Annotated in this window: 58 protein-coding genes and 1 pseudogene (2 of these 59 only partly in view); 31 read left to right on the forward strand and 28 right to left on the reverse strand. The window is 71.4% G+C overall.

The genetic code is table 11. The features are described 5' to 3' along the window. Window positions 1-34: the 3' end of an amino acid adenylation domain-containing protein gene (locus tag ACIG5F_RS32895; RefSeq protein WP_396523820.1), read on the forward strand. It extends 4,043 nt beyond the left edge of the window; the window shows 34 of its 4,077 coding nt (coding positions 4,044-4,077); the start codon falls outside the window, past its left edge; it ends in the stop codon at window positions 32-34. A gap of 55 nt (window positions 35-89) precedes the next feature. Beyond that, window positions 90-1,295 carry an MFS transporter gene (locus ACIG5F_RS32900; protein WP_396523821.1) on the forward strand — a complete coding sequence of 402 codons (1,206 nt, stop codon included), beginning with the start codon at window positions 90-92 and terminating at the stop codon, window positions 1,293-1,295. On the opposite strand, the gene ACIG5F_RS32905 is transcribed toward ACIG5F_RS32900, so the two are convergent. Together ACIG5F_RS32905 and ACIG5F_RS32910 are read right to left on the reverse strand one after the other, a co-directional pair. After that, window positions 1,265-1,756, reverse strand: coding sequence for a hypothetical protein (locus ACIG5F_RS32905; protein WP_396523822.1), 492 nt, complete (start codon window positions 1,754-1,756; stop codon window positions 1,265-1,267). The genes ACIG5F_RS32900 and ACIG5F_RS32905 overlap by 31 nt on opposite strands. Then, window positions 1,753-2,400, reverse strand: a complete 648-nt coding sequence (locus ACIG5F_RS32910; RefSeq protein WP_396523874.1) for a peptidoglycan recognition family protein — start codon at window positions 2,398-2,400, stop codon at window positions 1,753-1,755. Before ACIG5F_RS32910 ends, ACIG5F_RS32905 begins: the two co-directional genes overlap by 4 nt. Before the next feature lie 142 nt (window positions 2,401-2,542). Here ACIG5F_RS32910 and ACIG5F_RS32915 point away from each other — a divergent pair, with 142 nt between their 5' ends. Both ACIG5F_RS32915 and ACIG5F_RS32920 read left to right on the forward strand, forming a co-directional pair. Further along, the gene (locus tag ACIG5F_RS32915) at window positions 2,543-3,811 is read left to right on the forward strand and encodes an MFS transporter (RefSeq protein ID WP_396523823.1); all 1,269 of its coding nucleotides are present in this window, start codon (window positions 2,543-2,545) and stop codon (window positions 3,809-3,811) included. 409 nt (window positions 3,812-4,220) lie between these two features. Next, window positions 4,221-4,721 (forward strand): Uma2 family endonuclease, encoded by a 501-nt coding sequence (locus tag ACIG5F_RS32920; protein ID WP_396523824.1) that lies wholly within the window; start codon window positions 4,221-4,223, stop codon window positions 4,719-4,721. Between the two features lie 722 nt (window positions 4,722-5,443). Here ACIG5F_RS32920 and ACIG5F_RS32925 read toward each other — a convergent pair. Next, window positions 5,444-5,884, reverse strand: coding sequence for a L,D-transpeptidase (locus ACIG5F_RS32925; RefSeq protein WP_396523825.1), 441 nt, complete (start codon window positions 5,882-5,884; stop codon window positions 5,444-5,446). Between the two features lie 296 nt (window positions 5,885-6,180). On the opposite strand from ACIG5F_RS32925, the gene ACIG5F_RS32930 reads away from it, so the two are divergent. Then, window positions 6,181-6,474, forward strand: a complete 294-nt coding sequence (locus tag ACIG5F_RS32930) for an iron-sulfur cluster biosynthesis protein (protein WP_396523826.1) — start codon at window positions 6,181-6,183, stop codon at window positions 6,472-6,474. 76 nt (window positions 6,475-6,550) lie between these two features. Here the strand turns inward: ACIG5F_RS32930 and ACIG5F_RS32935 are convergent, their stop codons facing one another. Next, entirely contained in the window at window positions 6,551-6,973 is a 423-nt protein-coding gene (locus tag ACIG5F_RS32935; protein WP_396523827.1) for a DUF4383 domain-containing protein, read from the reverse strand. Window positions 6,974-7,108: 135 nt separating this feature from the next. Between ACIG5F_RS32935 and ACIG5F_RS32940 the strand changes: the two genes are divergently transcribed. From ACIG5F_RS32940 to ACIG5F_RS32965, 6 genes are all read left to right on the forward strand, one after another. After that, on the forward strand, window positions 7,109-8,023 hold the full coding sequence (locus ACIG5F_RS32940; protein ID WP_396523828.1) for an ABC transporter ATP-binding protein: 915 nt from the start codon (window positions 7,109-7,111) through the stop codon (window positions 8,021-8,023). A 125-nt stretch (window positions 8,024-8,148) separates the two neighbouring features. Further along, window positions 8,149-8,868: an ABC transporter permease gene (locus ACIG5F_RS32945; protein ID WP_396523829.1), complete on the forward strand. Its 720-nt coding sequence runs from the start codon at window positions 8,149-8,151 to the stop codon at window positions 8,866-8,868. Window positions 8,869-8,874: 6 nt separating this feature from the next. Further along, window positions 8,875-9,984: a sensor histidine kinase gene (locus ACIG5F_RS32950; protein WP_396523830.1), complete on the forward strand. Its 1,110-nt coding sequence runs from the start codon at window positions 8,875-8,877 to the stop codon at window positions 9,982-9,984. Continuing rightward, window positions 9,977-10,609, forward strand: a complete 633-nt coding sequence (locus ACIG5F_RS32955; RefSeq protein WP_396523831.1) for a response regulator — start codon at window positions 9,977-9,979, stop codon at window positions 10,607-10,609. Before ACIG5F_RS32950 ends, ACIG5F_RS32955 begins: the two co-directional genes overlap by 8 nt. A gap of 221 nt (window positions 10,610-10,830) precedes the next feature. Further along, window positions 10,831-11,238 carry a hypothetical protein gene (locus ACIG5F_RS32960; protein WP_396523832.1) on the forward strand — a complete coding sequence of 136 codons (408 nt, stop codon included), beginning with the start codon at window positions 10,831-10,833 and terminating at the stop codon, window positions 11,236-11,238. Window positions 11,239-11,282: 44 nt separating this feature from the next. Beyond that, on the forward strand, window positions 11,283-11,657 hold the full coding sequence (locus tag ACIG5F_RS32965) for an FKBP-type peptidyl-prolyl cis-trans isomerase (protein ID WP_396523833.1): 375 nt from the start codon (window positions 11,283-11,285) through the stop codon (window positions 11,655-11,657). 142 nt (window positions 11,658-11,799) lie between these two features. Here ACIG5F_RS32965 and ACIG5F_RS32970 read toward each other — a convergent pair whose 3' ends face one another. Then, window positions 11,800-12,984 carry a dipeptidase gene (locus ACIG5F_RS32970; protein WP_396523834.1) on the reverse strand — a complete coding sequence of 395 codons (1,185 nt, stop codon included), beginning with the start codon at window positions 12,982-12,984 and terminating at the stop codon, window positions 11,800-11,802. Window positions 12,985-13,302: 318 nt separating this feature from the next. Between ACIG5F_RS32970 and ACIG5F_RS32975 the strand changes: the two genes are divergently transcribed. The 6 genes from ACIG5F_RS32975 (at window position 13,303) to ACIG5F_RS33000 (ending at window position 20,369) form a co-directional block, all read left to right on the forward strand. Beyond that, window positions 13,303-13,956: a response regulator transcription factor gene (locus ACIG5F_RS32975; protein ID WP_182837310.1), complete on the forward strand. Its 654-nt coding sequence runs from the start codon at window positions 13,303-13,305 to the stop codon at window positions 13,954-13,956. A 90-nt stretch (window positions 13,957-14,046) separates the two neighbouring features. After that, window positions 14,047-15,291: an HRDC domain-containing protein gene (locus tag ACIG5F_RS32980; RefSeq protein WP_396523835.1), complete on the forward strand. Its 1,245-nt coding sequence runs from the start codon at window positions 14,047-14,049 to the stop codon at window positions 15,289-15,291. 143 nt (window positions 15,292-15,434) lie between these two features. Further along, window positions 15,435-16,628 (forward strand): thiolase family protein, encoded by a 1,194-nt coding sequence (locus ACIG5F_RS32985; RefSeq protein ID WP_396523875.1) that lies wholly within the window; start codon window positions 15,435-15,437, stop codon window positions 16,626-16,628. Further along, entirely contained in the window at window positions 16,625-18,730 is a 2,106-nt protein-coding gene (locus tag ACIG5F_RS32990; RefSeq protein WP_396523836.1) for a 3-hydroxyacyl-CoA dehydrogenase NAD-binding domain-containing protein, read from the forward strand. The genes ACIG5F_RS32985 and ACIG5F_RS32990 overlap by 4 nt, the downstream gene beginning before the upstream one ends. Before the next feature lie 86 nt (window positions 18,731-18,816). After that, the gene (locus ACIG5F_RS32995; protein WP_396523837.1) at window positions 18,817-19,539 is read left to right on the forward strand and encodes a DUF72 domain-containing protein; all 723 of its coding nucleotides are present in this window, start codon (window positions 18,817-18,819) and stop codon (window positions 19,537-19,539) included. A 26-nt stretch (window positions 19,540-19,565) separates the two neighbouring features. Next, window positions 19,566-20,369 (forward strand): DUF72 domain-containing protein, encoded by an 804-nt coding sequence (locus ACIG5F_RS33000; protein WP_396523876.1) that lies wholly within the window; start codon window positions 19,566-19,568, stop codon window positions 20,367-20,369. A gap of 774 nt (window positions 20,370-21,143) precedes the next feature. Here the strand turns inward: ACIG5F_RS33000 and ACIG5F_RS33005 are convergent. Then, window positions 21,144-22,031 carry a hypothetical protein gene (locus ACIG5F_RS33005; RefSeq protein WP_396523838.1) on the reverse strand — a complete coding sequence of 296 codons (888 nt, stop codon included), beginning with the start codon at window positions 22,029-22,031 and terminating at the stop codon, window positions 21,144-21,146. Window positions 22,032-22,325: 294 nt separating this feature from the next. Here ACIG5F_RS33005 and ACIG5F_RS33010 point away from each other — a divergent pair. Beyond that, window positions 22,326-22,454, forward strand: a pseudogene (locus tag ACIG5F_RS33010) (DUF72 domain-containing protein); the annotation flags it as partial. Window positions 22,455-22,480: 26 nt separating this feature from the next. On the opposite strand, the gene ACIG5F_RS33015 reads toward ACIG5F_RS33010, so the two are convergent. Beyond that, a complete protein-coding gene (locus ACIG5F_RS33015; RefSeq protein WP_396523839.1) occupies window positions 22,481-23,173 on the reverse strand; it encodes a hypothetical protein in 693 nt (230 codons plus the stop codon). 184 nt (window positions 23,174-23,357) lie between these two features. On the opposite strand from ACIG5F_RS33015, the gene ACIG5F_RS33020 reads away from it, so the two are divergent. From ACIG5F_RS33020 to ACIG5F_RS33040, 5 genes are all read left to right on the forward strand, one after another. After that, complete coding sequence (locus tag ACIG5F_RS33020; RefSeq protein WP_396523840.1) at window positions 23,358-23,768, forward strand: peptidase inhibitor family I36 protein; 411 nt, start codon at window positions 23,358-23,360, stop codon at window positions 23,766-23,768. Between the two features lie 19 nt (window positions 23,769-23,787). Further along, entirely contained in the window at window positions 23,788-24,729 is a 942-nt protein-coding gene (locus tag ACIG5F_RS33025; protein ID WP_396523841.1) for an NAD(P)/FAD-dependent oxidoreductase, read from the forward strand. 88 nt (window positions 24,730-24,817) lie between these two features. Then, the gene (locus ACIG5F_RS33030; RefSeq protein WP_396523842.1) at window positions 24,818-25,912 is read left to right on the forward strand and encodes a helix-turn-helix domain-containing protein; all 1,095 of its coding nucleotides are present in this window, start codon (window positions 24,818-24,820) and stop codon (window positions 25,910-25,912) included. Window positions 25,913-25,994: 82 nt separating this feature from the next. After that, window positions 25,995-26,387: a hypothetical protein gene (locus tag ACIG5F_RS33035; protein ID WP_396523843.1), complete on the forward strand. Its 393-nt coding sequence runs from the start codon at window positions 25,995-25,997 to the stop codon at window positions 26,385-26,387. After that, complete coding sequence (locus ACIG5F_RS33040; protein ID WP_396523844.1) at window positions 26,387-26,743, forward strand: hypothetical protein; 357 nt, start codon at window positions 26,387-26,389, stop codon at window positions 26,741-26,743. Before ACIG5F_RS33035 ends, ACIG5F_RS33040 begins: the two co-directional genes overlap by 1 nt. Before the next feature lies 1 nt (window position 26,744). Here the strand turns inward: ACIG5F_RS33040 and ACIG5F_RS33045 are convergent, their stop codons facing one another. The 10 genes from ACIG5F_RS33045 to ACIG5F_RS33090 form a co-directional block, all read right to left on the reverse strand. Beyond that, a complete protein-coding gene (locus ACIG5F_RS33045) occupies window positions 26,745-27,197 on the reverse strand; it encodes a DUF4913 domain-containing protein (protein ID WP_396523845.1) in 453 nt (150 codons plus the stop codon). A 4-nt stretch (window positions 27,198-27,201) separates the two neighbouring features. Further along, window positions 27,202-31,092 (reverse strand): trypsin-like peptidase domain-containing protein, encoded by a 3,891-nt coding sequence (locus ACIG5F_RS33050; RefSeq protein ID WP_396523846.1) that lies wholly within the window; start codon window positions 31,090-31,092, stop codon window positions 27,202-27,204. A gap of 12 nt (window positions 31,093-31,104) precedes the next feature. Continuing rightward, window positions 31,105-31,413: a trypco2 family protein gene (locus tag ACIG5F_RS33055; RefSeq protein WP_396523847.1), complete on the reverse strand. Its 309-nt coding sequence runs from the start codon at window positions 31,411-31,413 to the stop codon at window positions 31,105-31,107. A gap of 215 nt (window positions 31,414-31,628) precedes the next feature. Then, entirely contained in the window at window positions 31,629-32,462 is an 834-nt protein-coding gene (locus ACIG5F_RS33060) for an aldo/keto reductase (protein ID WP_396523848.1), read from the reverse strand. A gap of 162 nt (window positions 32,463-32,624) precedes the next feature. After that, window positions 32,625-33,788 (reverse strand): sensor histidine kinase, encoded by a 1,164-nt coding sequence (locus ACIG5F_RS33065; protein ID WP_396523849.1) that lies wholly within the window; start codon window positions 33,786-33,788, stop codon window positions 32,625-32,627. Between the two features lies 1 nt (window position 33,789). Continuing rightward, on the reverse strand, window positions 33,790-34,509 hold the full coding sequence (locus ACIG5F_RS33070) for a response regulator transcription factor (protein ID WP_184866467.1): 720 nt from the start codon (window positions 34,507-34,509) through the stop codon (window positions 33,790-33,792). A 63-nt stretch (window positions 34,510-34,572) separates the two neighbouring features. Next, entirely contained in the window at window positions 34,573-36,507 is a 1,935-nt protein-coding gene (gene dxs / locus ACIG5F_RS33075) for a 1-deoxy-D-xylulose-5-phosphate synthase (RefSeq protein WP_396523850.1), read from the reverse strand. Between the two features lie 269 nt (window positions 36,508-36,776). After that, window positions 36,777-36,926 carry a hypothetical protein gene (locus ACIG5F_RS33080; protein ID WP_396523851.1) on the reverse strand — a complete coding sequence of 50 codons (150 nt, stop codon included), beginning with the start codon at window positions 36,924-36,926 and terminating at the stop codon, window positions 36,777-36,779. 90 nt (window positions 36,927-37,016) lie between these two features. After that, on the reverse strand, window positions 37,017-38,234 hold the full coding sequence (locus tag ACIG5F_RS33085) for a class I SAM-dependent RNA methyltransferase (RefSeq protein ID WP_396523852.1): 1,218 nt from the start codon (window positions 38,232-38,234) through the stop codon (window positions 37,017-37,019). Continuing rightward, a complete protein-coding gene (locus ACIG5F_RS33090) occupies window positions 38,231-40,246 on the reverse strand; it encodes an APC family permease (RefSeq protein ID WP_396523853.1) in 2,016 nt (671 codons plus the stop codon). Before ACIG5F_RS33090 ends, ACIG5F_RS33085 begins: the two co-directional genes overlap by 4 nt. Window positions 40,247-40,398: 152 nt before the next feature. On the opposite strand from ACIG5F_RS33090, the gene ACIG5F_RS33095 reads away from it, so the two are divergent. Both ACIG5F_RS33095 and ACIG5F_RS33100 read left to right on the forward strand, forming a co-directional pair. Then, complete coding sequence (locus ACIG5F_RS33095; RefSeq protein ID WP_396523854.1) at window positions 40,399-41,064, forward strand: potassium channel family protein; 666 nt, start codon at window positions 40,399-40,401, stop codon at window positions 41,062-41,064. Then, window positions 41,064-41,726 (forward strand): potassium channel family protein, encoded by a 663-nt coding sequence (locus ACIG5F_RS33100; protein ID WP_396523855.1) that lies wholly within the window; start codon window positions 41,064-41,066, stop codon window positions 41,724-41,726. Before ACIG5F_RS33095 ends, ACIG5F_RS33100 begins: the two co-directional genes overlap by 1 nt. Window positions 41,727-41,798: 72 nt before the next feature. Here ACIG5F_RS33100 and ACIG5F_RS33105 read toward each other — a convergent pair whose 3' ends face one another. Next, window positions 41,799-42,506, reverse strand: a complete 708-nt coding sequence (locus ACIG5F_RS33105; RefSeq protein ID WP_396523856.1) for a DUF3159 domain-containing protein — start codon at window positions 42,504-42,506, stop codon at window positions 41,799-41,801. Further along, window positions 42,503-42,877: an OB-fold nucleic acid binding domain-containing protein gene (locus ACIG5F_RS33110; RefSeq protein WP_396523857.1), complete on the reverse strand. Its 375-nt coding sequence runs from the start codon at window positions 42,875-42,877 to the stop codon at window positions 42,503-42,505. Before ACIG5F_RS33110 ends, ACIG5F_RS33105 begins: the two co-directional genes overlap by 4 nt. 109 nt (window positions 42,878-42,986) lie before the next feature. Here ACIG5F_RS33110 and ACIG5F_RS33115 point away from each other — a divergent pair, with 109 nt between their 5' ends. After that, a complete protein-coding gene (locus tag ACIG5F_RS33115; protein WP_396523858.1) occupies window positions 42,987-43,709 on the forward strand; it encodes an alpha/beta hydrolase in 723 nt (240 codons plus the stop codon). Here ACIG5F_RS33115 and ACIG5F_RS33120 read toward each other — a convergent pair. The 4 genes from ACIG5F_RS33120 to dut are packed head-to-tail and all read right to left on the reverse strand — an operon-like array spanning window position 43,678 to window position 46,457. Continuing rightward, window positions 43,678-44,442, reverse strand: a complete 765-nt coding sequence (locus tag ACIG5F_RS33120; RefSeq protein WP_396523859.1) for an ImmA/IrrE family metallo-endopeptidase — start codon at window positions 44,440-44,442, stop codon at window positions 43,678-43,680. The two genes, ACIG5F_RS33115 and ACIG5F_RS33120, sit on opposite strands and share 32 nt — an antisense overlap. 49 nt (window positions 44,443-44,491) lie before the next feature. Continuing rightward, complete coding sequence (locus tag ACIG5F_RS33125) at window positions 44,492-45,334, reverse strand: aminoglycoside phosphotransferase family protein (RefSeq protein ID WP_396523860.1); 843 nt, start codon at window positions 45,332-45,334, stop codon at window positions 44,492-44,494. 4 nt (window positions 45,335-45,338) lie between these two features. Continuing rightward, a complete protein-coding gene (locus ACIG5F_RS33130; protein ID WP_396523861.1) occupies window positions 45,339-45,983 on the reverse strand; it encodes a DUF3710 domain-containing protein in 645 nt (214 codons plus the stop codon). Between the two features lie 6 nt (window positions 45,984-45,989). Next, complete coding sequence (gene dut, locus ACIG5F_RS33135; RefSeq protein ID WP_396523862.1) at window positions 45,990-46,457, reverse strand: dUTP diphosphatase; 468 nt, start codon at window positions 46,455-46,457, stop codon at window positions 45,990-45,992. 24 nt (window positions 46,458-46,481) lie between these two features. Between dut and ACIG5F_RS33140 the strand changes: the two genes are divergently transcribed. Continuing rightward, window positions 46,482-46,952 (forward strand): DUF3093 domain-containing protein, encoded by a 471-nt coding sequence (locus ACIG5F_RS33140; protein ID WP_396523863.1) that lies wholly within the window; start codon window positions 46,482-46,484, stop codon window positions 46,950-46,952. Between the two features lie 69 nt (window positions 46,953-47,021). On the opposite strand, the gene ACIG5F_RS33145 is transcribed toward ACIG5F_RS33140, so the two are convergent. Further along, window positions 47,022-47,321, reverse strand: a complete 300-nt coding sequence (locus ACIG5F_RS33145; RefSeq protein WP_116173883.1) for a DUF4193 domain-containing protein — start codon at window positions 47,319-47,321, stop codon at window positions 47,022-47,024. A gap of 511 nt (window positions 47,322-47,832) precedes the next feature. Between ACIG5F_RS33145 and cei the strand changes: the two genes are divergently transcribed. Continuing rightward, window positions 47,833-48,543, forward strand: coding sequence for an envelope integrity protein Cei (gene cei / locus ACIG5F_RS33150; RefSeq protein ID WP_396523864.1), 711 nt, complete (start codon window positions 47,833-47,835; stop codon window positions 48,541-48,543). A 177-nt stretch (window positions 48,544-48,720) separates the two neighbouring features. On the opposite strand, the gene ACIG5F_RS33155 is transcribed toward cei, so the two are convergent. Beyond that, window positions 48,721-49,530 carry an inositol monophosphatase family protein gene (locus ACIG5F_RS33155; RefSeq protein WP_396523865.1) on the reverse strand — a complete coding sequence of 270 codons (810 nt, stop codon included), beginning with the start codon at window positions 49,528-49,530 and terminating at the stop codon, window positions 48,721-48,723. 106 nt (window positions 49,531-49,636) lie between these two features. Between ACIG5F_RS33155 and ppgK the strand changes: the two genes are divergently transcribed. From ppgK to ACIG5F_RS33170, 3 genes are all read left to right on the forward strand, one after another. Continuing rightward, complete coding sequence (gene ppgK / locus ACIG5F_RS33160; RefSeq protein WP_396523866.1) at window positions 49,637-50,398, forward strand: polyphosphate--glucose phosphotransferase; 762 nt, start codon at window positions 49,637-49,639, stop codon at window positions 50,396-50,398. Between the two features lie 165 nt (window positions 50,399-50,563). After that, window positions 50,564-51,958: an RNA polymerase sigma factor gene (locus tag ACIG5F_RS33165; RefSeq protein WP_396523877.1), complete on the forward strand. Its 1,395-nt coding sequence runs from the start codon at window positions 50,564-50,566 to the stop codon at window positions 51,956-51,958. Window positions 51,959-52,592: 634 nt separating this feature from the next. Further along, a complete protein-coding gene (locus ACIG5F_RS33170; RefSeq protein WP_396523867.1) occupies window positions 52,593-52,772 on the forward strand; it encodes a hypothetical protein in 180 nt (59 codons plus the stop codon). A gap of 193 nt (window positions 52,773-52,965) precedes the next feature. On the opposite strand, the gene ACIG5F_RS33175 is transcribed toward ACIG5F_RS33170, so the two are convergent. The 3 genes in view from ACIG5F_RS33175 to ACIG5F_RS33185 are tightly spaced (at most 30 nt apart) and all read right to left on the reverse strand, a layout consistent with a single transcriptional unit that may run on beyond the window. Then, entirely contained in the window at window positions 52,966-54,135 is a 1,170-nt protein-coding gene (locus tag ACIG5F_RS33175) for an ROK family protein (protein ID WP_396523868.1), read from the reverse strand. A 30-nt stretch (window positions 54,136-54,165) separates the two neighbouring features. After that, complete coding sequence (locus ACIG5F_RS33180) at window positions 54,166-55,617, reverse strand: sugar ABC transporter permease (protein WP_396523869.1); 1,452 nt, start codon at window positions 55,615-55,617, stop codon at window positions 54,166-54,168. A 20-nt stretch (window positions 55,618-55,637) separates the two neighbouring features. After that, on the reverse strand, window positions 55,638-55,661 hold the final stretch of the coding sequence (locus ACIG5F_RS33185; RefSeq protein WP_396523870.1) for an ATP-binding cassette domain-containing protein. The gene runs 750 nt beyond the window's last position; the window shows 24 of its 774 coding nt (coding positions 751-774); its start codon lies beyond the right edge, outside the window; its stop codon occupies window positions 55,638-55,640.

Raw genomic sequence — 55,661 nt, forward strand, 5'->3', positions numbered from 1 at the left:
GCGCGCCAAGCCGGGCAAGTCAGCGCCGAGATGAGGACGAACGGGCAAATACCAAGACGCGCGTACGGTTAAAGAACTACAGTCACGATGTGTCGCAACGGAGAACTCTGGGCGTTCTGGTGGCCGCGCAGATCGCCGGCAGCATCGGGACCGGCGCGTCGGTGTCGGTCGGCGCGGTGCTGGCCGCCGACCTGTCCGGCTCGGCCGCGTGGTCGGGCAGCGCGTCCACGATGAGCACGCTCGGGGCGGCGTTATGGGCGTTGCCGCTGGCCCGGGCCGCAGCCGCGCGTGGCCGGCGGCTGGCGCTGAGCCTGGGCTGGGCGGTGTCGTTGCTGGGAGCCGTGCTCGTGATCGCCGCCGCCGTGGCCCGCTCGTTTCCGTTGACACTTCCGGCGATGCTGTTGATGGGGGCGGGGAACGCGGCCAATCTTCAGTCCCGGTTCGCCGCCACCGACCTGGCCGATCCACGCCATCGCGGCCGCTCGCTGGCCCTGGTGGTGTGGGCGTCGACGATCGGCGCGGTGGCCGGGCCGAACCTGACCAGGCCGGGCGCTTCCGTGGCCGAGTTCCTCGGCATCCCCACGCTGTCCGGTCCGTTCGTGTTCTCCGCGGCCGCCGCCGGCGTCGCCGCCGTCGTGCTCTTCGTCGCCCTACGCCCGGATCCCTTGGCCCGCAACGGCTCTCGCGGCCGCAACCTGCGCATCGGCTGGGCGGCCGTCAAGTCCTCGCCGCAGGCCCGGTTCGGCGTGGCCACCGTGGCCTTCTCGCACGCCGTCATGGTGTCGCTGATGGCCATGACCCCGGTGCACATGCAGCAACACGGCGCCACCCTGACCATCGTCGGCCTCACGATCAGCCTGCACATCGCCGGCATGTATGCGCTTTCCCCGGTGATGGGCTGGATCTCCGACCGGGTGGGCCGGGTCCGCACCGCCCTGGCCGGGCAGGCGATTCTCGTGCTGGCCGTGCTGCTCGCCGCTCTGTCCGGCGACTCCATGACCGTCGTCACCATCGCCCTGATCACCCTCGGCCTCGGCTGGTCGATGTCCACCGTCGCCGGCTCCACCCTGGTCGCCGACTCCGTCGAACTGGCCCGCCGCCCGGCCGTGCAGGGCGTCTCCGATCTGCTGATGAGCCTCGCCGGCGCGATCGGCGCCGCCCTGTCCGGCGTCGTCCTGACCCTGATCACCTACACCGGCCTCAGTCTGGCCGCCGGCCTGCTGGTGCTGCCGGTGATCGTGTTCAGCCTGACCGTGCCGGCCCGTCAGAACCAGGGGTTGGACCAGCCGAGGTAGTGGCCGCTCCACTTGCTCTCGATGGTGGCGATGGTGGTCTCGCTGAGCTTGCCGGCGGAGACGATGTCGTTGGAGACGAACTTGCCGCTGCCGATGGAGATCATCACGTGGCCGTAGGTGCTGCCGGGGATGCTGAAGAAGGCCAGGCCGCCGGCGGGGACGGTGGTGCCGGAGTGCTTGTAGGCCGAGGGCATGGCGTTCCAGTGGGCGGCGGCGCTGGCGTGGCCGCTGGCGGAGCGGCCGTAGGCGAGGGCGACGACGTGGTCGCAGCGGTGGTTGTAGTCGGAGCTGGTGACGCCGACGTGGGCCTTGGCCCAGGAAACGGCCTGGGCGCAGGTTTTCGGGTTGCTGGTGGCGGGGCTGGCACAGGTGGCGGCGGCCGGCGCGGCGGTGGCGGGGGCGGCGATCGCGACGGGGGCGGCCAGCGCCAGCAGGGTGGCGGCGACGAGCAGGGGCTTCAAGATTGTCCTCCCAGTTTCGCGGCGACGTCCGAGCGCAGCTGCGGCAGCATCGTGTAGAGCACGTCGCCGGGACAGTCGGTGTTGTAGTAGTCGCGGTGGCCCTGAATGGCGGTGGGCGAGATCGAGTACTGGTGGCAGACGTAGGCGCACAGCGTCACCAGGGAGTCCCACAGCTTGGCCGGCGGCGCCACGGCCATGTAGTTGCCCTCGTTCTCGATGCCGATGGCGATGTCGTTCTGCCCAGGGCAGTGCGCGGCCCGCACGATCTCGGCGCCGCCGCGCAGCGTGGACAGGCTGTTGTGCCGGCCCTCCAACAGGAATCCGCCGCGGGTGTTGGTGAAGTGCTGGCCGGTGTCGCTCCAGTGGTTGTCGTCCATGTGGTGGTTCTGGATGGACCGGGCCAGCGCGTACGCGTGCGCCTGCGAGTAGTCGGTGCTGTTGGGCGTGTCGGTGTGGTGCACGAGGATCCGCACCGGCTTGTGCGGCAACACGGTGAGCGGGTCGGCCGGCGGTCGCGCGCCCCAGGTGTCGCAGCCGGTGATGGTCGGCACGGTGACGGCCGCCGCCGACCCCGCGCCCAATGCCATGCCACCCAGGGCGATGCCGGATAGCGCGGCCGTGCGCAGCAGGGTCCGCCGGTCCATGAAGTCCACGGGAGAACTCCGTTCGTCAGGTACTCACAGACTTCTGGCCACCGTCGCCAACGGTCAACGAACGGTCCCGAAAAGTCCCGTTCCGTCAACTGTGAAACCAGCGGCGACCAGCGGCAAGTGGCACCATTCGCGCATGACCGAGCAGCGCACCCGCCACCGGCTCCCGGTCCGCGTGCTGGTCGCGGCCAGTGTCGGCAACGCCATCGAGTGGTACGACTGGACGATCTACGCGACGTTCAGCATCTACTTCGCGAAGGTGTTCTTCCCGGCCGGCAACGACGTGCTGGCCCAGATCAACACGGCCGCGACCTACGCGCTGGCCTTCTTCTTCCGACCGCTGGGCGGCTACCTGCTCGGCCGGTGGGCGGACGTGCGGGGGCGCAAGCCGGCGATGATCGGCACGATTCTGCTGATGGCCGGCGGCTCGCTGCTGATCGCCGTGCTGCCGGGCTTCGCGCAGGCGGGCTGGCTGGCCCCGATCCTGTTGCTGCTGGCGCGAATCGCCCAGGGGTTGTCACTGGGCGGTGAAGTGTCGAACGCCTCGGCCTACCTGGGGGAGATCGCCCCGCCGGACCGCCGCGGCCGCTACTCGTCGTTCTTCTACATATCAACGGGTTCGGCGGTGCTGCTGGCCTCGATCCTCGGCTACCTGTTGGCGCACACCATGTCGACCCAGGCGCTGACCGAGTACGGCTGGCGGATCCCGTTCGTGGTCGGCGGCCTGCTTGGCCTGGTCGGCCTGGTGCTGCGCAGCACCCTGCACGAGACGGAACCGTTCCAGCAGAACAAAACCCGGGTGCAGCACCCGCTGCGCACCACCCTGCGGGATCACCCGAAGGCGGTGGGCTGGCTGGTCGGCACGACGGCGGTGTCGACGCTGGTCTACTACACGTACTTCAGCGCGCTGACGCCGTTCGCGGTGACAAGCCGGCACGCGGCGGCCCAGGACGTGTTCCTGGCGCTGTCCATCGGCACGGCGCTGTTCGTCGCGCTCCAGTACCCGGCCGGCGCACTGGCTGATCGGTTCGGCCGAAGACCGCAGATGCTCGTGTTCACCGCGGCGACGGCGGTGCTGAGCGTCCCGCTGTCGACGCTGATCGGCCCCGGGCTGGGCGGCCTGATCGTGGTGTTCTGCGTGGGACTGGGCCTCTACACGGCGCAGACCTCCATCGCGCCGGCGCTGATGAGCGAGCTGTTCCCGACCGAGGTCCGGGCCCTGGGCATCGGCGCCTGGTACAACGTCACGGTCGCGCTGCTGGGCGGCACCGCGCCGCTGGTGATCAACGCGCTGGCCGCGGCCGGGCTGTCCACACTGTTCTTCTGGTATCTCACCGCGATCGCGGTGATCAGCTTCGTGGTGGTGCTCACCCTGCCGGAAACGAAAGGCAAGACCCTCACGTAGTTTTCACTCGGCCGTCGGGGTTTGAGATTCGCGCGGTAGCCGACCGTGACACGGCCGTGTTGTTGGCGCAACGCCATCAGCCAGCGCAGATGGGCGGCGGTGGGCCGTTTGGGGCATAGCCGGCAAAATCACCCGGACAGCCGCTAGGCCCCCGGGCGGCCCAACGGTTTCCGCCGATTCGGCTACCGTGCGCAGCGCGCGGCGGCGATCATCGCGGCAACCAGGACCGGCGCTGTGCCGGTCGGGTCGCCGAACTCCGCCGGTTCAAGAGGATTTCGCGTGGAAGTCGTCTCTTCCCGACCCCGGTACGCTGCCGGGCGGGTGGATCGTCGGCACGGGGAGGCTCACCATGGGAAGTGTTCCTGCATTTCCCCACGGTAGGCCGCTGACGCGGGCGGACCTGGAGGCGATGCCAGATGATGGGCACCGCTACGAACTCGTGGACGGGACGCTCGTCATGAGCCCGTCGCCCCGTCCATTGCACCAGCGCATCGTCGCGCGACTGCTGATCGCGCTGACGATGAACTGCCCGGAGCACCTGGAGGTGCTGCCGGCCCCCGTCGATGTCGTGCTGTCCGACAACACCGTGTTCATCCCGGACGTGGTGATCGGCCGGCGCGAGGACTTCACCCCGACGCATCTGGCCGGCGTGCCGGAGCTGGTGGTGGAGGTGCTGTCGCCGAGCACCCGGCTGGTCGACCTGAAACTCAAGCGGGCCAAGTACCAGGAGGCGGGCTGCCCGAACTACTGGCTGGTGGATCCGGCGCTGCCGGAACTGCGCTGCCTGGCCCTGCGGGACGGGGTGTACAGCCAGATCCTGTCCGTGGTCGGCGACGAGATCGTCGAGGTGTGCGAGCCGTTCCCGACGCTGCTCAGCCCCGCTCAGCTGGTGGCGCCGCACGGTCGCTGACCGTCTCGGACTCCTCGGCGCGGCGCGGTTGTCTGGGCTGTCTGCGGTCGAACAGGCGGTGCAGGTAGATCGTCTTTCGGGGCGGTTTCTCGGCGTCTTGCGGTGTAGCCATCGCTCCATGATGCCCGCGGTGATCTTGACTTCGGCCCGGATCACGCCTCGGCGCGGCGACCGGCCCGCGACCGTCGCCAAGCGGCCGGCGGCCGGTTCGGCCCGACTGATCATGCCGAACGGCCATATCTGCCCGAAAGAACCCGGCCCCGACTTGACGAGCCGGCGTCGCCTCTCGTAGACGGGGGTCGGCTCGCCAGCGGCTCCGCCCCGCCCGAGCGGTCGAACAACCGCCTCAGGACGGAGTGCACGCGTGCGTCTCACCGGACGCCGGCTGACCGCCGGCTTTGCCGTCGCCCCACTGGTTGTCGCGGCCATCGCCGCGCCGGCCGCCCAAGCCCGAACGGCAGCTACCTCGACAACCTTGAGCGCACCCTTCCCCTCAAGGCCGGCCAGCGCGTGTCGCTGACGTGGCGCGGCGGCGTGATCGCGCCGGCACCGGCCACTGTGGACGGTCCCTGCTGGCTGTGCCGCGACGGCGACACCGATGTCTCGGGCGACACCGGGCAGTGCAGCGACGGCCCGACCGGCCTCGGCACGCCGAACGGACTCGGGGCCTGTAAACAGGAAAGACGCGGGTGGCGCGCTGTCAGCGCCACCCGCGTCTCATCTCACGACACTACCTGAACCACGTCACCCGGTTGCAGGGCAACGTAGAACTGGGCGGCCGCGCTCGGCGACAGGTGCACACATCCGTGCGAGGGCACGTTCAGACTGCCCTGGTGGAAGGCGTCACCGCCGTTGAAGAACACCGAATACGGCATCGGCGCGTTGTTGAAGATGGTGCTGCGGTGGTGCAGATCCTTGAACGTCACGCGGAATGTGCCCGGATCCGTCGGCGCGGTCGCCATGCCGGGCATCGCCGGCACCGGTCCGTAGGTCACGGCTCCGCCGCGCATCAGCCACGCCTGGTGCGTCGACAGGTCGACGCAGGCCCGCGCGGCCGCGGAACACGGGGCCGACGGCGCGGCCTGAGCCGGCGCCGCCAACGCCCAGACGGCACACCCAGCGGCGATCGTCGCGCCCACAGCCAACTTCGCTGTACTGGTCATGAATTTCTCGCCTCCGTCCTCAACGGAGGAGCTACCCCACGGCCACGGAGCCCAAACACGAGAACGTGGCCGCGCGCCCCCGACCTGCGCGCGGCCACGTCGTTCACCCGCACCGACCCGGGTATGCCCACTTCGGAAGATCGACAAACCAGGAATAAATTTCCCGTTGCCGTCAAGTGCTGTGACCACCCGGGTTCAGATGTCCACAAAGGACACGGCCGGCGGTCGCGCTGCACGGCCGGGAACTCGCGGCTAGCGTGGCTGGCTCAACTCCAACGACGTCGAACGGAGACTCCATGCTCACGCTCACGCCGACCGCCGTGGAGGTCGTGCGCAGCCTGACCAGCGACGACGGCGTGCCCGAGGGAACCGGGCTGCGCATCGCCAACCAGGACGGCCGCCTCGCACTCGCCCTGGCTCCCCAACCGGACGACGCCGACCGCGTGATCTCCGGTGAGGGCGCGCGACTGTTCCTCGACGACTCGGCCGCCGCCTACCTGGACGACAAGATCCTCGACGCCGCCGTGGACGACCAGGGCAACCCCACGTTCACGCTGGCCAGCCAGCAACCGCCGACCGCCGCGCCGTAGCGGCCCGGCGCCTCAGACAACGCGAACGCCACGTGCGCGGCCGCCGGGCCGTGCACGTGGCGCGTCGTGCGTCAGGTCAGTGGCGGTCGGAGCCCATGAACGGGGCGGCGACCATGAGCGCGCACATGGCGCTGATGCTCAGGACCACGATGTGCAGGATGTGGTCGGCGAGGTTGAGGCCCAGCGAGTCCGGGATGGCCACGCCGTAGCAGAAGAAGCCGGAGAACACGGCGAACTGGAGCATCGCCCAGATCGCGGTCAGCCTGCGCACGAACGAGGTGATCACGCCGACCACGCCGAAGATCACCAGCAGCAGGCTGTGCAGCGGGCTGAGCGCGAAGCCGAGGAAGGTGACGTCCGGCGTCGCGTCGCCGAGCGAACCGCCGTGGCCGAGCACCAGCCCGGCGACGCCGATGACGGCGATGAGCACGCCGACCACCCCGAAGATCAGTCGCGGCACGCGCGAGTGGTCGACCATCTCCTCCGCCTTTCGGGACACCAGTGGATCTCAGTCGGGGATCCTCGCACAGTCCACGTGAGCGCTTGTGCCGACCCCGCCATCCACCGATCGGTTGACCCCGGTCTGATCACCCGGTCGATCCCGTGACAGCGCCGCACAAGCGACGCTTGTCCCATGGACGTCATCGAGATCGAGCACCTCCACAAGCGTTACCGGGATCACGTCGCCGTGCAGGACGTGTCGTTCACCGTCCAGAAGGGCGAGATCTTCGGCGTGCTCGGCCCGAACGGGGCCGGCAAGACCACCACCGTGGAGTGCGTCTCCGGCCTGCGGGTGGCCGACGGCGGCTCGATCCGAGTGCTCGGCCTGGACCCGCACCGCGACCACGACCGGCTGACCGGCCGCGTCGGCGTGCAGCTTCAGGAGAGCCAGCTGCCGGAGAAGATGCGGGTCAAGGAGGCTCTGAAGCTCTACGGCTCGTTCTACCCCGACCCGATGGACTGGCGGCAGCTGCTGGACGACTGGGGCCTGGCCGAGAAGGCCGACGCCCCGTTCGGCAAGCTCTCCGGCGGCCAGAAGCAGCGCCTGTTCATCGCGCTGGCGCTGATCGGCAAGCCGGAGATCGCGGTGCTCGACGAGCTCACCACCGGCCTGGACCCGGCGGCCCGCCGCGACACCTGGGGGCTGGTCGAGGACATCCGGGCCCGCGGCGTCACCGTGTTGCTCGTCACGCACTTCATGGCCGAGGCCGAGCGGCTGTGCGACCGGGTCGCCGTCATCGACCGCGGCCGGGTGATCGCCCTGGACACGCCGGCCGGCCTGGTCTCGTCGCTGGCCGTCGAGCAGCGCATCCGGTTCCGGCCGAGCGTGCCCGTGCCCGACGGCCTGCTCAGCGACCTGCCCGAGGTCACCTCGATCCGCGAGGTCGGCCCGCAGCTGGAGGTGTCCGGCACCGGCGACCTGCTCCAGGCCGTCACGTCGGTGCTGGCCCGCAACCGGATCGTGGCCGCCGACCTGCGGGTGGAGCAGGCCAGCCTGGACGACGCCTTCGTCGCGCTGACCGGTCGCAAGGTCGAAGAGGCGCACTGAAGCCCGCCCGCCCACCAACCGGCCGCACAGAACCACTACGGCCCGACCCGGGTCTCATCGCGCGGAACTCCGGGCGACGCCCTGACGGCCGCCACCCCACGACCGATCTTCGAGGAGACCGACCGATGAGCGCCCAGATGCGCATCACCGCCAGCGAACTGCGCCTGTACCTGCGGGAACCGAGCGCCGTCGCGGCCACGCTCGCCCTGCCGCTGCTGATCATCGTGGCCTTCGGCCTGGTGATCGACCCGGCCGAGCACGATCCGATCGTCACCTACTTCCCGGGCCTGGCGATCTCGTTCTCGCTGGCCGTCCTGTCGCTGAACCTGATGCCGTCGATCCTGGCCGGCTACCGGGAGAAGGGCATCCTGCGCCGGCTCTACACCACGCCCGTGCACCCGTCCAAGGTCCTGATCGGACAGTTGCTGGTCAGCTGCACGGTCGCGGTGGCGCTGGCCGCGGTCGTGATCGGCGCGGGCACCGCCATCGGCTTCCCGCTGCCCGCACAACCGCTCGGTTTCGCGCTCGCCTTCGTGCTGGGCTGTGTGTCGCTGTTCTCGGTCGGCCTGCTGGTGGCCGCGATCGCGCCGACGGCCCGGATCGCCGGCGGCGTCGGCGGTTTCCTTTTCTTCGTCAGCATGTTCCTCGGCGGCGTGTTCACCCCGCGCGAGACGCTGCCCGGGTTCCTGGGCCAGATCGGCGACTACACGCCGCTGGGCGCGACCATGGCCGCCATCCGCGACTCGTGGGCCGGCGACTTCCCGCAGCCGTTGCACCTGGCCGTGATGGCTACCATCACGGTGGTGTTCGGGCTGGCCTCGGCCCGGCTGTTCCGCTGGGAGTAGCACGGCATGACCGAGAGGGACCGGCTGATCTTCTGGGTCAGCGGCTACGTGCTGCTGGCCGTGTCCACCGTGCTGGCGCTGACCGTGCCGCTGGGAAACCACCAGCCCGGCTGGGTCACGCTGGCCGTGGCCGGGGTGACCGCGCTGTGGCTGACGCGGACCCGGCTGGGCATGCCGCGCTGGCCGGTCCTCCAGTACGTCGTGTTGCTGGCGCTGATCATCGCGCTGCTGTGGACCAACTCCTGGTTCTCGCTGTTCGCGGCGATCGGCTTCGGCCAGGCGATCAACCTGCTGCCGACCCGCTGGATCGCCATCGGCGTCGGCGCCCAGGCCGTGCTGTCGGTGCTGGTGCAGCAGGTCGAGGGACAGGTGTGGTCGGTGCTGGCCAGCGTGATGCTGCCGATGATCTACGCGGGCGTGATGGTCGGGCGGCAGAGCGAGAAGCACCAGCGGACCAGCGAGGAGCTGGCCGAGGCGCTGGCCGAGAACAGCGGCCTGCACGAGCAGCTGCTGGTGCAGGCCCGGGAGGCCGGGGTGCTGGACGAACGGCAGCGGATGGCCAGGGAGATCCACGACACGCTGGCCCAGGGCCTGGCCGGCATCGTCACCCAGCTCCAGGCGGCCGAGCAGACCGGGGACCGCGAGCACCTGGACAAGGCCGCCCAGCTGGCCAGGGAAAGCCTGGTGCAGGCCCGCCGGTCGGTGCAGGCGCTGCGGCCGGAACCGTTGGAGGACAGCAGATTGGTCGACGCGGTGGCGGAACTGGCGGAGAACTGGTCGCGGGAGGCCGGCGTGCCGGCGACCGTGTCGACGGACGGGCCGCCGCGGCCGGTGACGCCGGACCGGGAGGTGGCGCTGTACCGGGTGGCGCAGGAGGCGCTGGCCAATGTGGCCAAGCACGCCGGCGCGTCCCGAGTGGGCGTCACCTTGTCCTATCTGGACGACCAGGTGGTGCTGGACGTGCGCGACGACGGCCGCGGGTTCTCCCGGGGGCGGGACGGGGGTTTCGGGTTGACCGTCATGCGGCAGCGGATGGACGGGGTCGGCGGCACCCTGGCCGTCGAGTCGGAGCCGGGGGCCGGCACCGCGATCTCGGCGAGCGTGCCCGGTGAGTGACCCGATCCGGCTGCTCATCGTCGACGACCACCCGGTCGTGCGCAACGGCCTGCACGGCATGTTCGCCGGGGACCCCGAGTTCGAGGTGGTGGGCGAGGCCGCCGACGGGGCCGAGGCCGTCGCCTACGCGCAATCGCTTGCGCCCCACGTCGTGCTGATGGACCTGCGCATGCCCGGCATGGACGGCGTAGCGGCGATCCGAAAGCTAGCAGCGCTAGCAGTCCCGTCCCGGGTGCTGGTCCTCACCACCTACGACACCGACAGCGACGTGCTGCCGGCCATCGAGGCCGGCGCCACCGGCTACCTGCTCAAGGACACCCCCCGCGCCGAGCTCCTGCGCGCCGTCCGCGCCGCCGCCCGGGGCGAGGCCGTGCTGTCCCCCACCGTCGCCACCAAGCTGCTCGGCCAGGTCCGCGCCCCGGCCAAGGACGACCTGAGCAAGCGGGAGCTAGAAGTCCTAGCACTGATAGCCAAGGGCGCCACCAACCGCGAGGCCGCCGCCCAGCTGTTCATCAGCGAGGCCACGGTCAAGACCCACCTACTGCACCTGTACGCCAAACTCGGCGTCTCCGACCGCGCCGCCGCCGTCGCCACCGCCTTCGCCCGCGGCCTGCTGCGGGGATGAGTCGGCGTTCAACGTCATGAAGGGCCCCTTCCTGACGTTGAACGAGAGGTTCGGTCCCTCGATCTTGAGCCGCCGCGCGGCCACGAACAGCGCCGCCGGCCGCCGCGCAACGGCCGCCCGGCCGAGCGCCGCGACGGCGATTCCTCGCTCCACGCCAGCCTCGCGATTTCCGGCCCGAGGCTCTGACCTGCGCCGTATAGTCGGCAGCGGGGGTGGCCGCCATGCCGACACCGGTCTTCGTGCTCACCGTTTCCACCGCCGTCCTGTGGGGCGTGGCGGCGATCCGGGTGTGGCTGGTCCTGCCCCAGCAGCGGCAGCCGCTGGCGGTGGCCTTCCTGGCGGTGCCGGTGGTCGGCCTGGTCTTCGTGGCCTTCGGCGGCCCGGCGGTCGGGAACATGGCGATGGGGCTGGCGACGGTGGTGGGCCTCGGGTTCTGGCTGCTCACCGGGCTCAAGCCCGAGCGGGCGGTGGAGTTCCCCGACGAAGAGCCGGAAGCGCGGGTCACGCACCGTAGCGGCGAGCTGCTGATGCGGCGGCAGCTGAGCGTGGTGGGGGCGGTGGCGCTGCTGATGGTGATCCTCGCCATCACCCTGCCCTGGCTTCGGGACGTGCCGTGGCTGAGCGGCTGAGCGCTAGGGTGGGGCGCACCTGAACACGTGAGGAGAGCTCCACCATGGCGCTGGAAAAGCCCATTGTCGAACCGCACGACGGCACGGCCCCGACCGATCTGGTCATCGAGGACATCACGGTCGGCGATGGCCCCGAGGCCACGCCCGGCCAGCTGGTGAACGTGCACTACGTGGGCGTGGCGCACTCGACCGGCGAGGAGTTCGACGCCTCCTGGAACCGCGGCCAGGCCTTCCAGTTCCCGCTCGGCGGCGGCCGGGTCATCCAGGGCTGGGACCGCGGCGTGGCCGGCATGAAGGTCGGCGGCCGGCGCAAGCTGGTCATCCCGCCGCACCTGGGCTACGGCGACCGCGGCGCCGGCGGCGTCATCAAGCCCGGCGAGACCCTGATCTTCGTCGTCGACCTCCTCGGCGTGAACTGACCCCAGCGGTCACCGCTTGGAAGGGGGCCTTCCTCCACTCGGAGTGGAGGAAGGCCCCCTTCCAAGCGTCGCCGGTGGCGTGCACGTGCAGCGGCGGTACGGCCGTCCAGAGCAGTCAAGCGTCCGATTTGCCCGTTTACCGTCACACGATCGGGTGAAGTTTGCGGCTGACCTGCTCGGCCTCCCGCAGCACACGCAGCGTGTTCGCGCCGGCGAGCTTCGTGCACTCCTGCTCGCTCCAGCCCCGCTCCAGCAAGGCCGTGAACAGGCGCGGATAGCAGGAGACGTCCTCAAGGCCCTCGGGCTGACGGGGCACGCCGTCGTAGTCGCCGCCCAGCCCGATGTGGTCGATGCCGGCGACCTCGCGGGCGTGCTCCAGGTGCCGGACCACGTCGTCCACGGTGACCTGCGGCTTGTCGCCGCCGCCGGTCCAGCCCGCCTCGAAGGCGTTGCGTTCGGCCAGGTCACGGTGGTCGGCGCCGGCCGCCGCCATGGCGTCGCGCAGCCGGTCGTCCCACTCCGCGAGGGGCTGCGACACGAACCTCGGCACGAATGTGACCATGCACACACCGCCCTTGGCGGCCATGTCGGCCAGCACGTCGTCGGGGACGTTGCGGGGATGGTCGGCGACCGCGCGGCAGGAGGAGTGGCTGAAGATGACCGGCGCCTCGCTGACCGCCAGCGCGTCGCGCATCGTGGCCGGTGCGACGTGCGACAGGTCGACCAGCATGCCCAGCCGGTTCATCTCGCGCACCACTTCGCGCCCGAAGTCGTTGAGACCGTTGTGCACGGGTTCGTCGGTCGCCGAGTCCGCCCAGTCGGTGTTGTTGTTGTGCGTGAGCGTCATGTAGCGGACGCCGAGCCGGTGCAGCGCCCGCAGCGCGCCGAGCGAGTTGTTGATGCTGTGGCCGCCCTCGGCGCCCAGCAGCGAGGCGATGCGGCCGGCCGCGAACGCGGCTTCCGCCTCGTCAACCGTGCGAGCCAGCTGAAGATGCTCCGGATAGCGGTTGACCAGCTCGTACACCACTTCGATCTGCTCCAGCGTGGCCGTGACCGCGCTGTGACCTTCCAGCCGGCAGGGCACGTACACCGACCAGAACTGCAAGGTCAACGCCCCTTCGCGGAGCCGGACCAGGTCGGTGTGCAGATCTGTCCGGCGAACCGTCAGATCGGACGAGGCCCAGTCGGCCGCCCAGCCCCGTTCGCCGGCCAGTTCGCGCAACGCCCAGGGCAGGTCGTTGTGGCCATCCGCCAGTTGGACCCGCCTCAGTAGGGCGTTTGCACGTGCAGCCGCACGTCCATCTGCGCGTTCCGAACCGATCGTCACGACCGCAACTCCTTCATGTCGTTATGAACCGTTCTCGCGTTAGCCAACTCGCCAGGAGTCCCTCGATCGTGCGACAAACCTGGCCGCCGGTGACAACTCGATCGGGACAGATACCCATTTGATCGTCCCGCTGACCCGCTTGGGCGGCTACGCTGCTGCCGTCGACACCACTTTCGGTCGATCAGTGGCGCGGCTGATTGGACGAAAGTCCCGGTGCCGGTCGGGGGGCACGACCGACTCCAGGGAGGTAGTGACGTGGCTGCCGTCGGCTTAGGTCAGGCCGTTCGTACCACGCCAGCCGGCTCGTTGCCGGCGAACATGGTCCCGCACCCGCGGGAAGAGCTGTTTTCAGTGCTGGTGGTTGACGACCACCCACTGTTGAGGGAGGCGATAGCCGCTCGGCTTACCCAGATGGGTGCCGGCACAGTGCATGAGGCCGCGTCGGTGGCCGAGGCGAGGGCGCGAGCCCTGGCCACGGGACCGTGCGACCTGGCGATCCTTGATCTCGGGCTGCCCGACGGAAGCGGCATCGACCTGGTCACGGAACTCCGTGCTCAGGGCTGGCCGCGCATCGTGGTGCTCGCGTCCTCCGACGACCCCTATGCGGTCCGCTCGGCCTTCCAGGCAGGCGCCCAGGCGTACCTGCTGAAGTCCGCGTCGCCGATGGTGGTCACCGACGGAGTGCGCCGAGTTCTCGACGGTGGCGTCTACGCGGACCCGAGTGTGGCCCCGGTCCTCGCTGCGGGAACCCGGGTGCCCGGAACCGACAACACGCCGCGGGAACTGTCCGCACGTGAGGTCGAGGTGCTCCAGCTGGTCGCCGATGGCCAGTCCAACAAGGAGATCGGCGAGGCTCTGAACCTGTCCGCGCTCACGGTGAAGTCTCACCTGTCGCGGATCGGCCGGAAGCTGGGCACCGGGGATCGCGCTCAGATGGTGGCGTTGGCCATGCGGGCCGGCGTGATCCGCTGAGTACGGAAATACGGATGCAAGGCGACGCGAAGACCGAGCAGAACGTGATCCACGCCCGCGCGGGGCGTCGAGGACGTAGGGTCTTCCGCCGTGGATGCACCCTGCTCTGAACCGAAGGACCCGACCGGAGAAACCCCGGTGCTGCTGACCGAACCCGCTGAGGGGGTTCCGCCAGTGGTGTCCGATCCGGCAACGCTGCGGCGCGCGGCCGCAACGCTGGCGGAAGGGACGGGTCCGGTGGCGGTGGACACCGAAAGGGCATCGGGCTACCGCTACTCGCAGCGCGCCTACCTGGTGCAGCTGCGTCGAGAGCAGGCAGGCACCGTGCTGGTCGATCCGGTCGCTCTGGGCGGCCGGATCGACCCGCTGGTGGACGCCATCGCCGACACCGAGTGGGTGTTGCACGCGGCGTCCCAGGATCTGCCGTGTCTGGCCGAGCTCGGCCTGCGACCGGCGACCCTGTTCGACACCGAACTGGCCGGCCGGCTGGCCGGCTTCGACCGGGTCGCGCTGGGCTCGATGGTGGAACGCCTGCTGGGCTACCACCTGGAGAAGGGCCACGGCGCCGCCGACTGGTCCCGTCGCCCGCTCCCTCAGGACTGGCTGACCTACGCGGCTCTCGACGTGGAGCTGCTGGTCCCGCTGCGCAACGTGCTGGAGCACGAGCTGCGCGAGCAGGGCAAGCTGGAGTGGGCCCTGCAGGAGTTCGAGGCCGTGCGCACCGCGCCCGCGCCCAAGCCGCGGGCCGAGCCGTGGCGTCGGACCTCGGGCATCCACCGGCTGCGCAATCCCCGCCAGCTGGCCGCCGTGCGGGCGCTGTGGGAGGCCCGGGACGGGCTGGCCCGCCAGCGGGACATCGCGCCCGGGCGGGTGCTGCCGGACAGCGCGATCATCGACGCCGCCGTGACCGATCCGGCGACCGAGGCCGACCTGCTGGCGCTGCCGGTGTTCCGCGGCCGGTCCCAGCGGCGGACCGTGAAGGTGTGGGCGGACGCGCTGGCCAAGGCCCGTGGCCTGGGCCGCAAGGAGCTGCCGGAGGTCTCCCCCGCGCACGACGGGCCGCCGCCGCCCAACCGCTGGGCCGACCGCGACCCGGACGCCGCCGCCCGGCTGGCCGCCGCCCGGGCCGCGCTGACCTCCATCGCCGAGAGCCTGAAGCTGCCGGTGGAGAACCTGCTGCTGCCCGACCTGGTCCGGCGCACCTGCTGGGAGCCGCCGGCCGACCTGGATCCCTCGGCCGTGGCCGAGGTGCTGGCGGCCGGACACGCCCGGCCGTGGCAGATCGAGCTCACCGCCGAGCCGCTGAGCAAGTCGCTGAAGGCTGCGGCAGCATGAGTTGGGCCACCCTGCTGGTTACCGGCCAGTAACTCAGACTAGAGTTCGGGTTACCGGCCGGTAGTGACCCCGGTCGACCCGTACTCAGAGCTGAGGAGGAGCACGCCGTGGCCGCACCAGTAGCGCCGATGACGGAACGGGCCGTGCGCAACGTGGTCTTCGTCGACGGCGTCCGCACGCCGTTCGGCAAGGCGGGCCCGAAGGGCATCTACGCCGAGACCCGCGCGGACGACCTCGTCGTCAAGGTGATCCGCGAGCTGCTGCGCCGGCACCCGGAGCTCCCCCCGGAGCGGGTGGACGAGGTCGCCATCGCGGCCACCACCCAGATCGGCGACCAGGGCCTGACCATCGGGCGGACCGCCGCGCTGCTGGCCGGCCTGCCCAAGTCGGTGCCCGGCTACGCCATCGACCGGATGTGCGCCGGCGCCATGACCGCCGTGACCACCGCGGCCGGCGGCATCGCCTTCGGCGCCTACGACGTGGTCATCGCCGGCGGCGTCGAGCACATGGGCCGCCACCCCATGGGCGAGGGCGTGGACCCCAACCCGCGCTTCCTGGCCGACCGCCTGGTCGACACCTCGGCGCTGGTCATGGGCCAGACCGCGGAGAACCTGCACGACCGCTTCCCGGGCATCACCAAGGAGCGCGCCGACGCCTTCGCCGCCGCCTCCCAGACCAAGTACGACGCCGCGGTCAAGGCCGGCAAGATCGGCCCCGAGTTCGTCTCGGTCGCCACCCGCTCGGCCGACAAGGGCTGGGGCCTGGCCACCGCCGACGAGCCGCCGCGTCCCGGCACCACCGTCGAGGACCTGGCCGGCCTGAAGACGCCGTTCCGCCCGCACGGCCGGGTGACCGCCGGCAACGCCGCCGGTCTCAACGACGGCGCCACCGGCTGCCTGCTGGCCGACGAGGAGACCGCCCGCGAGCTGGGCCTGCCCGTGGCCATGCGGCTGGTGGGCTACGCCTTCGCCGGCGTCGAGCCCGAGGTGATGGGCGTCGGCCCGGTGCCGGCCACCGAGAAGGCGTTGCAGCGCACCGGTCTGAGCATCTCCGACATCGGCCTGTTCGAGGTCAACGAGGCGTTCGCCGTGCAGGTGCTGGCCTTCCTCGACCACTTCGGCATCGCCGACGACGACCCGCGGGTCAACCAGTGGGGCGGCGCCATCGCCACCGGCCACCCGCTGGCCTCCTCCGGCGTGCGGCTGATGACGCAGCTGGCCCACCAGTTCGCCGAGCGGCCCGACGTCCGCTACGGCATCACCACCATGTGCATCGGCATCGGCATGGGCGGCACCGTGATCTGGGAGAACCCGAACTGGGACGGGGGCAACAAGTGATTACCGCTGAGCAGGCCGCGCAGGCCTTCCCCGACGAGGTTGTCACCAAGGCCGTCACGCGTCTCGTGCCCGTGCCGGGGCTGAGCAAGCCGGTCGCGCTGATCACCATCGACAACGGGCACGACCACACCCGGCCGTCCACCTTCGGACCGCAGAGCCTGGTCAGCCTGAATGCCGCCCTGGACGAGGCGCTGGCCGCCGCCCCCGCCGCGATCGCGGTGACCGGCAAGCCGTTCGTGTTCGCCGTCGGCGCCGACCTGTCCGGGGTCGAGCAGCTGTCCTCGCCGGAGCTGGCGCGGCAGATCGCCCAGACCGGGCACGACGTGTTCCGCCGGTTCACCGAGTCGTCGGTCCCGACCTTCGCCTTCGTCAACGGCGCGGTCATGGGCGGCGGCCTGGAGCTGGCGCTGTCCTGCCACTACCGGACCCTGGTGTCCAACGCCGCCGCGATCGCCTTCCCCGAGGTGTTCCTCGGCCTGTTCCCGGGCTGGGGCGGCGCGCAGCTGCTGCCCAACCTGATCGGCGCCGACGCGGCCGTGACGGTGATCATCGAGAACGCCCTGAACCAGAACAAGATGCTCAAGCCGGCGCAGGCCGCCGAGCTCGGCATCGTCGACGTGGTCTTCGACTCCGCCGACTACCTGGAGCAGTCGCTGGCCTGGCTGGCCCAGGTCGTCAACGGCACGGTTTCGGTGTCCCGCAAGGAGATCGACCGCGGCGAGGCGTGGGACAACGCGCTGGCCCGCGGCCGGGCGTTCGTCGAGGCCAAGACCCACGGCGCGTCCCCGGGCGCGACCAAGGCGTTGGAGCTGCTGGAGCTGGCTCGCGGCAACGACCTCGACGCCGGTTACGCCGCCGAGACCGAGGGCCTCGCCTCGCTGCTCATGACCGACGAGCTGCGGGCCGGGCTGTACTCGTTCAACCTGGTGCAGAAGCGGGCCCGCAAGCCCGCGGGCGCGCCCGACAAGTCCCTGGCCCGGCCGGTCACCAAGGTCGGCATCGTCGGCGCCGGCCTGATGGCCAGCCAGCTGGCGCTGCTGTTCGTGCGCCAGCTCAAGGTGCCCGTCGTGCTCACCGACGTCGACCAGGCGCGGGTGGACAAGGGCGTCGGGTACGTGCACGGCGAGATCGACAAGCTGCTCGGCCGCAAGCGCCTGTCCCCCGACGCCGCCAACCGCCTCAAGGCGCTGGTCAGTGGCTCGCTGGACAAGGCCGCCTTCGCCGACGCCGACTTCGTCATCGAGGCCGTGTTCGAGGAGCTGTCGGTCAAGCAGCAGGTGTTCGCCGAGGTCGAGGAGCATGTCTCGGCCGAGTGCGTGCTGGCCACCAACACCTCCTCGCTGTCCATCACCGACATGGCCTCGAAGCTCTCGCACCCCGAGCGGGTCGTCGGCTTCCACTTCTTCAACCCGGTCGCCGTGCTGCCGCTGCTGGAGATCGTGCGGGGCGAGCAGACCGACGACGCCGCGCTGGCCACCGCCTTCGCCGTGGGCAAGCAGCTGAAGAAGTCCAGCGTGCTGGTCAAGGACGCGCCGGCCTTCGTGGTCAACCGGCTGCTCACCCGCTTCCTGGGCGAGGTCATCCGGGCCGTCGACGAGGGCACCCCGTTCGAGGTCGCCGACAAGGCCCTCGATCCGCTGGGGCTGCCCATGAGCCCGCTGCTGCTGCTCCAGCTCGTCGGCCCCGCCGTCGCGCTGCACGTGGCCGAGACCATGCACACCGCCTTCCCCGACCGCTTCTCGGTCAGCGAGAACATGAAGCGCTTCGTCGCCGCCGGCAAGACCGCCGTCTACACCTGGGACGCCTCCGGGCAGCCCACGGTCGACCCCGAGGTCGCCGCCCTGTGGCAGCCCGGCACGTCTCCGCTGACCGCCGAGCAGCTCCGCACCCGGGCCGAGGAGGCCCTGGCCCAGGAGATCCGCCTCATGCTCGACGAGGGTGTCGTGGCCGAGGCCCAGGACATCGACCTGTGCCTCATCCTCGGCGCCGGCTGGCCGTTCTGGCTCGGTGGCATCACGCCGTACCTCGACCGCGCCGGCGTGTCAGAGCGCGTCACCGGCCAGCGTTTCCTGGCTCAGGGCGTGGCTTCGGTCCCCGCCTGATCGCCGCTCGACAAAAGCCGGTCGTCCGCACGGGCGACCGGCTTTGTCGTGCTGCGGACTCGGGGTTGCCACCCCACCATGGAGTGATGATCAGGATCGGCACCTCGGGGTGGAAGTATCCGGAGTGGCGCGGGGACTTCTATCCGACGGGCCTGGTGCAGCGCCGGGAGCTGGAGTTCCTCGCCGGGCAGGTGGACACCATCGAGATCAACGGGACGTTCTACTCGCTGCGGACGCCGGCGAACTTCCGGTCGTGGGCGGGGCAGGTGCCGGACGACTTCGTGTTCGCGGTGAAAGGGATCCGCGAGGTCACGCACGTGCGACGGTTACGTGGGGTGGAAGCGGCGCTGCGGGGGTTCTTCGGGTCGGGGGTGCTGGAGCTGGGGAAGCGGCTGGGGCCGGTGCTGTGGCAGCTGCCGGACAGCCTCCGGTTCGATGCGGCGGTGGTGGCGGAGTTCCTGGGGCAGCTGGACCCGGTGCCCCGGCACGCGATCGAGGTGCGGCACGAGAGCTTCCGAACCGACGCGTTCTACGAGCTGGCGCGGCAGCACAACGTGGCGGTCGTGTACTCGGACGGAGCCGGGAAGTGGCCGGTGTTCGACGTGACGACCGCCGACTTCAGCTACATCCGGCTGCACGGCGGCGAAGAGCTGTACATCAGCGGGTACGACGACCGGGAGCTGAAAGGCTGGGCCGATCGGATCGTGGACACGACCGGTGACGTGTTCGTGTACTTCGACAACACGATGCGCGGGCGGGCGCCGCGGGACGCGCGGCGGCTGGCCGACCTGGTGCGGGAACGGGGCTGACGGCGCAGGATGGGGCGGTGATCCGGATCGGGACGTCGGGCTGGGTGTATCCGCCGTGGCGGGGCACGTTCTACCCGAAGGGCGTGACCCAGAAGCGGGAGCTGGCGTACCTGGCCGGGCGGCTGAACTCGGTTGAGATCAACGGAACCTTCTACGGACGGCAGCGCCCGGCCAGCTTCCTGGCGTGGGCGGAGCAGACGCCCGAGGGGTTCGTGTTCGCGGTGAAGGGGCCGCGGTTCATCACGCACATGAAGCGCCTCAAGGACGCGGAGACGCCGGTGGCGAACTTCCTGGCCTCAGGTGTGTTGCGGCTGGCGGAAAAGCTGGGCCCGATCCTCTGGCAGCTGCCGGCCACGCTCCAGTTCGACGCCGAGGTGCTGGCCGAGTTTCTGGCTCTGCTGCCGGGAAGCACGGCCGAGGCGGCGAAGCTCGGGGCCCGGCACGACCATCGGATCGAGGACGACGAGGGCCTGCGGATCGACGGCGACCGGCCGCTGCGGCACGCCCTGGAGCCCCGCCACGTGAGCTTCCAGGACGAGAAGTGCCTGCGGCTGCTGCGCGAGCACAACGTGGCCCTGGTGGTGGCGGACACGGCGAAGAAGTGGCCGTACTTCGAAGAGTTGACGGCCGACTTCAGCTACGCCCGCCTGCACGGCGACGAGGAGCTCTACGTCAGCGGCTACACCGACGAGGCCCTCGACCGCTGGGCGAAGAAGGTCCGTGCCTGGCATCGCCGCGGGGACGTGCACGTGTACTTCGACAACGACGCCAAAGTGCGGGCGCCGGTCGACGCGATAGGCCTCTCGGAGCGGCTGGGCGTCAGCCGTTGACGGTGACGCGGCAGACCGGGCGGGTGGTGGGGCGGGCCTCGTAGCGGCCGACGCCCAGGACATCGACCTGTGCCTCATCCTCGGCGCCGGCTGGCCGTTCTGGCTCGGCGGCATCACCCCGTATCTGGACCGCGCCGGCGTCTCCGAACGCGTCACCGGCCGCGCTTCCTGGCCAAGGGCGTCGCCTCGGTCCCCGCCTGACGTGGCGTCGGCCCGGAATCCGACCCCCTGATCCGGGCCGCCCACCCCGAGCCGGTCGTCCGCCACAGACGACCGGCTTTTTCATTCGGCCACGTCGACTCGTATTGACACGAGCGCTTTTCACATCTTCCCCACTTCTCACTCCACAGGGTGAGAAATGGTCGCCAACCTTCAAGGCTAGCGGACGCACCACTGGCGTCATGCACTAGGGTCTGGATAAAAGTACAGATTCTGGCCGTTTACGATCACGGTGCCACGCCGCCGGTGACCGCCGACGGTGTGCCGGCGGTTCCGCTCCGGCCACGATCGATGGTCGCGGGAGGGGCCGCGGCGACCGAGCCAGGGATGCCAGCACACTGGCCGAGCGGCGGAGGAGTCATCCGTCGACGCTGGTCAGAGCCGGTGCCGGCACTCCGCCACATGTTCGACCACGTGCCAACCCGGGCTGGGGCGGCGGACCCGTCCACCGTTCCGGGGAAGAAGGGACAGTAACACGCAATGCACAAGCGAGTTACTTCAGGTGACGAGAACGGCGGCTGATTCACGCACGACGCCGCACCACGCAAAGGGCTTCTAGCGCATCGCGATAGGGGCTCTTTGTTTTAGCTCCAGCCGAAGCCCCACCTGCTGGTCGGGCGCCAGATCGCGGACCTCGACCTGGTAGGACGGACAGCCGTCGTCGGCGCTCCCCTTCTCCATCACGAAACCCGGATCACCGTCCTGGAAACCGATCGTGTCGCAGTAGGTGTCGTATCCCTTCGGCAGCACGATCCGGTACCGCGCGTAGTCGACGCGGGCGCCGAGCCTGATCGTGAAGCTGTCGCAGTCGCCCCGGACCAGGGGAACACACTTGGCCGGCCAGGCGATCTCGACCTGGATCGTCATCACACTGCCCACCCGCGGCGGCGCGTGCATGTGAGCGATCACGGCCAACCTGCCCTCGGTAGACCACGACAGGGTGCGTTCCAGACTCGTGCCCGGCAGGTCGCCGACGAGTAGGTTCCGCACCTGGACGGCCACCTTTTTCTGATACCTGGCCGGCTGGGGCCAGTAGCAGCCGAACCACAACCAGAAGAACTGAACGCCGGGCTTCTCCACCACCGCGCGCACCTTCACGATGTCCCGGGCATCCCCGTTCGGCGCGATGACGATCGTCTTGTCCCATGACGTCACGCGATATCCGGCGCCCATCGCGTGGATCGTCCGCACGTAGTGGAAGACCTGCCGCTCGGCTCGTTCGGCCCGGCGACGCAGGGTCCGCCGGTCGGCCAGAAGCATGAGTCCGAGGGACACCACCGCAAGGACCGCGGCCGCCAGGAAGCCGGTTCTGACCGCCAAATCCCCCAACAGCGCGCCGAGCAATGCGGCGAAGGAAAGCAGGCCGACCACGGCCTTGACGAGTGCCGACGGCGCCTCGCCCGCGAGGTAGTCGTCGAGCCAGGTGATGAAACTTCGGAGCACCTCACACCCCCTGACCTCGTCCACGCCGCCACACGCACTCAGGTCACCCGTTAACGGTACCGAGAAACTTCATCTCATAACGGTCACATTGTTCGGCCGGACGGGTGAGCGGGCCGATGAAATGGCGTCGCGCAATTGCATTGGGGTCGCACATTTGACGGGCGGGCGCACAAGAGGGCAACGCCATTGATCGACAGGCCGCCGGAATGCGCCATTCCCTGAAATGAGGGAGAAGGGCGGCGCGGCGCTGGTGCGGCGGGGGCCGGCGGGGCGGAGGATGTCGGGGTGATCCGGATCGGGACTTCGGGGTGGGTGCATCCGCCGTGGCGGGGGACGTTCTACCCGAAGGGGGTGGCGCAGAAGCGGGAGCTGGCGTACCTGGCCGGGCGGCTGAACTCGGTGGAGATCAACGGGACGTTCTACGGGAGGCCTGTCGGAGCGGCTGGGCGTCAGCCGTTGACGGTGACGCGGCAGACCGGGCGGGTGGTGGGGCGGGCCTCGTAGCGGCCGACGCCGACCAGGCCGGCGTGGCCGTCGATCTCGGCGACGACCTCGTCGGCGATCTCCACCTCGATCATCCGGGACACCGGGCGGGTCACGGAGGTGCCGGCGTGCTGGGCGGTGACGACCATGCCGCCGAGGGTGGGCTTGAGCACGAGCTCTTCGGCCGGGCGGGCGGGGCCGGTCCCGTCGGTCCAGTTGACCGGCCCGAGCAGCCGGAGCTGGCGCACGACGACGTCGCGGCCGGTCTCGCCGTGGGTGACGTAGACGGCGGGCTGGCGGGTCCGCACGAGGCGGCCGTGCTCGCCATCGCCGTCGCCGGGGACGACGGCCGGCACGTTCCAGTAGGCGGCGCAGCGCTCGGCCGCGGGGGCCAGCGAGCGGTTGGTGGCGACTACCAGGTCGGCGGCCGGCACGGTGCCCAGTTCGCCGAGGCCGGGAACGGGGGTGACGTCGATGATCCGGCCGCCGTGCTCGCGAACGACCTCGGAGATCGCGTCCCGGGTGGCGCGGCTGGTTTTGTCGAATCCGCGGAGCACCGCCACCGACTGGAACTCCGTCATTCGCCGGATCGCCTCCACCAGCGCGCGCTGGTCGCGACGGAGCTGCGGGGCGGGACGGGTCAGAAGAGTGCTTGCCACACCACCGTCTTACCCCTTTCGGCGAGGCCGTGAACACGATCCCGGAGTGGGGTAGCTCACCGACGGGTGAACCACCGTCACGGACAGGTGAACGAGCCGTGAAACGCAGACACGGAAAGCCCCCGGGACGAGGCTCGGAGCAGGGAAAACACACTGGGGAGGATCGAGGATGACGGGGAAAGCGATGATCATCACGATGGCCGTGGTGATCACCACAGCGATGGCGGGAACAGCGGCGGAAGCGTCCGCGAGAACGACGGCGGAACAGCACACGGCCGGCCTGCCGAAAGCGCCGCGAGTCGATGCCGGGCCGACGGACGCGAAATGCGACGCGGGCTCGTTTTGCGCGTGGGCCGGGGCCGACTTCACCGGCAAGAGCGCCCGGCTGAACCTGGAAACCGCCAATCCCAACCAGTGCGTGCCGCTGCCGGACGGCCTGGTGGCCCGGTCGATGGTGAACGCGATGACCAAGGACGTCTCGGTCTACGAGGGCGCGCACTGCTCGACCGAGGCGGAGTTCACCACGTATCCCAAGGGCGGCGTCTACGTGCCGAATGCGCCGTTTGTGGTACGCGCGATCCAGGTCTGGCAGTGACGCCCCTACTGTGGTGATCGTGAGCGTTGTGGTCGTCGGCGCCGGCATCGCCGGCCTGGCCTGTGCCCGGGTCCTGGCGGACGCCGGCCTCGATGTCCGGCTGCTGGAGCGGACGCCGGTGGTCGGCGGCCGCCTGGCCACCCGCCGCTACGACGGCCGCCCGGCCGACATCGGGGCGGCCTACTTCACGGTGAGCGACCCGGAGTTCGAGGCCGTGGTGCGGGACTGGCGGGACGCCGGCCTGGCCCGGGAGTGGACGGACACGATGGTCGCCATCGAGGACGGCCGTCGCGAGCCGCGGCCCGGGCCGATGCGCTGGGCCGCGCCGCGAGGACTGCGCAGCCTGGCCGAGGCCCTCGCGGACGGCCTGGCGGTCAAGCTCCAGCACGGGGTGGCGGCGGTGGAGCCGGGTCCGATGGTCGACGGCGTCCCGGTGGACGCGGTGGTGCTGGCGATGCCCGGCCCGCAAGCGCTTGCCGTGCTGGATCCGTGCCTGCGGGCGGCGCGCGCGGCGGTGGACGGCCAGGACTGGCAGCCGTCGTTCGCGGTGACGTTGCGCTATCCCGAACGGACCTGGCCCGACTTCCACGGCGCGTTCGTCAACGGGCACGAGGTGCTGACGTCCATCTGCGACGACGGCGACCGCCGCGGCGACGGCGAACCGGTGCTGGTCGCGCACACGACGGCCGCCTACACCGCGGCCCGGCTGGGCGCCCACGACCGGGTCATCGCCGAGGTGGAGGACGCCGTGGAGGCGGTGCTGGGGCTGCCAGCGCGGCCGATCACCGGCTACGCCCACCAGTGGCAGCACGCCCGCCCGGACACGCCGTCCGCCGCGCCGTTCCACTTGGACGACGACAACATCGGCGTGTGCGGCGACGCCTGGGGGCCGTCGCGGTTGCAGACCGCATGGCTGTCCGGCACGGCCCTGGGTCGCGCCCTCGCCAGCCGCCTCGGCTAGCAGTGCCGGCCCGTGACCCTGACCAGCACAAGGCGGCCGGCGCGCAACTGACGTCACTCCGTTCGGGGACGTCTGTTGCGTCGACCGGGTGAGCACCCGGAAGAATGATCTCATCATGCTCACCCCGGCCCGCCTCAAGCTCGCCCGCCAGCGGCGTCAGCTGACCGCCGCGGCCCTCGCGCGAGAGCTGGGGGTGAGCGCGCGGACGATGGCCGACTTCGAGCACGGCCGGCGCGAGCCGACGGCCGCCGATCTGGCCGGGATGGCCCGGGTGCTGGGGTTTCCGGTCGAGTTCTTCACCGCCGTCGAGCCGGCCGAGCTGACCGAGGACGTGGTGTCGTTCCGGGCGCGGGCCAAGCTGCCGGCGCGGCGGCGGGCCGGCGCGCTGGCCGCGGGCCGGCTGGCCGTCGAGTTCAACGACTTCCTGGAGCGGCGGTTCCTGTTGCCCTCGGCGGATGTTCCCGTCGTCGGCGCCGGCGATCCGGCCGCCGCCGCGGACGCCGTGCGCGAGCACTGGGACCTCGGTTCCAAGCCGGCCCCCAATCTCGTGCACCTGTTGGAGGCCCACGGGGTCCGCGTCTTCTCGCTCGGCGTCGACCACACCGAGGTGGACGCCTTCTCGTTCTGGCACGAGGGCAGCCCGTACGTCTTCCTCAACACCGCCAAGTCGGCCGAGGACGGCCGGTTCGACGCCGCCCACGAGCTCGGGCACCTGGTCCTGCACGGCGGCGACCGGCCGCTGGACGGCGTGGACGTGGAGGCGGAGGCCGACGCCTTCGCCAGCGCCATGCTGATGCCCGACGTGGACGTGCTGACCTATGTGCCCGAGGACCCGACCCGGGACCAGGTGCTGCGGGCCAGCCCGCGCTGGCGGGTGTCGCCGCTGGCGCTGACCCGCCGGCTGCGGGAGCTGCGGCAGGTCGGCGACGGCGTCTACCGGACGCTGTGCGCCGAGCTGGCCAAGGTCGATCCCGGCGGCGAGACAAGGGAGTCCTCGCAGCTGCTGGCCAAGGTGTTCCGGGCGCTGCGGGAGCAGGGCGTCACCCCGCACGAGCTGGCCGCCGAACTGCTGCTGAGCACCCAGGAGCTGAACAACATCGTGTTCGGCCTGGTGGTGACGGCGCTGCCCGGCTCGGGGGTGCGGCTGCCCAGCGGCCGAGGTGCACACCTTCGGCTCGTCTGACCACCCTCGAGGGTCTATCGGTCGCCCCGGCGACGCCTTATGGTCGAGTGATCTTGTTCAGCCGGCGGAATGGATGGAAGTCATGGCGACGTGGGCCGATCTGGTGTCGTTCGTGCGCAGCGAGTACCAGGTGATCGACCAGACGCCGGACGAGGTGAGCATCTACGTCCAGTTCGAGGACGAGCGCAGCCAGGTGATCTGGCTGAGCCACGAGGTGCTCGACGGCCGTGAGGACTGGGTGCAGATCGCCTCGCCGTGCGGCCTGGCGTCCAAGGTCAACCTGCCCGCGCTGCTCAAGGAGGTCGGCCACACCACCGTCGTCGGCGGGGTGGCGATCATGGGCGAGCACGTGGTGCTGCGGCACTCGCTGCCACTGTCCAATCTGGACATCAACGAGTTCGTCGACCCGCTGACCCTGCTCGCCGGGACCGTCGACACCCTGGAGGAGCAGTTCTCCGGCGGCGACTCGTTCTGATGGGCGGACGGTTACTCGTCGCGGCGGTCGTACTCGTGACGGCCGCCGCTTGTGCCGGCGCGCCAACGGCTTCCTCGCCGACGACGACGTCCACAGTGGACCCGGTGACCGTCTGCGTCAACCAGCTCGTGTACTGGGCCAAGGAGATGCTCGGCAACGCCAAGGACTGGGGCCTGGACTACCAGGAGATGGGCCTGGACGGCGACACCTACGAGGCCCTCAAGGCGTTGGTCGAGCAAGCCCGCAAGCACCAGCCCCTGCCGCCGGATTGGTTGTCCCAGCAGGCAAAGGCGTCGTGCACGACGCTGGCCGCCAGGCCGAAGCCGACCAACTCCGGCGAGAACGGCTGGCCCTAGGTCAGTCCAGCGAGAACGGGTCCACCGACGGCTTGGCCGAATCCCGCTGGTCGAAGAACAGGCCCTCCGGCGGCTCGAAGACCGGCAGCGGCTGGATGCTGTCGGGGTGATGGCCGTCGGCGCAGAGCGCGAACGGCCCGACGACCGGATCCATCAGGGCCCGGATGTTCGGGTCGGCGTAGTGGATCCACCAGTTCGACATGCCCAGCGCGGGATCCAGCCGCAGGTGCTCCCAGGCCCGCCAGATCGAGTCCAGCCGGGACAGCGCCTGGGCGTGGCGGTACCACTCCGCGCACCACACCCGGCCCGAACCCGGGACCGGCCGGGGAATGAAGTAGATCAGCCGATCCGTCACGAACTCGGCGACGTTGCCGTAGTGCAGTCCCGCCGCGGCCTCGGCCCGCTCCTCGTCCCGCCGGATGTCCTCCGTCGACTCCTGCTCGCCCGATGTCACGGCCTCATGCTCCTTTTCGGTGCTGTGCGTCCACTGCCTCGGCGTGCCGGCCCATCCGTTCCAACACCGTCACCAACGTGGCGACAGCCGCCCTCAGCCGGTACTCGCGCCCGGGGCCGAACGGATCGCGGTCCAGCAGCTCCCGGTAGATCCGCGCCGCGCGCCGGGCCGGCTGCTCGGCCCGCGCGGCCAGCCGCCAGTCGTGCCGTCCGCACAGGCTCAGGGCCCGGGCCAGGCGGCGCAGCACGTTCGCGGTCTCCTCGGGCGACCCCTCGGCGATCTCCCGGCTGACCCGCTCGGCCTCCACGGCGGTGCGCCAGGCCGTCCTCGTCATGCCGGCCAAGGCCTGCGCCTCGGCCAGCCGCAGCAGCGCGAAACAGAGGTTCACCTCGTAGTCGCGGTCGCCCAGGCTCCGCCGCAGGCGCACCTCGTGCTCGGCGATGCGAACCGCCTCCGGGAACCGGCCGAGCCGCAGCAAGGATCGGCACAGCTTCATGCACGTGAAAACCAGCGACAGTTCGTGCCTCGGATCCGCGGCCGCCAACTCCACCTGGATGGCGTAGGCCTCCCGCAACGGGCCGACCGCGCGGTCGTCAAGCCAGGAGATCTCATAGCTGGCGCCGAGATCGGCCAGGCAGTAGGCCAGCCATTCCCGTTGCTTCTCGGTGAGCGGCGGGGGCAACCGGCGGTAGCGGGCCAGCGCCTCCCGCAGCCGCACCCGTTCGGGAATCCGCCGGCCGCGCCGCCCGTACAGGTCGGACTGGTCGTGCAGCGACGTCGCGTAGTCCATCGCGTAGAGACTGGGGGCGTACTCGCTGAGCTGAAGCCGAGTGGCGCTGACCTCGTTCCTCGCGTCGATGGCGTCCTTCGGGCGGCCGAGGGCCTCGTACACGGCCGCGAGATTCGACGTGATCTCGGCTTTCATCGCCAGATCGCGGGCCGTGAGCGGCAAAGTGGCCTGGGACTGGAGGTCCAGGGCCTCGGTGTACCGCTGCGCCGCCGCCCGGTCATCGCCCTGGTTGGACTCGACGGTGCCCAGCACCCACACCGACCTCGCCAGCTGGACCGGGCCGTACCCGGCCGGCTCGCCCACCTGCGTCCGGCGCAGCTCGATGGCCTCGCCGATGGCCGCGCGCGCCCCGGGGTAGTCCTCCAGGTCACGCAGATCGCACGCGTAGTTGTGCAGCAGCCGGGAAAGAGTGGGGAGATAGACCTCGGGCAGATCCGCCGCCAGCGGGCGCGCCAGGGCGATCGCCTGCTCTCCCAACGCCTTGGCCTCGGCCAGGCGGCCGCCGCCGAAGCTGACGCTGACGCTCAACATGATCTGCACCAGGTCGCCGGTGTACGCGTCCGCGTTCTCCTCGGCCCGCCGCCGGACCGTGCGCAGCGCCTCCTCGCTCTGCGCCGGTGACTCCGCGGCCCGGTCGAGCCGTGACAGGTTGGTGCCGCGCTCGTCCAACGCGTCGATGAGCAGCCGGGGATCCAGTTCGGGGTAGCGCTCGGCGAGATCACGGGCGCGGCGGACCGCCTCGTCGGTATGGCTGTCCGAGGCCTCGACCTGTTCGAACGGGGTCGTGGGATCGAGCAGCCAGACCGTCCTCGACTGGTTGATCAGGGACCGCACCAGCCCGCGCTCGCGTTTGGCCGAGTCCTCGTCGTCGCCTTCCCTTGGCAGCGAACGGAATCCGTCCAGCGCCCGGGCCCCGGCGTCATGCGCCTGCCGCGGCTGCCCCGTCCGCCGCAAGGCCTGCGACAACACCAGCTGGGACTCGGCCAGCTCCGCGCGATGGGTGACCGAGCCATCCTCGGCCAGCCCGGCGCGGATCTTCGCGGCCTCGCCGGCGGCGGCGCGGGCATCGGCCCACTCGCCGACGGCCAGGTGCCGTTCGGCCAGGTTGTGCCAGGCCCAGGCCCGGCTGGCGAGATCGGCGGACGCCTGGGACAGGCGGCTCAGCTCGCGGGCGACGTCGAGGGCGTAATCGCGCAGAACATGGGACTGCTCCGGCAAAGTGTCCGTGTGCGCGCGCAGCATGGCGTAGGTGAGCGGCCGATCGGCGGGGGCCGAACGCAGCGTGCGGCGCAGGCGTTCGACCACCGTGGTGGCCGCGTCCTCGCGCCCGGCGTTGACGTGGGCGACGGCCGACCGGGCCAGCACGGTGAGCATCTGCGTGCGGTGGAGGTCCGAGGCCTGGGCGAACAACCGGTCCAGCAGACCCTCGTCGGCGATGACCTGGGTGCTGGCCTGGTATTCCGCCAGCCGGTCCGGCTCCAACTGGCCCCAGAACCGGCCCTCGGGCGGCGGGTAGAGGTCTCGCACCACCTCGGCGACCTCGGCCACCACCGTCGCCGACGCCTTGGGCAGCGCCCGAGACACCGTCGCCCGCGCCTCGTCGTCGTCGCGCGCCGAGCACAGGGCGGCCGCCGCCACGGCCGGCTCCAGCAGGAGCAGCGCCCGGTCCCCGAGGTCAAGGCGGGCCGAATTGTCCAGCCAGTACTTGGTTTCGTGGACCAGCAGCTCCTCTTCGAGCGTCAGGTCGCGCCGGCCGTCGCGGTCGTGCCGCAGCAGCGCGACCAGCGCCGCCATCTGCACGGTCAACGCGGTCTGACCGCGCGGGTCGTTGGTCGCGCCGAGCGTGGGCAGCGTGTCGGCGATGGCCTGCCAGTCGGCCTCCGACCGGCCGGTCATCTGGGCCAGGCGCCGGGCGAAACCCCGGGCCGCCGCGCGGAAGGCGAACTCCCGGTCGTCCCGGTCCGGGCTCAGCGCGTGCAGCCGGGTGGTCTCGGCAAGGGCGCCCACGGTCGCCCGGTTCTGCCAGGAGCCCGAGGATCGGGCGAGCAGCAGCAGACGGAGCGGATGTCCGATGTCCTGGGCCTGTTCCCGCAGCTCCCGGACCAGAGTGGGCCGCGCCTCGGCGTAGTCGACGACGAACAGCGCCGGATGTTGAAGGGCTTGCAGCAGCTGGAGATCGGGGACGCGATGGCCGCGAACCTGGCCGGCCACCCAGCCGCGATCCCGCATCCGGGTCATCAGCTGCCGGGCCAGCCGGGTCTTGCCCTGGCCGCCGGGGCCGGTCAGCACGCGGACGCCGGGGCCGTCCGAATCGGCCAGGCACCAGTCTTCGAGGCCGGCGAGGACGTCCTCGCGGCCGTGGAACGGCACCACCTCGGCGTCGGCCCGCAGCAGCATCGTCGGGGACGACAGCGCGCGCTTGGGCGGCGCCGGCTCCACCAGCCCGGCGAACTCGACCGGTTCGAGCTGCGGCTCCACCCCCGTCGACGCCCGGACCGCCGCGCGGAAGTCCTTGTCGGCCAACAAGATCTCGCCACTGACGCACACAAGACGGGTGCCCGTGCCCGGCCGGCGGTCCTCGATCACCACGCCGAGCAGCAGTTGGCCGCCGGCCAGGAACACCGCCGCGCCGGACATCCCCGACCACGCCGTCTGGTCGGCTCGGCCGCTCGATTCGTAGGGGGCGGTGTCGTGCGCGTCGAGCATCTCGAAGGTCGGGCCGCCGTGCGGTCGCACCTGGCCCACAACGACTTCAGGGTGCCGGCCGTCGTCCATGCGCTGCTGGCGCGGGAATCCCATCGCGGCGGTCGGGGTCGCAACCCCGACCGTCACAAATCGTCCCCACCGCTGGGGACGATTGCGCAACGTGGACGGCGGAGCCCAGTCCTGGCCCTCGACCTCCAGCAGAGCCGCGTCGATCGAGCCGTCCGGCGGCCGCCACCGCACGACCGCCTTCGAGCGCTGCGGGGACCCCAGCGTCGACACGGTGATCTCCGCGCCGGCCGGCGGCAGCACATGCGCGGCCGTCAGCACCAGCCGCGGCCCGATCACGTAACCGGTGCCGAACGACCCGCCGCGAATCTGGACGACCTGCCCCCGCTCCATGCGGCGACCGGGTTACTCGTCGTCGCCGATGGCGACCTTGTCCGAGCCGCCCTGCTCCGGCCGCAGGCGCAGCGTCAGCCGCTGGGTCGACTTGGCCGCCCGCTCCCGGCGTGCGTCCGCCTCCACGATGCCGAACTTCAGCGCCCCGCCCCCGTTGCGCTTGCGCACCAGCTCGATCTCGAACTCCGCGGTGATCTCCCCCAGCACGAAGCGGAGCGAGGAGTCCTGACCCCGGCGCTGCGCCTGCGACAACTGATCGCGCAACACCTCGATCGCGTCGGCCAGGTCCAGCCAGTCCTCTTCCGGCCCGCTCTGCGCCATCCCACTCCCCTTCGCGGTCACACAACGCGGCCACCCTAGCGGCCGCGCTGCTCTTTACTACCGCATTGCCACCGTCGCCCGCAGCCACTTCACCCCGCCGAACGGCGCAACCACGCACCAGCCGTCGGAGGACATGAACTGTGGGGTGGTCGCTGCCGCGAACGACAGAGCCCCGCGGCTGGGGCCGCGGGGCTCTGGAGTGTGCCTCTGGACGCTCAGGCGCCGAGGTTGAAGGTGTCGGGGTCGGGGCCGGTGCGGTGGCCGCGCTCCAGGCCGGTGATGGCGGCCAGGTCGTCGCCGTCCAGCTCGAAGTCGAAGACCGCGATGTTCTCGGCGATCCGCTTGGGCGTGACCGACTTGGGGATCACCACGTTGCCCAGCTGGAGGTGCCAGCGCAGGACGACCTGGGCCGGGGTCTTGCCGTGCTTGGCGGCGATGGCGGTGATCTCGGGGGTGTCCAGCACCTCGCCCTGGGCCAGCGGGCTCCAGGCCTCGGTGGCGATGCCGTGCTCGGTGTGGAACGCCCGCAGGGTGGCCTGCTGGAGCGCCGGGTGCAGCTCGATCTGGTTGATCGACGGCAGGGTCAGGCCCTCGTCGAGCAGCCGGCGGATGTGGGCCGGCTGGAAGTTGGAGACGCCGATCGCGCGGACCCGGCCGTCGGCGTGGATCTTCTCGAACGCCTTCCAGGTGTCCACGTACTCGTCGGCCGCCGGCACCGGCCAGTGGATCAGGTACAGGTCCAGCTGCTCGAGGCCCAGCTTGTCCATGCTCTCGTCGAAGGCCCGCAGGGTGCTGTCGTAACCCTGGGCCGAGTTCCACAGCTTGGTGGTGACGAACAGCTCGTCGCGGGCCAGGCCGGAGGCCTTGATCGCCTCGCCGACGCCTCGCTCGTTGCCGTAGGCCGCCGCCGTGTCGATGCTGCGGTACCCGGCCTCCAGCGCCCGAGTGACGGCCTCCGTGGTCTCCTCGTCAGGCACCTGGAACACGCCGTACCCGAGCTGCGGGATCTCGACGCCGTTGTTCAGCTTGATGGTGGGGACAGAAGGCATAGGAGACGCTTCCCTCGCACTTTCTCGATTCACGGTCACTGTCGGCAACAACCCGCCCGCCGCCTGTCTTCCACCCTGAGACCCACCTCTCACCCCCGCAACTCGACCCCGGCGAGTCGCGCTCTCCACCACACCGCTGAGCGGGACTCGCGGAGGTGGGGATCAGGTGTTGCGGCCGCTGGGGAGGCGGACGGTGACGGCGAGGCCGCCCCCGGGGACGGCGTCGGCGTGCACGGCGCCGCCGTGGGCCATCACGGCGGCGCGGACGATGGACAGGCCGAGGCCGGTGCCGGTGCGGGCGGTGCGGTCGACGCCACCGCGGCGGAAAGGCTCGAAGAGCTCGCCGACCAGCTCGGGGGCGATGGGCGGCCCGCTGGAGCTCACCCGGAGGTGGGTCCACTCGGGGTCGCTCTCGGTGGCGACCTCGATCCAGCCGCCGTCGACGTTGTGCCGGACGGCGTTCTCCAGCAGGTTGCCGGCCACGCGCTCGAGCAGGGCGGGATCGCCGACGGTGGGGGCGGGCGGGGTGGAGAAGTTGGCCCGGACGCCCCGGGCGGCGGCCTCGCGGCCGGCGGAGCGCCAGGCGCTGGCGACGACGGCGGCGACATCCACGGGCTCGTGCACGGCCAGGCCGATGCCGTCGGTGCGGGCCAGCAGCAGCAGGGCCTCGACCAGCTGCTCGGCCCGCAGGGCGGCGGTGCCGACGACGTCGGCCATCCGGCGCAGCTCCTCGACGTCGGCCTGCTGGTCGGACAGCGTGACGTCGAGCTCGGTCCGGATCACGGCCAGCGGGGTGCGCAGCTCATGGCTGGCGTTGGCCACGAACCGGCGCTGGGAGTCGAACGCGCCCTGGAGCCGGTCGAGCATGGCGTCGAAGGTGTCGGCCAGCTCGGCGACCTCGTCGTCGGGCCCGTTGAGGGCGATGCGCTCGCCCAGCGACTCGGCCGACAGCCGCTGGGCGGTGCTGGTGACCTCGTGCAGGGGGCGCAGGGCCCGGCCGGTGAAGGTCCAGGCCAGCACGGCGGCGGCGATCAGCAGCAGCACGAAGGCGACCACGCCCGCGCTGAGCACTTGGGCCCGGGCGTGCTGCTCCAGCACGGCCCCGAGCTGGGCGGCGTCCACCTCGACGCCGTCGACGAGGATCTTGCTGCTGGCCGGCATCTGCGGCACGGCCCCGCGCACGACCAGGCCGACCAGCAGCCAGCCCAGCCACAGCAGCAGCGCACTGACCGCGGCGACGATGACAACCGCGACGGTGGTGATGCGCAGCCTCAGCCCCGGACCCCGCCGCCGGGGCGGGAGTCTGGCGGCCTCGGCCGCGCGCACGTCAACTTTCAGCAGGTCGGGCTCCCGAGGCCGAGTCCAGTGCCGGCCCGGCGGCCCGGCCGGCGGCAGGCACACGGTAGCCGGAGCCGACGACGGTCTCGATGATGCCCGGCTCCCCGAGCTTCTTGCGCAGCGTCATGACGGTGACCCGCACGGTGGTGGTGAACGGGTCGGCGTTCTCGTCCCACACCCGCTCCAGCAGCTCCTCGCTGCTCACCACGGTGCCGCCGGCGGCCATCAGCACCTCCAGCACGCCGAACTCCTTGCGGGTCAGGTCGACCAGCTGCCCGGAGCGGGTGACGGTGCGCTTGGCCGGGTCCAGCTCGACGTCGGCGGCGACCAGCACCGGCGGCGTGGCCGGGGTGGCCCGCCGGGCCAGCGCCCGCACCCGGGCCACCAGCTCGGCGAACGCGAACGGCTTGGCCAGGTAGTCGTCGGCGCCCAGGGACAGGCCCTCGACCCGGTCCTCGATGGCCGAGCTGGCGGTGAGCATGATCACCCGCGTCAGCGCGCCGGACCGCACGATCTCCTGGCACAGCTCGTCGCCCGACATCTTCGGCAGGTCGCGGTCGAGCACGACCACGTCGTACCGGGTGACGGTGACCTTCTCATGGCCGGACTCGCCGTCGAAGGCGACGTCCACGGCCATACCCTCACGCCGCAGGCCCCGGGCGATCGCCTCGGCCAGCGGCTGTTCATCCTCGACTACCAGGATCCGCACCTGTCCACCGTGCCACAGCCCAGCCGCCGGGGCCTCGGTGGGAGGTGCGGACCCGGTCACGTCTCACCCGTGCTTGCGCTCCTCGGCCGGCACGTCGGCCGCCGCCGGCGCGGGCTCGCCGATCCGGCCGGCCACCCATTCGGTGACCCGGCGGGCCACGTCCTGGGCGGTCAGCCCGACCTGGGCCAGCACCTCGGACCGGGAGCCGTGCTCCAGGAACTGCTGCGGGACGGCCAGGTCCCGCATCGGCACGTCCACGCCGGCGTCGCGCAGCGCCGCGGCCAGCGCCCAGCCGAAGCCGCCGTGCCGGCCGTTGTCCTCGACGGTGACCACCAGGCGGTGGTCGGCCGCCAGCTCGGCCAGCTCCGCCGGCACCGGCAGCAGCCACCGCGGGTCGACCACGGTGACGCCGATGCCCTGGTCGGCCAGCCGCTGCGCGGCGGCCACGCCCAGCTCGCCGAAGGCGCCGACGGCCACCAGCAGCACGTCGGAACCGGTGGAGCCGGCCGGCTTGCTGAGCACGTCGACCGTGCCGACGCGCTCCAGGGCCGGCACGTGCTCGACGACCGCGCCCTTGGAGAAGCGCACCGCCGACGGCCCGTCCTCGGTCGCCAGCGACTCCCGGAACTCCTCGCGCAGCGTGACGGCGTCGCGCGGGGCGGCGACCCGGATGCCGGGGATGATGCCGAGGATGGACAGGTCCCACATGCCGTTGTGGCTGGGCCCGTCGGAGCCGGTGATGCCGGCCCGGTCCAGCACCAGGGTGACCGGCTGGCGGTGCAGGGCGACGTCCATCAGCAGCTGGTCGAAGGCCCGGTTGAGGAAGGTCGAGTAGAGCGCCACCACCGGGTGCAGGCCGGCCATGGCCATGCCGGCGGCCGAGGTCAGCGCGTGCTGCTCGGCGATGCCCACGTCGAAGCACCGGTCCGGGTAGGCCTTGGCGAACTTCTCCAGGCCGGTCGGGCCGAGCATGGCGGCGGTGATGGCCACCACGTCCTTGCGCTCGGCGCCGGCCCTGATCAGCTCCTCGGCGAAGATCGAGGTCCACGAGGTGGTCTTGGGGCCGAGCGGCTTGCCGGTGACCGGGTCGATGGCCCCGGTCTGGTGCATCTGGTCGGCCAGGTCGTTCTCGGCCGGCGCGTAGCCGTTGCCCTTGCGAGTGACGGCGTGCACGATGACCGGCCCGTTGAAGGCCTTGGCCCGGCGCAGCGCGGCCTCCAGCGCGACCAGGTCGTGGCCGTCGACCGGGCCGAGGTACTTCAGGCCCAGGTCCTCGAACATGGCCTGCGGGGCCAGCGCGTCCTTGATGCCGCGCTTGGCCGCGTGCAGGGCGGCGTAGACGGCCTGGCCGACCACGGGGGTCCGCTGCAGGGTGCGCTTGCCGCTCTCCAGGGCCCGCTCGTAGCCGGGTTGCAGGCGCAGCGCCGCGAGGTGGTCGGCGAAGCCGCCGATGGTCGGCGAGTAGGACCGGCCGTTGTCGTTGACCACGATCACCACCGGCCGGGTCGGGTCGGCGGCGATGTTGTTCAGCGCCTCCCAGCACATGCCGCCGGTCAGGGCCCCGTCGCCGACCACGGCGACCACGTGCCGCCGGCTGCCGGCCAGCTGGAACGCCTTGGCCATGCCGTCGGCGTAGGACAGCGCGGTGGAGGCGTGGCTGTTCTCGACGAAGTCGTGCTCGCTCTCGGCCCGGGACGGGTAGCCGGACACGCCGCCGGTCTGCTTGAGCAGGTCGAAGCCGTCGGCCCGGCCCGTGATGATCTTGTGCACGTAGCACTGGTGCCCGACGTCGTAGAGCAGCGCGTCGCTGGGCGAGTCGAACACCCGGTGCAGCGCGAGCGTCAGCTCCACGATGCCCAGGTTGGGGCCGAGGTGGCCGCCCGACCGAGCCACCTTCTCGACCAGGAAGGACCGGATCTCAGTCGCGAGCTGCTCCAGCTCTCCCTGCTCCATCCGCTTCACATCGGTGGGCCCGTGCACGGATTCCAGCAGCGTCACCGCTTCACCTCGCCTTTGGCGCCGGGTTGACAATTCCTCGCCGCTTCCTGCGGAACGTCACCGCCGAAGCGGCGGGTGTCAGTCTACGGAGATCGTGGCATTCCACCTGTCGAGGTGGTGACGGAACGTGCCGTCACCACCCAGGGGCCGCTCGCCCGTCCAGCAGAGCCGGCGTCCCTACCGGCGGGTCGAAGCCCCGGTCGGGAAGACGCTCGGTGCGCCGAGGGGTTGGTCGTCTCCACACGATCACCACATCGTTGAGTCCTTGCTCACGGTCGGCTGTGCCGAGCACTCTCCCGGGTCGGCGGCCGAGGATGGCCGGCGCACTGGGAGGCCGCGCCGAGCTGGTCCGGGGTCGGGGCCCGGGCCACGCGGCGGGCTTCGGCGGCGGCTGTGTCGAACTCGTCGAGAACTGGCATGCCGCCATCGTGGCACCGGACCCTGACAGTGCCGGGCGTCAATGCTGGCGGCAGGCCAGGAATTGCCGGTACGAGCGCGGCGGCAGCGGCTCAGAGGGGGCCGAGCCGCGACGCCGAAGGCGGCGCCACAAGCGCAGCGATGCACTCCACGTGGTGGGTCATCGGGAACGCGTCGAAGGCCCGCAGGCGCTCCAGCCGGTAGCCGTGCTCGGCGAAGCCGGCGACGTCGCGGGCCAGCGCGGCCGGGTCGCACGCCACGTAGATCACCCGGTCGGGGGCGCAGGCGGCGATGGCGTCGACGACGGCCTTGCCCGCGCCCTTGCGGGGCGGGTCCAGCACCACGACGTCCGGGCGGCCGGACAGGTTCGCCTCCTCCACCAGGCCGGCCTTGAAGCGCACCTGCGGCAGGTCGACGAGGTTGCGCCGGCCGTCGGCGACGGCTCCACGGGAGGACTCGACGACCAGCACCGAGCCGTCCGGCCCGACCTGCTCGGCCAGCACGGCGGCGAACAGGCCGGCCCCGCCGTAGAGGTCCCAGGCCGTGCCGCCGACCGGCGCCTGGGCCCACTCGCCGACGATCTCGGCGTACAGGTCGGCGGCCTCGGGGTGCACCTGCCAGAAGCCGTGCGCGTCGACGTGCCACTCTCGGCCACCAGCCCGCTCCACCGCGACGCCGTCGCCGGCGACCACGCGCGGCCGTCCCCGCTGCGGACGCTCCACGATGTGTGTCTGCCCCAGCGAGTCGGCGGCCAGATCCAGCTCCGCGCCCCGGGTCCAGTGCCCACGGGCCACGTCGTCGATGAGGTCCGGGTCGGAGATGGTGCACCGGCGCACCGGCACGACCTTGTGGCTGCGGTGCGCCCGGAAGCCGGCCCGTCCCTTGCCGTCGACCACCATGCGCAGCCGGGTCCGCCACTCGCCCAGGCCGCCGGGCAGCGCCTCGACCTCGACGTCCAGCTCCAGGCCGGCCAGCCGGCGCAGCTGCTCGGCCACCACGGTCGCCTTCAGCGCCCGCTGCGCGTCGGCGGAGGCGTGCTGCCAGTCGCAGCCGCCGCAGCCGCCGGGATGGGCCAGCGCACACGGCGGCTCCACCCGATCCGGTGACGGCTGAAGCACCTCGACGGCGTCGGCGCGGCAGAAGGAGCCGCCCTTGTCCTCGGTCACCTCGACGACGACCCGCTCCCCCGGCAGCGCGTGCCGGACGAACACCACGCGGCCCTCGGCCCGCGCGACGCAGTGCCCGCCGTGCGCGACCGGGCCGACCTCGACCTCCAGGCGGCGGCCGGTCCAGGACTGTGTCCGCGTCACGTGCGCGTCTTCCGCTTCTCGACGGGCGTGTCCAGGCCACGGCGGATCTGGCCGGGCGTGACCACGCTGTTCTCGTCCGGCCGGCCCTTGGCCGAGGCCAGCTGCCACGGCACGCTGGTCACCATCACGCCCGGCTGGAACAGCAGGCGGCCCTTGAGCCGCAGCGCGCTCTGGTTGTGCAGCAGCTGCTCCCACCAGTGGCCGACCACGTACTCGGGCAGGAACACCGTCACCACGTCGCGCGGGTTGTCGGTGCGGACCCGCTTCACGTAGTCCAGGACCGGCTTGGTGATCTCCCGGTAGGGCGACTCGATCACCTTCAGCGTGGTCTTGAACGCCTGCCGCTCCCACTCGGCGACCAGGTCGCGGGTGTCGGCGTCGTCCACGTTGACGGTGACCGCCTCCAGGATGTCGGGCCGGGTGGCCTTGGCGTAGGACAGCGCCCGCAGCGTGGGCAGGTGCAGCTTGGACACCAGCACGATGGCGTGGTTGCGGGAGGGCATGACCGCGTTGTCCCGCTCCTGCTCGGCCATCCGCAGCTCGGCGGCCACCGTGTCGTAGTGCTTGCGGATGGCGGTCATCAGGGCGAAGATCGCCGCCATCGCGGCGATGGCGATCCACGCGCCGTTGGTGAACTTGGTGATCAGCACCACGATCAGCACGGCCCCGGTGCAGACCAGGCCGATGGTGTTGATCGTCTGCGAGCGCCGCATCCGGGCCCGCACGCTCCTGTCCTCCTCGGTGGCCAGCAGCCGGTTCCAGTGCCGGATCATGCCGGCCTGGCTGCACGTGAACGACACGAACACGCCCACGATGTAGAGCTGGATGAGCTTGGTCACCTCGGCGTCGAAGGCGACGATCAGCACCACCGCGAAGGCGGCCAGGAAGATGATGCCGTTGCTGAAGGCCAGCCGGTCGCCGCGGGTGTGCAGCTGGCGGGGCAGGTAGCGGTCCTGGGCCAGGATCGAGCCGAGCACCGGGAAGCCGTTGAACGCGGTGTTGGCCGCCAGCACCAGGATGATGCCGGTGACGAAGGAGATGTAGTAGAAGGCCGGCGGGAAGTTGCTGAACACCGCGGCCGCGATCTGGGCCAGGATCGTCTTCTGCTGGTAGCCGGCCGGCGCGCCGCCCAGCTGGGTGGCCGGGTCGTCGGCGAAGTTGACGTGGGTGAGCACGGCCAGGCTGATGATGCCGATCAGCATCACCACCGCGATCAGGCCCATCATCAGCAGCGTGGTCGCGGCGTTGCGGGACTTCGGCTTGCGGAAGGCCGGCACGCCGTTGCTGATCGCCTCCACGCCGGTCAGCGCGGCGCAGCCGGAGGAGAAGGCCCGCAGGATAAGGAACGCGAACGCGATGCCGGTCCACGACTGGGTGGCGTGCAGGGTGAAGCCGGCGCTCTCGGCCCGCAGGTCGGCCCCGGCCAGGGCCCGCACGAAGCCCCAGATCATCATGCCGATGATGCCGATCATGAATCCGTAGGTCGGGATGGCGAAGGCGGTGCCCGACTCGCGCAGGCCGCGCAGGTTCATCGCGGTCAGCAGGCCGACCACGAGCAGGCAGAACAGCACCTTGTGCTCGCCGACGAACGGCAGCGCCGAGCCGATGTTGGCGATGCCCGACGCGGTGGACACCGCCACCGTCAGGATGTAGTCGACCAGCAGGGCGCTGGCCACGGTCAGCCCGAAGTAGCGGCCGAGGTTGGTGGTCGCCACCTCGTAGTCGCCGCCGCCGCTGGGGTAGGCGTGCACGTTCTGCCGGTACGAGGCGACGACGACCAGCATGACCAGCGCCACCACGACACCGATCCACGGCGCGAAGCCGTAGGCCGACAGGCCCGCCACGCTGAGTGTAAGGAAGATCTCCTCCGGGGCGTACGCCACCGAGGACAGCGCGTCGGAGGCGAACACCGGCAGAGCGATCCGCTTGGGCAGCAGCGTGTGCGCCAGTCGGTCACTGCGGAAGGGTCGGCCGAGGACGAGCCGTTTGGCCGCGGTCGCAAGCTTGGACACAACGAGAGAGCGTAGGCGAGGTCGTCACCGCTTCGGAGCAGTCGTCGGTAGGTTGGGGAACAAACCGGTCCATTGGTGCATTGGGGGGTTGCGGGGATCCCACGTCCGCGCCGCCAGGTACCGTGCAGCCGCATCGCGGAGGAGGACTATTCGTGCACGTGGTGGTCATGGGCTGCGGCCGGGTGGGGGCATCGCTGGCCAAGTCGCTGGAGCGGCTCGGCAACCAGGTCGCCGTCATCGACAAGAACGGCCAGGCGTTCCGGCGGCTGGGCAGCGACTTCCACGGCCAGCAGGTCGTGGGCAACGGCTTCGACCGGCAGGTGCTGATCGCCGCCGGCATCGAGCGGGCCGGCGCGCTGGCCGCCGTCTCCAGCGGGGACAACTCCAACATCATCGCGGCCCGGGTGGCCCGCGAGACCTTCGGCGTCCAGCACGTCGTGGCGCGGATCTACGACCCCAAGCGGGCCGCCGTCTACGAGCGCCTGGGCATCCCGACCGTGGCCACCGTGCCGTGGGCCACCGACCGGTTCCTGCGCATGCTGGTGCCCGAGGGCCAGGCCGCGGCCTGGCGGGACCCGTCCGGCACGGTCGCCATCCTGCCCCTGCCGGTGCACGAGGGCTGGGTCGGCCGCAAGGTCGCCGAGCTCCAGGAGACCGTCAACTGCCGGGTGGCGTTCATCATGCGCTTCGGCACCGGCGTGCTGCCCGAGCCCAGCACCGTCGTGCAGGCCGACGACGAGATCTACGTCGCCGCCCTGTCCGGCACCATCACCGAAATCACCGCGGCGGCGGGCCAGGCACCCGAGGAGAGCCACTGATGCGAGTCGCGATCGCGGGCGCCGGGGCCGTCGGCCGGTCCATCGCCCAGGAGCTGCTCGGCAGCAACCACCAGGTGATGCTCATCGAACGGGACGCGGCGCACTTCGAGCCCAGCACCGTCGAGCAGGCCGAGTGGGTGCAGGCCGACGCGTGTGAGCTGTCCTCGCTGGAGGACGCCGGGCTGCAACTGTGCGACGTGGTCATCGCCGCCACCGGCGACGACAAGGTCAACCTGGTGGTGTCGCTGCTGGCCAAGACCGAGTTCGCGGTGCGCCGGGTGGTGGCCCGGGTCAACGACCCGGCCAACGAGTGGCTGTTCACCGAGGCGTGGGGCGTGGACGTGGCCGTGTCCACGCCGCGCATGCTGGCCGCCATGGTCGAGGAGGCCGTCAACATCGGCGACCTGGTGCGGCTGATGACGCTGCGGCAGGGCCAGGCCAACCTGGTGGAGATCACCCTGCCGCACGACACCAACCTGGCCGGGCAGGCCGTGGGCCAGCTCAACCTGCCCCGGGACGCGGCGCTGGTGACCATCCTGCGCGGCGGACGGGTCATCGTGCCCCAGGCCGACGACCCGTTCGAGCAGGGCGACGAGCTGCTGTTCGTGGCCGCCGCCGACGTCGAGCACGAGATCAGGACCGCGCTCGGCCTGAGCAGCTGAGGCTCCCCTAATGTCATGAAGGGCCCCTTACTGACGTTCAACGTCAGTAAGGGGCCCTTCATGACAAAAAAACTAGGCCGGTTCCTGGGCGGGCTTGGGCTCCTCGGCCGGCTCGGGCTGGCGCTGCTCGGCGGCCAGCTGGGCCAGGCGCTTGTCGGCCTTGCGCACCGCCCAGACGGTGACGCCGATGGCGATGGCGGTCAGCGGATAGCCCATGGCGATGCGGGCCACGCCCAGCAGGCCCACGTCGTTCTGGTCGTACAGCCACTGCTGGACCACGAACTTGGACCCGAACACCAGGATCCAGACCAGGGTCGCCACGTCGTAGTAGAGGCGGGCGGCGCGGTCGGCGCGCCACTTGAAGCCCGAGTTGTTCAGCGTCGACCAGATCACGCCGGCCAGCGGCCAGCGCACCAGCGCCGAGATCAGGAACGCCGCGCAGTAGGCCAGGCTGCTCCAGATGCCGAAGGCGAAGAAGCCCTTGGCCGAGCCGGTGCGGATGGTGATGAAGGCGCACACGGCGATGCCCAGCAGGCCGGAGATGGCCGGTTGCAGCGGCTCGCGGCGGATCAGCCGCAGCAGCGCGATGGCCACCGCCACGCCGACCGCCGCCCACAGCGCGGCCTGCCAGTCGAACAGGTAGTTGGCCAGCACGAAGACGACGACCGGCACCGAGGAGTAGATCAGGCCGCTGACGCCGCCCATCTGCTCCAGCAGGGTCGGCATCGGCTTGTCCGGCTCGTCCTGCTCATCGGCCCTGGGGGCCGGCTGTTCGCTCATGAAGTCTGCAACTCGTAGTAGGGGTTGTAGAGCACCTTGCGGCCGTCCCGGACCGCGAGCCGACCCCGGGCCTTGAGGGTGCGCCCCGGCTCGATGCCCGCGATGCGGCGCCGTCCGAGCCAGACTAGCGTCACACCCTCGGTGCCGTCGTAGAGCTCGGCCTCCAGGGTCGCCGCCGCGTCGCGCGGGCACAGCTCGACGCTGCGCAGCCGGCCGAGCACGGTGACCTCCTCGCCGGACCGGCAGTCGCACGCCCGCTGCGCCCCGACGGCGTCGACCTCGCGCGACAGGTCGTCGGCGTCCAACTCGGTGACGTCGCTGGTCAGTCGGCGTACGAGACGGTTCCAGTAGCCGCCCCTTGAGCTCGCCATTTCTCCGCGCTCCTATGCGCCTTGTGGCCCCCACGCCGGGCCGTTCACCAGCCAGGGTAACCGTGCGGGGGCTCCGCCAACCGCGTCCGAACCGGCAAGATCTGCCGTTGTGACCGACACGGCCGTCCTATTGCCCGGAACCGGATCGGATGACGTTTTCATCCGATCGGTCTTCACCGTCCCGCTGACCGCCGCCGGGGTGACGCTCGTCGCTCCGGAACCGGTTCCAGGGCCGGATCTGGGCCACCGGCACCGGCTTTCCCTGGACGCCGCCTTCGACGCCCACGGGCCCGTGCTCGCCGGCGGCATCTCCTTCGGGGCCCACCTGGCCGCCGAGTGGGCTTGCGCACACCCCTCCCGCTGCGCCGGCCTGCTGCTGGCCCTGCCGGCCTGGCACGGCTCCCCCGTCGACTGCCCGGCCTCCGTCGCCGCCCGCCACTCCGCGTCCCTCGTCCAGCGGGACGGCCTCGACGCCACCCTCGCCTCGGCCGCCGCCGACGTCCCCACCTGGCTGGCCGACGAGCTCTCCCGGGCCTGGCGCCGCCACGGCTCCGGGCTCGTCGACTCCCTGCTCGCCGCCGCCGACCGCCCCGCCCCCACCCTCGGCCAGCTCGCCGCCCTCGACATCCCCGTCGGCATCGCCGCCGTCCGCGACGACCCCCTGCACCCGGCTTCCGTCGCCGCCCAGTGGGCCGCCGCCATCCCCGGCGCCGAGCTCCGCTCCCTGTCCTTCGCCGACTTCGGCGCGGACCGCTCCGCCCTGGGCCGCGCCGCCGTCGAGGCCTGGCAGGCGTCGGCGGCTAACGCGAAGGCAGGTCCGCCGAGCCGGTGAGCGCCCCGTGCAGCAGGTCGAGCGCCTGCTCACCGGTGATCAGCGAACTCCCGTACGCGGCGAGCACGGCGCGCTTCCAGGCCGCGCCGGTCGCCCCGACCGGCAGATCCTCGACCGGTGCGGCGCCGAGTTGGGCGAGGAAGTCGCCGAGGACCGGGGTCGCGGCGGCCAGCGACCGCTGCTCACCCTCGTCCACCAACCCCAGGTCGACGGCCCGCCGCACCACCAGGTCCCAGGAGACGCGACAGGCGCCGGCCACTCGGACCAGGGCCGGCCGGCGCAGCCGTGGGTCGGCGGGCCATTCCTGCCGCAACGCCGGCGCGGGCACCAGGAAGGCCCGGGCGAACGCGTCGATGCCGTGAGCCTCGCCGAAGAGGTGGCGGCCGAGTTGACGGGCGGCCCGCGCCCGGCGACCTCCCGAATCGGTCCGGCCGCCGATGACGGCCGCGCCGACGCCGTCGAGCGCCGTCCAGGAACCCTCGGCGTCACTGTCGACGACCAGCAGGTAGAGCCCGAACCGCGCGCAGACGTCGGCGAGCGCCGGCAGCGGGCCGTCGACGCCGAGCCGCGCCCGCGCGTCGCGGGCCAGCGCCTCGGCCTCGGCCGCACCGGTCGGTGGCGGCTCGTCCATCCGTATCTCGGGAGCGCCGATCAGCCGGTGCTCGACCAGCAGGCGGACCGACGACGCGTGGTCGGTCAGGTCGGGATCGAGCGGCCGGGCCGGCTGTGCCATGAGGTGATCCTCTTGCATCCGAGGCGATGAGGACCAGGCCTGTGCCCGTTCAGGCAAGGCTCTCGGCCAGCTTCCGGAGCATGGGGGTGCTGCCGTCCTGCGCGTCCCGGCGGACCTGGGACATCAGCAGCAGGACGGCCAGGGCCCGGCACCACTCGAAGGCCCGGTGCTCGTCGAGGACGCCGAGGGCGGCGACGCGGGCGTGTAGGGCGGCGACGGTGGAGACGTCGAGGAAGGCCCAGTCGACGACGTCGAGGTCGGGGTCGCCGAGGCAGGGACGGGGGTCGATGGCCACGAAGCGGGAGCCGGAGGCCAGGACGTTGGCGGGGTGGAGGTCGCCGTGCACGAGGCGGACGACGGAGCCGGTGTCGGCGAGGCGGCGGGCGGCGGCGTGGGAGGCGGTGACCAGCGCCGGGGGCAGGCCGGGGTTGCGGCGAAGGGCCAGGTCGTACATGAAGTCGACGCGCTGGGCGACGGTGAGGAAGCCGGCGGTGGGCGCGGGCACGGAGCGGAGCTCGGCCAGCAGGCCGGCGGCGGGCCGCCAGTCGGCGAGCGGGGTCCCGGGCTCCAGGGCCTCGATGAGCAGGGCGTTGTCCGCGGCCTCGGAGTCGAGCACGGAGACGACGGCCGGACAGTCGGCCCAGGCCTGGAGGGCGGCGAGCTCGGTGGCGAAGACCTCGTGGTCGGGAGTGACCTTGAGATAGGCGAAGGAGCCGTCGGCCCGGCGGCACCGGAAGGTGCACGAGGTGCTGCCGGTGCTCATCCGAGCCACGACCGACAGCCCCCACCGCGCGGACAGCCGCCCGACCAGCGCGGGCACCCCGTCGAGCCACGACTGGACGTCCGGGCCGAAGCGCTGGCGGAGGCGCTCGGCCGTCTGGTCGGACAGCAAGGGATCAGCCCTGCTGCTGGGCCTGGATGTGCTGGGCGATGGCCGGCGGCAGCTCGACCGGCAGCGGCGTGCGCACGGGCTGGGGAGCGACACCACGGACGACGACGGTGCCCCGGACGACGTTGCGCAGCAGCTCGGAGGCCATCACGTTGTGCTCACCGGGCCCGGCCACGACGCCCCGCAGCATCCACCGCGGACCGTCGACGCCGATGAAGCGCAGCACGACGTTGTTGGCGGTGGCGGCCAGCTCGGTGCCCCACTCGCCGGCCTCCTTGATCACCCGGGCCCCGTCGCCCCGCAGCTGGGTGACCAGCTCCTCGGAGATCTCGGGCCACAGGCCGCCGGTCCGCGGCGCGGCGTACGCGCTGACGGTGATCTGGCCGATGGGCGTCACCAGGTGCACGGCGCGAACCGGACCCGACGGGTCGACCTCGACCTGAAGCTGCGCCCCCTCCGGCACCGGCACCCGCACGGAGCCCAGGTCCAGCCGGGACAGGCCGTCGGCCGGCTCGTCGGCCTCGTCGAACGGGCCGCTGGTCGACGGCTCGTCGGCGGCCGGCTGCTCGGCGTCGTCGTAGTTCGGTACCCCCAGGCGGCCGGAGTCCTTGCTGACGTGGTGCCGCCCGCGCTTGCCGCGCTTGCCGAACATTCTCGGTTACTCCTTAGTGCCTGCGAGCACCGCGTGCCCGCCGGTGGATCCGTAGCCGCCGACGCCGCGCTCCGACTCGGGCAGCTCGTCGACCTCCGTGAAGACCACGTGCTCGACGCGCTGCACGACCAGCTGCGCGATCCGGTCGCCCCGGCGCAGCTCGATCGGCTCACGGAGATCGTGGTTGATCAGGCACACCCGGATCTCGCCGCGATAGCCCGCGTCGATGGTGCCGGGGGTGTTCACCACGCTCAGGCCCACCCGGGCGGCCAGCCCGGAGCGGGGGTGCACGAATCCGGCGAAGCCCACCGGCAGCGCGATGGCCACCCCGGTGCCGACGACGGCGCGCTCACCGGGCTCGATGACCACGTCGGCGGTCGTCACCAGATCCACGCCGGCGTCGCCGGCGGTGGCGTAGGACGGCACGGGAACGCCGGGGTCGGTTCGGGAGAGGAGGACCTGCACGCTGGACACGGCGCGTGACACTACCCTGGACCCGTGACCGAGAGCGTGAGTGCGGTGGCAAAGGCGAAGCCGGTGTTCGCGGAGCGGCTCTACGTGCCGTGGTGGGGCTGGCCGCTGCCGGTCGTCGCGGCCGTGCTGATGGCCGCCGAGGTGCACATGGGCTACCCCGGCGTGCGGGCGTGGCTGCCCTACCTCATCACGATCCCGCTGGTGGTGGGCGTGATGCTGTGGCTGGGCCGGGCCACCGTGAAGGTCGTCGACGACGAGCTGTGGGTGGGCGACGCCCACGTGCCGCTGCGCTTCGTCGACGAGGTCGAGGTGATTTCGGCCAAGGCCAAGCGCAAGGCGCTCGGCCCGGACCTGGACCCCGCCGCCTTCGTGGCGCACCGCGGCTGGGTCGGGCCGGTCCTCCGGGTCTACCTCAACGACCCGGCGGATCCGACCCCGTACTGGCTGTTCAGCGTCCGCAACGCGGACAAGCTGGCCGCCATCTTGCACAACTGACCCCCAGAACGCCTGAGCTTCGCGCCGACGGCGCCGGGCGCCTCCCGCGCGCCGTCCGGTCGCGGGTGCTCAGGCGCAGTCCCGGCAGATCAACTGCCCGTTGTGCTCCTCGGCCAGTCGACTCCGGTGGTGCACCAGGAAACAGCTGGAACAGGTGAACTCGTCAGCCTGCTTCGGCAGCACCTTGACGGTAAGTTCCTCGTTCGACAGGTCGGCGCCTGGCAGCTCGAAGTTCTCATCCGGTGCATCCACATCGACGTCGACCACGCCGGACTGCGTCTCGTTGCGCCGCGCCTTCAACTCCTCGAGGGAGTCCTCGGCCAGGTCGTCGTCCTGGCTCCGGCGCGGAGCGTCGTAGTCGGTCGCCATACTTCTTTCACCCCTGCGTGCAGTCACGTTCAGACTGTGTTCGTGCCGCTGGTCAACGTTCCAGGGCCCCAATTTGTGCCCACCGTCGGAAGTGACGGTGGTCTCGCTCCGCGCCGGCTGCCACCCAGTGATCGTTCATCGATTTCAGCCGCACCCGCAGTGGCCGGAGCGGAGGGATGATAGCCCACTGCGCAAGGGTTCACGCACACACTCACCCATCCGTGGCCCTACCAGGCGGGATTGACCCGTTCTGCGGGGTAATTCGGCCGGGAACCCCCTTGCCCGAGACGCCGCGGCGTGATGCGATCGCCGCTGAGCTGTGCCTACGGTCCGCGCATGATCGGTCGCGGGGCGCGACCGGGCGCGGCGGCGGGACACGGACCGGACACGGACGGCGGAGTCGGCCGACGCCGGTCGGCCGTTACGCCTAGGCTGATCACGGGCGACGGTCCGAAAACAGGGGTGTGCACGACGACGCGTCGCGTCGGTCGTGGTCGAGGAGGGCGGGGACGTGACTGCGCCAGTCGGGGTCAGAGGGAAGGCGAAGCCGCTGTACCGCAAGCGGCGGCCGTGGCCTGCCCTCGTCCTGTTCGTGCTGCTGGTGGTCGTCGCGGGCTTCGTCTGGGTGAAGGTCATCAACACCGACGACGACGTGGACGCGGCCGTGCGCTGCAACGCCCCCGGGCCGCTGCCGGCCGGGGCGACGCCGCCGGCCACGCCCGCGCCCAAGCTCGGCGCCGTGCTGTCCCACGACGCCCTGGACAAGACCGCACCCGCCCCGGCCGCCCAGGTCCAGGTGCGGGTCTACAACGGCGGCGAGACGCGCAACCAGGCGGCGATCGTGAACTCCGCGGTGCTCCAGGCCGGCTTCGCCAGCGCCGGCGATCCCGCGCCCGACCCGGTGTACCCGGCCAGCGACCTCAACTGCCGGGGCCAGATCCGCTTCGGCCCCAACGGCGCCTCCGGGGCCCGCACGCTGAGCATCCTGGAGCCGTGCGCCGAGCTGGTCCGCGACGAGCGCCAGGACGCCACCGTGGACCTGGTCGTGGGCAAGAAGTACGACGAGTTCCGGGTCAACGCCAGCGCCAAGCAGGTGCTCCAGGAACTGGCCCAGTGGGCCCAGAAGCAGCCGCAGGCCCAGGGCGGGCAGCTGTCCCAGCCCACCGGGCAGGCTCCGATCGACGCGGACCTCATCAACGCCGCCCGCAGCGTGCACTGTTGATTTGGCGCCGCCTCCGGCGTCGCGGCTCGGCCCCTTTGGGGCCGATGCCTCGCCCTTGCTGAATTTCGATCGGCCGCGTCAGCAGGGTGGTGGGTGCGTCGGGTGGCGGCCGATCGAAATCCAGCAACCGTGCGAAGCATCGGCGGGGCCTCGCGTCTTGCGTGGATGAGACGCGGCTCACACCTTGCCGAAACCGCTTTCCACGAGGGCGGCTCGGATCTGCTCGGCGACCCCGGGGGCGGCGGCGAACGTCGCCTCCGGGCCGAGGCCGTCGTCCACCGCGTCGCCGGGGAACCGGACGACCGCGCCCGCCTCCTCGGCGATGAGGCCGCCGGCGGCCCAGTCCCAGCGGTGCAGGCCGTGCTCCAGGTAGGCGTCCTCCCAGCCGGCGGCGACGGCGCACAGGTCCAGCGAGGCGGCCCCGCAGCGGCGGATGTCCCGCACCTTGCCCAGCATCCGGCCGATCGCCTCGGCCTGCCGCAGCCGCCGGGCGTGGTCGTAGGAGAAGCCGGTCCCCAGCAGCGACAGCTCCAGCCGGGTGGTGGCGGCGGCGCGCAGCGGCCGGCCGTCCAGGAACGCCCCGCCGCCCCGGGTCGCCGTCCAGACCCGGCCGGAGACCGGCTCGATCACCGCGCCGGCCACCGAGACCCCGTCCAACTGGGCGGCGATCGACACGGCGTACCAAGGGTGGCCGTAGAGGTAGTTGACCGTGCCGTCGATCGGATCGACCACCCACACCAGGCCGTCCAGCGAGGAGGCGCCGCCCTCCTCCTCGCCCAGCACGGGCTCCCCGGGGCGCAGTTGGGCCAATCGGTCCCGCACCAACTGTTCGGACGCGCGGTCTGCGGCGGTCACCACGTCGGTTTCGCTGGACTTGGTGTCCACCTGGGTGACAGCGTGATCGCGGGCGTCGCGGACCAGCTCGGCGGCCTCGGCCCCGACGGTGACGGCGATCCTGACGAGTTCCTCGGATTCAGCGGCTAGCACGCCGCCAACCGAACCACACACGTTAGGGTCTGCGCACACTCCCGAAGACCCGCGCTCTGGGTCGAGGACTGACAGCGGACTGAATCGAGTAGGAAGGGTCCGGCGGATGGGCACAACCCGCGGGTTCGGGATCGACATCGGTGGATCCGGCATCAAGGGCGGACTGGTCGACCTGGAGACCGGCGAGCTGGACGGCGAGCGGCTGCGCATCGTCACGCCACAGCCGTCCACCCCCGACGCGGTGGCCGACGTGGTCGCCGAGATCGTCGAGAAGTTCGGGTGGACCGGCCCCGTCGGGGTCACGCTGCCCTGCGTGGTCAAGCGCGGCGTCGCGCTGACCGCCGCGAACGTGGACAAGGGCTGGGTCGACACCGACGCGGCGGCCCTGTTCGCGCAGCGGCTGGGGCGGACCAAGGAGCAGGTGGTCGTGCTCAACGACGCCGACGCCGCCGGCCTGGCCGAGGTCCGCTACGGCGCCGGCCGGGACCAGTCCGGCGTGGTGGTGCTGCTGACCTTCGGCACCGGCATCGGCAGCGCCGTGTTCCTGGACGGCCGGCTGCTGCCCAACACCGAGTTCGGCCACCTGGAGGTGGACGGGCACGACGCGGAGAAGCGGGCCGCGGCGTCGGTGAAGGAGGACAAGGACCTCTCCTGGGAGGAGTGGACCCAGCGGGTCAGCCGCTACCTGCGCACGCTGGAGGACCTGATCTGGCCGGATCTGGTGATCGCCGGCGGCGGCGTCAGCAAGAAGGCCGACAAGTGGCTGCCGCTGCTCAAGGTCCGCACCAAGGTGGTCCCGGCCGCCCTGAAGAACGAGGCCGGCATCGTCGGCGCGGCCGCCGCGGCCACCCACGGGATCGGCCACTAGAGGTACCCCGAAAAAACTGACCGAATCGTGTTCCGGCGATCTACCTGCGGGAACACGGAAAAAGGGCCCGTCGAAGGCCGTGTGGCGGCAACGCGGCACGGCCTTCGTCGTTACAATGGAACAGTGCCCGCGGTCAGCAACCGCAGGGCGCTCCCCCGAAACCCCCTGGCGGCCGAGGTTCGCGCCCTTCGGTCTGCCGTGAAGGACCGTCGCGAAAGGGCGTACGTGGCAGCCGCAGAAACCGCAACCCGACGCTCCGCCTCCCCCGCGGGCGCCGCTGCGAAGGCAAGCAAGCCGGTCGACGCCGAGGAGGCCGCGAAGGCCACCCCGGCGCGTGGTGCGGCCGCCAAGACCGGCGCCGCGAAGACAGCGGCCAAGAAGCCGGCCGGCCCCCGGGCCGCGGCGGCCAAGAAGACCGCGGCCGGCAAGGCCGCGCCGGCCAAGGCCAAGAAGGACGGCGACGAGGAGCCGGATCTCGAGGGCGAGGCCGAGGTCGACCAGGCCGAGCTGGAGGCCGAGCTCGTCGACGACGTGGTGGAGGAGCCCGACGAGGAGGAGAGCAAGAACAGCTCCGACTTCGTCTGGGACGAGGAGGAGTCCGAGGCGCTGCGGCAGGCCCGCAAGGACGCCGAGCTCACCGCCTCCGCCGACTCCGTCCGCGCCTACCTCAAGCAGATCGGCAAGGTCGCCCTGCTCAACGCCGAGGAGGAGGTGGAGCTGGCCAAGCGGATCGAGGCCGGGCTCTACGCCGCCGAGCGCGTGCGCAAGGCCGAGGACGAGACCGAGAAGCTGCCCCCGCAGATGCGGCGGGACCTGCGCTGGATCGTGCGGGACGGCGAGCGGGCCAAGAACCACCTGCTGGAGGCCAACCTCCGCTTGGTGGTCTCGCTGGCCAAGCGCTACACCGGCCGCGGCATGGCGTTCCTGGACCTGATCCAGGAGGGCAACCTGGGCCTGATCCGCGCGGTCGAGAAGTTCGACTACACCAAGGGCTACAAGTTCTCCACGTATGCCACCTGGTGGATCCGGCAGGCGATCACCCGGGCCATGGCCGACCAGGCCCGCACCATCCGCATCCCGGTGCACATGGTGGAAGTGATCAACAAGCTCGGTCGCATCCAGCGCGAGCTGCTCCAGGACCTCGGCCGCGAGCCGACGCCGGAGGAGCTGGCCAAGGAGATGGACATCACCCCGGAGAAGGTGCTGGAGATCCAGCAGTACGCCCGGGAGCCCATCTCGCTGGACCAGACCATCGGCGACGAGGGCGACAGCCAGCTCGGCGACTTCATCGAGGACTCCGAGGCCGTGGTGGCCGTGGACGCGGTGTCGTTCACGCTGCTTCAGGACCAGCTCCAGTCGGTGCTGGCGACGCTGTCCGAGCGGGAGGCGGGCGTGGTGCGGCTGCGCTTCGGCCTCACCGACGGCCAGCCCCGGACCCTGGACGAGATCGGGCAGGTCTACGGCGTGACCCGGGAGCGGATCCGCCAGATCGAGTCGAAGACGATGTCCAAGCTGCGTCACCCGTCGCGGTCCCAGGTGCTGCGGGACTACCTGGACTGACCGGACTTTTCGGACACTCGGCGCCCCGTTCGACCTTTCCGGTCGGGCGGGGCGCCGTCGCGTTTCCGGTCGAAGATCGAACTGAAGGTGGGGCGTTCACCTCGCCGACGGTCGTTCGTGGCCCCCAGTTGGCCCGTGGGACGCCGTCGCGTCGCCACGAGGGGGCGAAACCCGGCGCGTGGGCCCCGAGGGCTCACGGGGGCCGAAACCGGGGTCCGGGGAGCTGTTCGCCAGAAGCGAATCTTACGCTCTGTAGTGTGACTCATCCCACAACTAGGGTGGCGATACGAACCCGGTCGTGGTTCGCTGACGTAGCTTGAGTACCTGAGTTCGTTGCGGTGAGTCATGTTGGACCCGATCCGACGACAAAACGTAACCTGCTCGGGACCTGTCGAGGGCTTCGGCACCGGACCATCGACAGAGTGGGATGTCACGGAGTGTGGCTTGCTGCATCCGGGTACACCTCACGTGACGGGAGTCGCCACGACGGTCGGGAACACCGGCGAGGCGCCGAACGTCTGCAACAGTGATGGCAGCGAGCACCAGGAGACCGACGGGCGGCGACCCGGAGGCCGGTGGTCGCAGCTGTAGTAGGCACCGGAAGCATCTGGTGCCGGGACGGAGGGAGATTTCCATGACGACCTTGCTCACCCGCCCCGAGCTGACCGCTGTCGACCGCTGCGACCGGTGCGGCGCAGCCGCTCAGGTACGCGCCATTCTCCCGTCCGGAGGCGAGCTCCTCTTCTGCGGGCACCACGCCCGCGAGCACAGCGCCAAGCTGCGTGAGCTCGCGGCCGAGATCCAGCAGGGCTGAGAGCCCGGGACAGACGAAAGTCCACCATTTCCACAGGCGACCAAGAGGCGGGGGGCCCCCACGCCCCCCCCCCCCCCCCCCCCCCCCCCCCCCCCCCCCCCCCCCCCCCCCCCCCCCCGGCCGCGACCAACGCTTGGAAGGGGGCTTTCCTCCACTCGGAGTGGAGGAAAGCCCCCTTCCAAGCACAAAGGGGCTAGCCGGAGAGGGCTTGTTGGAAGGCCAGCTCGGCGGCGCCGATGATCTTGGCTTCCTTGCCCAGCGGGGAGGCCACGATCTGGATGCCGCCGACGGCCCGGCTGACCAGGCTGCGCTCCCGCACGGTTTCGGCGGCCTCGTCGACCACGGCGTCGGGCAGGGCGGCCAGCAGGTCGCCCAGCACCACGAGCTGGGGGCCGAGCAGGTTGACGATGTTGATCAGGCCGATGCCCAGCCAGTCGGTGAACTCCCGCAGTCGGCGCAGCGCCTCCTGGGGCTCGCCGGCCAGGGCCCGCAGCTCGCCGACGACGGCCTCGCGGGGTGAGCCCTCGGGCATGCCCAGGGCCCGGCACAGGGCGTCCTCGCCGACCTCGGTCTCCCAGCAGCCCTGGCAGCCGCAGTAGCAGGGCCGGCCGCCGGGCCGCACGACCATGTGCCCGAGTTCGCCGACGTAGCCGCCGCTGCCGCGCAGGGCGGCCCGCTCGGAGATGACCCCGCCGCCGACCCCGACGTCCACGGACACGAAGACCATGTCGGCGGCCTCGGTGGCCACGCCCCGGGTGTGCTCAGCCAGCGCCCCGAGCTCGGCGTCGTTGCCGACCAGCACCGGCCGGTGCAGGGCGGCGGACAGCCGCTCCCCCACCGGCACGCCGGCCCAGTGCAGGTTGGGGGCCTCGTGCACGTAGCCGTCCCGCCGGACGACGCCGGGCACGGACACCCCGACCCCGACCGGCTCGGACCCGATCCGCTCGGCCAGCCGCCGGCCGGCGGTGCCGATCTTGGCCAGCAGGTCGTCGGGCGAGCCGGCGCCCCGGGGCAGGGTCCAGCCCCGGGTGCCGAGCACCTCGCCGCCGAAGCCGACGGCGGCCACCGTGGTCTGCTCGACGCCGACGTCGACGGCCAGCACCCACAGCGACCGCGGCTGCGGCAGCACCAGCAGCGACGGCCGGCCGGCGCCGGTGCGCTTGGCCGAGACCTGCTCGACCACGACGCCGGCGTCGGCCAGGCCGTCGACCAGGGCCTTGATCGTGCTCCGGTTGAGCCCGAGCTCGGCGGCCAGTTCCGCCCTGGTGCACGGCCCGCCGACGTGCAGGCGGCGCAGCAGGGCGGTCCGGTTGTGCCTGCGGACCTCGTCGGGACGTGTACCCGCGGTTGGCGGACCGCTCACCGCACACCCCCTCGTGCCCTGATGGAACGGCTAGTGACCGGTCGCCTTGGCCCGCCGGCGCGAGACCGCGTCGACGGTGGCGGCCAGCAGCAGGACCGCGCCGGTGACGATGCTGACCACCGCGGCGGGCGCGCCGACCAGGCCCAGGCCGTTGCTGACGATCTGGATCACGAAGCCACCGATGATGGCGTTGGACAGCCGGCCCTTGCCGCCGAACAGCGAGGTGCCGCCGATGACCGCGGCGCCGACGGCGAACAGCAGCACGTTGCCGCCACCGGCGTTCGGGTCGACCGAGCCGACCTTGGAGGAGTAGACGATGGCGCCGACCGCGGCCACCGTGGAGCAGATCACGAACACGCTCATCCGGATCTTGGGCACGTTGATGCCGGCGCGGCGGGCCGCCTCGGCGCTGCCGCCGACGGCGTAGATGTGCCGGCCGTACTTGGTGCGGTCCAGCACGAACGTGCCGATCACCAGCAGCACCAGCACGATCGGCACCACGTAGGGCACGCCCTCGATGGTGATGCGGTCCGGGTTGGGCGAGCGGTTGAGCGTGAGCAGGTAGGTGGCCACCGCGCCGAGCGCGACGACCGCGCCGACCTTGAGCATGATCAGCGAGTTCGGCTGGGCGACCAGGCCGCGGCGGACCCGGCTGGTGTGCCGCAGCAGCACCACGGCCGCGTAGCCGCCGGCGAAGATCACGAACAGGATCCAGCTGCCCAGGATGTTCAGGTTGTTGTTGGCCACGCCGAACAGCACCGGGTCGTTGCTGATGGACAGCGTGCCGCCGTCGCCGATCAGCTTCAGGATCACGCCGCCCCAGGCCAGGAACAGGGCCAGGGTCACGACGAAGGACGGGATGCCGATCTTGGAGACCATCACGCCGGTGAGGCAGCCAATGACCGTGCCGACGCAGACGGCCAGCAGCATCTCCAGCCACGGGTTGGCCGGCACGCCCAGCAGGAGCAGCAGCACCGCGACCGCGGACAGCGCGGCCCCGAGCCAGATCCGCTGCCACACCGCGACCGCGATGGCCAGCAGGCCGCCGGCGATGAAGGCGTAGAAGACGGGGTCGCCCATGCCGGACTGGAGGTTGCCGGCCTTGGTCAGGTGCAGCGCCATCACGGCGGCGGCCACGCCGGAGGCGGTGCCGGCGGACAGGTCGATCTCGCCCAGCAGCAGCACGAAGACCAGGCCCATCGCGATGATGATGGTGCCGGCCGACTGCGCGATCAGGTTGGCGATGTTGTTCAGGCTGAGGAAGGTGTCCGACAGCAGGGCGAACAGGATGAGCAGCACGATCAGTCCGGCCAGCGCCGGCAGCGAGCCGAGCTCGCCGCCGCGGACGCGGTCGACGTAGTCGCGCAGGGCCTGGCCGGTGGAGCGGCGGGTGGTGTCGATGCCGAAGTCGGCGACGGCCTGCTCCTGCGTGGACGGCTTCTTCTGGTCCGACGGCGGGGCGGCGGCGGGGGTGTCAGTCATTGGAGGAGATCCCTTGCGATTCAGACCGTGGCGACTTCGGGCTT

The organism is Kutzneria sp. NPDC052558, assembly GCF_044547355.1.
Taxonomy (GTDB): Bacteria; Actinomycetota; Actinomycetes; order Mycobacteriales; family Pseudonocardiaceae; genus Kutzneria.

Coding starts and splice junctions, on each gene's coding strand:
- ACIG5F_RS32910 (WP_396523874.1), bottom strand. CDS start 2,400: ATGGACCGGCGGACCCTGCTGCGCACGGCCGCGCTATCCGGCATCGCC.
- ACIG5F_RS32915 (WP_396523823.1), top strand. CDS start 2,543: ATGACCGAGCAGCGCACCCGCCACCGGCTCCCGGTCCGCGTGCTGGTC.
- ACIG5F_RS32920 (WP_396523824.1), top strand. CDS start 4,221: ATGCCAGATGATGGGCACCGCTACGAACTCGTGGACGGGACGCTCGTC.
- ACIG5F_RS32925 (WP_396523825.1), bottom strand. CDS start 5,884: ATGACCAGTACAGCGAAGTTGGCTGTGGGCGCGACGATCGCCGCTGGG.
- ACIG5F_RS32930 (WP_396523826.1), top strand. CDS start 6,181: ATGCTCACGCTCACGCCGACCGCCGTGGAGGTCGTGCGCAGCCTGACC.
- ACIG5F_RS32940 (WP_396523828.1), top strand. CDS start 7,109: ATGGACGTCATCGAGATCGAGCACCTCCACAAGCGTTACCGGGATCAC.
- ACIG5F_RS32945 (WP_396523829.1), top strand. CDS start 8,149: ATGAGCGCCCAGATGCGCATCACCGCCAGCGAACTGCGCCTGTACCTG.
- ACIG5F_RS32950 (WP_396523830.1), top strand. CDS start 8,875: ATGACCGAGAGGGACCGGCTGATCTTCTGGGTCAGCGGCTACGTGCTG.
- ACIG5F_RS32960 (WP_396523832.1), top strand. CDS start 10,831: ATGCCGACACCGGTCTTCGTGCTCACCGTTTCCACCGCCGTCCTGTGG.
- ACIG5F_RS32965 (WP_396523833.1), top strand. CDS start 11,283: ATGGCGCTGGAAAAGCCCATTGTCGAACCGCACGACGGCACGGCCCCG.
- ACIG5F_RS32975 (WP_182837310.1), top strand. CDS start 13,303: ATGGTCCCGCACCCGCGGGAAGAGCTGTTTTCAGTGCTGGTGGTTGAC.
- ACIG5F_RS32995 (WP_396523837.1), top strand. CDS start 18,817: ATGATCAGGATCGGCACCTCGGGGTGGAAGTATCCGGAGTGGCGCGGG.
- ACIG5F_RS33020 (WP_396523840.1), top strand. CDS start 23,358: ATGATCATCACGATGGCCGTGGTGATCACCACAGCGATGGCGGGAACA.
- ACIG5F_RS33035 (WP_396523843.1), top strand. CDS start 25,995: ATGGCGACGTGGGCCGATCTGGTGTCGTTCGTGCGCAGCGAGTACCAG.
- ACIG5F_RS33040 (WP_396523844.1), top strand. CDS start 26,387: ATGGGCGGACGGTTACTCGTCGCGGCGGTCGTACTCGTGACGGCCGCC.
- ACIG5F_RS33050 (WP_396523846.1), bottom strand. CDS start 31,092: ATGGAGCGGGGGCAGGTCGTCCAGATTCGCGGCGGGTCGTTCGGCACC.
- ACIG5F_RS33055 (WP_396523847.1), bottom strand. CDS start 31,413: ATGGCGCAGAGCGGGCCGGAAGAGGACTGGCTGGACCTGGCCGACGCG.
- ACIG5F_RS33060 (WP_396523848.1), bottom strand. CDS start 32,462: ATGCCTTCTGTCCCCACCATCAAGCTGAACAACGGCGTCGAGATCCCG.
- ACIG5F_RS33080 (WP_396523851.1), bottom strand. CDS start 36,926: ATGCCAGTTCTCGACGAGTTCGACACAGCCGCCGCCGAAGCCCGCCGC.
- ACIG5F_RS33100 (WP_396523855.1), top strand. CDS start 41,064: ATGCGAGTCGCGATCGCGGGCGCCGGGGCCGTCGGCCGGTCCATCGCC.
- ACIG5F_RS33105 (WP_396523856.1), bottom strand. CDS start 42,506: ATGAGCGAACAGCCGGCCCCCAGGGCCGATGAGCAGGACGAGCCGGAC.
- ACIG5F_RS33110 (WP_396523857.1), bottom strand. CDS start 42,877: ATGGCGAGCTCAAGGGGCGGCTACTGGAACCGTCTCGTACGCCGACTG.
- ACIG5F_RS33120 (WP_396523859.1), bottom strand. CDS start 44,442: ATGGCACAGCCGGCCCGGCCGCTCGATCCCGACCTGACCGACCACGCG.
- ACIG5F_RS33130 (WP_396523861.1), bottom strand. CDS start 45,983: ATGTTCGGCAAGCGCGGCAAGCGCGGGCGGCACCACGTCAGCAAGGAC.
- ACIG5F_RS33145 (WP_116173883.1), bottom strand. CDS start 47,321: ATGGCGACCGACTACGACGCTCCGCGCCGGAGCCAGGACGACGACCTG.
- ppgK (WP_396523866.1), top strand. CDS start 49,637: ATGGGCACAACCCGCGGGTTCGGGATCGACATCGGTGGATCCGGCATC.
- ACIG5F_RS33170 (WP_396523867.1), top strand. CDS start 52,593: ATGACGACCTTGCTCACCCGCCCCGAGCTGACCGCTGTCGACCGCTGC.
- ACIG5F_RS33180 (WP_396523869.1), bottom strand. CDS start 55,617: ATGACTGACACCCCCGCCGCCGCCCCGCCGTCGGACCAGAAGAAGCCG.